58 protein-coding genes and 1 tRNA gene (1 of these 59 cut by a window edge) are annotated in these 54,716 nt (G+C 66.8%); 32 read left to right on the plus strand and 27 right to left on the minus strand.

What is annotated here, in order from left to right:
• The 3 genes in view from scpB to KY389_RS02110 are tightly spaced (at most 40 nt apart) and all read left to right on the plus strand, a layout consistent with a single transcriptional unit that may run on beyond the window.
• Window positions 1-64: the 3' end of an SMC-Scp complex subunit ScpB gene (scpB, locus tag KY389_RS02100; RefSeq protein ID WP_219829103.1), read on the plus strand. The gene continues 635 nt to the left of window position 1, outside the view; 64 of the gene's 699 nt are visible here — the last part of the coding sequence; its start codon lies beyond the left edge, outside the window; the stop codon is at window positions 62-64.
• A complete protein-coding gene (locus KY389_RS02105) occupies window positions 61-270 on the plus strand; it encodes a hypothetical protein (RefSeq protein ID WP_219829104.1) in 210 nt (69 codons plus the stop codon). The genes scpB and KY389_RS02105 overlap by 4 nt, the downstream gene beginning before the upstream one ends.
• Window positions 271-310: 40 nt before the next feature.
• Complete coding sequence (locus KY389_RS02110) at window positions 311-1,417, plus strand: THUMP domain-containing class I SAM-dependent RNA methyltransferase (RefSeq protein ID WP_219829106.1); 1,107 nt, start codon at window positions 311-313, stop codon at window positions 1,415-1,417.
• On the opposite strand, the gene KY389_RS02115 is transcribed toward KY389_RS02110, so the two are convergent.
• The 11 genes from KY389_RS02115 to KY389_RS02165 all read right to left on the minus strand — a co-directional run bounded on the left by KY389_RS02115 (window position 1,414) and on the right by KY389_RS02165 (window position 9,894).
• Window positions 1,414-2,484, minus strand: a complete 1,071-nt coding sequence (locus tag KY389_RS02115; protein WP_219829107.1) for a 2'-deoxycytidine 5'-triphosphate deaminase — start codon at window positions 2,482-2,484, stop codon at window positions 1,414-1,416. The two genes, KY389_RS02110 and KY389_RS02115, sit on opposite strands and share 4 nt — an antisense overlap.
• 72 nt (window positions 2,485-2,556) lie before the next feature.
• Window positions 2,557-2,634: transfer RNA gene (locus KY389_RS02120), tRNA-Pro, on the minus strand.
• 77 nt (window positions 2,635-2,711) lie between these two features.
• Window positions 2,712-3,266 (minus strand): MerR family transcriptional regulator, encoded by a 555-nt coding sequence (locus KY389_RS02125; protein WP_219829110.1) that lies wholly within the window; start codon window positions 3,264-3,266, stop codon window positions 2,712-2,714.
• An 11-nt stretch (window positions 3,267-3,277) separates the two neighbouring features.
• Window positions 3,278-3,586 carry an integration host factor subunit alpha gene (gene ihfA / locus KY389_RS02130; protein WP_219829111.1) on the minus strand — a complete coding sequence of 103 codons (309 nt, stop codon included), beginning with the start codon at window positions 3,584-3,586 and terminating at the stop codon, window positions 3,278-3,280.
• Between the two features lie 108 nt (window positions 3,587-3,694).
• Entirely contained in the window at window positions 3,695-4,780 is a 1,086-nt protein-coding gene (gene dctP, locus KY389_RS02135) for a TRAP transporter substrate-binding protein DctP (protein WP_219829113.1), read from the minus strand.
• 28 nt (window positions 4,781-4,808) lie between these two features.
• Window positions 4,809-6,131, minus strand: coding sequence for a TRAP transporter large permease (locus tag KY389_RS02140; protein WP_219829115.1), 1,323 nt, complete (start codon window positions 6,129-6,131; stop codon window positions 4,809-4,811).
• Window positions 6,121-6,636, minus strand: coding sequence for a TRAP transporter small permease subunit (locus KY389_RS02145; protein ID WP_219829117.1), 516 nt, complete (start codon window positions 6,634-6,636; stop codon window positions 6,121-6,123). The genes KY389_RS02140 and KY389_RS02145 overlap by 11 nt, the downstream gene beginning before the upstream one ends.
• Before the next feature lie 170 nt (window positions 6,637-6,806).
• Window positions 6,807-7,781 carry a beta-ketoacyl-ACP synthase III gene (locus KY389_RS02150; RefSeq protein WP_219829119.1) on the minus strand — a complete coding sequence of 325 codons (975 nt, stop codon included), beginning with the start codon at window positions 7,779-7,781 and terminating at the stop codon, window positions 6,807-6,809.
• Window positions 7,778-8,881 (minus strand): phosphate acyltransferase PlsX, encoded by a 1,104-nt coding sequence (plsX, locus tag KY389_RS02155; protein WP_219829121.1) that lies wholly within the window; start codon window positions 8,879-8,881, stop codon window positions 7,778-7,780. Before plsX ends, KY389_RS02150 begins: the two co-directional genes overlap by 4 nt.
• Before the next feature lie 21 nt (window positions 8,882-8,902).
• Window positions 8,903-9,109, minus strand: coding sequence for a 50S ribosomal protein L32 (rpmF, locus tag KY389_RS02160; RefSeq protein ID WP_219829124.1), 207 nt, complete (start codon window positions 9,107-9,109; stop codon window positions 8,903-8,905).
• Window positions 9,110-9,342: 233 nt separating this feature from the next.
• On the minus strand, window positions 9,343-9,894 hold the full coding sequence (locus KY389_RS02165; protein WP_219829127.1) for a YceD family protein: 552 nt from the start codon (window positions 9,892-9,894) through the stop codon (window positions 9,343-9,345).
• Window positions 9,895-10,029: 135 nt separating this feature from the next.
• On the opposite strand from KY389_RS02165, the gene KY389_RS02170 reads away from it, so the two are divergent.
• From KY389_RS02170 to recO, 4 genes are all read left to right on the plus strand, one after another.
• Window positions 10,030-10,479 (plus strand): outer membrane protein assembly factor BamE, encoded by a 450-nt coding sequence (locus KY389_RS02170; protein ID WP_219829129.1) that lies wholly within the window; start codon window positions 10,030-10,032, stop codon window positions 10,477-10,479.
• Between the two features lie 263 nt (window positions 10,480-10,742).
• Window positions 10,743-11,471 carry an SseB family protein gene (locus KY389_RS02175; RefSeq protein WP_219829132.1) on the plus strand — a complete coding sequence of 243 codons (729 nt, stop codon included), beginning with the start codon at window positions 10,743-10,745 and terminating at the stop codon, window positions 11,469-11,471.
• A 49-nt stretch (window positions 11,472-11,520) separates the two neighbouring features.
• Window positions 11,521-12,216, plus strand: coding sequence for a CDP-alcohol phosphatidyltransferase family protein (locus KY389_RS02180; RefSeq protein ID WP_219829134.1), 696 nt, complete (start codon window positions 11,521-11,523; stop codon window positions 12,214-12,216).
• Between the two features lie 6 nt (window positions 12,217-12,222).
• On the plus strand, window positions 12,223-12,939 hold the full coding sequence (recO, locus tag KY389_RS02185; RefSeq protein ID WP_219829136.1) for a DNA repair protein RecO: 717 nt from the start codon (window positions 12,223-12,225) through the stop codon (window positions 12,937-12,939).
• Between the two features lie 31 nt (window positions 12,940-12,970).
• On the opposite strand, the gene KY389_RS02190 is transcribed toward recO, so the two are convergent.
• On the minus strand, window positions 12,971-13,420 hold the full coding sequence (locus KY389_RS02190) for an META domain-containing protein (protein WP_219829138.1): 450 nt from the start codon (window positions 13,418-13,420) through the stop codon (window positions 12,971-12,973).
• Window positions 13,421-13,642: 222 nt separating this feature from the next.
• On the opposite strand from KY389_RS02190, the gene KY389_RS02195 reads away from it, so the two are divergent.
• From KY389_RS02195 to rnr, 4 genes are read left to right on the plus strand one after another with little or no spacing between them, the layout of a single operon-like run.
• Window positions 13,643-14,503 carry a sulfite exporter TauE/SafE family protein gene (locus tag KY389_RS02195; protein WP_246587892.1) on the plus strand — a complete coding sequence of 287 codons (861 nt, stop codon included), beginning with the start codon at window positions 13,643-13,645 and terminating at the stop codon, window positions 14,501-14,503.
• Window positions 14,500-15,636: a succinyl-diaminopimelate desuccinylase gene (dapE, locus tag KY389_RS02200; RefSeq protein ID WP_219829142.1), complete on the plus strand. Its 1,137-nt coding sequence runs from the start codon at window positions 14,500-14,502 to the stop codon at window positions 15,634-15,636. The genes KY389_RS02195 and dapE overlap by 4 nt, the downstream gene beginning before the upstream one ends.
• Window positions 15,633-16,049: a GNAT family N-acetyltransferase gene (locus tag KY389_RS02205; protein ID WP_219829144.1), complete on the plus strand. Its 417-nt coding sequence runs from the start codon at window positions 15,633-15,635 to the stop codon at window positions 16,047-16,049. The genes dapE and KY389_RS02205 overlap by 4 nt, the downstream gene beginning before the upstream one ends.
• Window positions 16,050-16,070: 21 nt before the next feature.
• Window positions 16,071-18,317, plus strand: coding sequence for a ribonuclease R (rnr, locus tag KY389_RS02210; RefSeq protein ID WP_219829146.1), 2,247 nt, complete (start codon window positions 16,071-16,073; stop codon window positions 18,315-18,317).
• A 58-nt stretch (window positions 18,318-18,375) separates the two neighbouring features.
• Here the strand turns inward: rnr and KY389_RS02215 are convergent, their stop codons facing one another.
• The 3 genes from KY389_RS02215 to KY389_RS02225 are packed head-to-tail and all read right to left on the minus strand — an operon-like array spanning window position 18,376 to window position 22,798.
• Complete coding sequence (locus KY389_RS02215) at window positions 18,376-19,686, minus strand: short-chain fatty acid transporter (protein ID WP_219829148.1); 1,311 nt, start codon at window positions 19,684-19,686, stop codon at window positions 18,376-18,378.
• Between the two features lie 59 nt (window positions 19,687-19,745).
• The gene (locus tag KY389_RS02220) at window positions 19,746-21,053 is read right to left on the minus strand and encodes an HlyD family type I secretion periplasmic adaptor subunit (RefSeq protein WP_219829150.1); all 1,308 of its coding nucleotides are present in this window, start codon (window positions 21,051-21,053) and stop codon (window positions 19,746-19,748) included.
• Window positions 21,050-22,798, minus strand: coding sequence for a type I secretion system permease/ATPase (locus KY389_RS02225; protein WP_219829152.1), 1,749 nt, complete (start codon window positions 22,796-22,798; stop codon window positions 21,050-21,052). Before KY389_RS02225 ends, KY389_RS02220 begins: the two co-directional genes overlap by 4 nt.
• 130 nt (window positions 22,799-22,928) lie before the next feature.
• On the opposite strand from KY389_RS02225, the gene KY389_RS02230 reads away from it, so the two are divergent.
• A complete protein-coding gene (locus KY389_RS02230) occupies window positions 22,929-23,714 on the plus strand; it encodes an MlaA family lipoprotein (RefSeq protein WP_219829154.1) in 786 nt (261 codons plus the stop codon).
• Window positions 23,683-24,303: an MlaC/ttg2D family ABC transporter substrate-binding protein gene (locus tag KY389_RS02235; RefSeq protein ID WP_246587893.1), complete on the plus strand. Its 621-nt coding sequence runs from the start codon at window positions 23,683-23,685 to the stop codon at window positions 24,301-24,303. The genes KY389_RS02230 and KY389_RS02235 overlap by 32 nt, the downstream gene beginning before the upstream one ends.
• Before the next feature lie 170 nt (window positions 24,304-24,473).
• Here the strand turns inward: KY389_RS02235 and KY389_RS02240 are convergent, their stop codons facing one another.
• Complete coding sequence (locus KY389_RS02240; protein ID WP_246587894.1) at window positions 24,474-24,692, minus strand: putative hemolysin; 219 nt, start codon at window positions 24,690-24,692, stop codon at window positions 24,474-24,476.
• A gap of 45 nt (window positions 24,693-24,737) precedes the next feature.
• Window positions 24,738-27,032: a transglycosylase domain-containing protein gene (locus tag KY389_RS02245; protein ID WP_219829158.1), complete on the minus strand. Its 2,295-nt coding sequence runs from the start codon at window positions 27,030-27,032 to the stop codon at window positions 24,738-24,740.
• Window positions 27,033-27,298: 266 nt separating this feature from the next.
• On the opposite strand from KY389_RS02245, the gene KY389_RS02250 reads away from it, so the two are divergent.
• Entirely contained in the window at window positions 27,299-28,645 is a 1,347-nt protein-coding gene (locus tag KY389_RS02250) for an ammonium transporter (protein WP_219829160.1), read from the plus strand.
• A gap of 149 nt (window positions 28,646-28,794) precedes the next feature.
• Here KY389_RS02250 and KY389_RS02255 read toward each other — a convergent pair whose 3' ends face one another.
• Window positions 28,795-29,796, minus strand: a complete 1,002-nt coding sequence (locus KY389_RS02255) for a polyprenyl synthetase family protein (protein ID WP_219829162.1) — start codon at window positions 29,794-29,796, stop codon at window positions 28,795-28,797.
• Between the two features lie 75 nt (window positions 29,797-29,871).
• Between KY389_RS02255 and KY389_RS02260 the strand changes: the two genes are divergently transcribed.
• The 3 genes from KY389_RS02260 to KY389_RS02270 are packed head-to-tail and all read left to right on the plus strand — an operon-like array spanning window position 29,872 to window position 31,055.
• The gene (locus tag KY389_RS02260; protein ID WP_219829164.1) at window positions 29,872-30,081 is read left to right on the plus strand and encodes a putative signal transducing protein; all 210 of its coding nucleotides are present in this window, start codon (window positions 29,872-29,874) and stop codon (window positions 30,079-30,081) included.
• Window positions 30,074-30,832, plus strand: coding sequence for a tRNA1(Val) (adenine(37)-N6)-methyltransferase (locus tag KY389_RS02265; RefSeq protein ID WP_219829166.1), 759 nt, complete (start codon window positions 30,074-30,076; stop codon window positions 30,830-30,832). The genes KY389_RS02260 and KY389_RS02265 overlap by 8 nt, the downstream gene beginning before the upstream one ends.
• A gap of 58 nt (window positions 30,833-30,890) precedes the next feature.
• Entirely contained in the window at window positions 30,891-31,055 is a 165-nt protein-coding gene (locus tag KY389_RS02270) for a YdcH family protein (RefSeq protein WP_219829169.1), read from the plus strand.
• Between the two features lie 68 nt (window positions 31,056-31,123).
• On the opposite strand, the gene phbB is transcribed toward KY389_RS02270, so the two are convergent.
• The 3 genes from phbB to KY389_RS02285 all read right to left on the minus strand — a co-directional run bounded on the left by phbB (window position 31,124) and on the right by KY389_RS02285 (window position 34,090).
• A complete protein-coding gene (phbB, locus tag KY389_RS02275; protein ID WP_219829171.1) occupies window positions 31,124-31,849 on the minus strand; it encodes a beta-ketoacyl-ACP reductase in 726 nt (241 codons plus the stop codon).
• Window positions 31,850-31,991: 142 nt separating this feature from the next.
• A complete protein-coding gene (locus KY389_RS02280; protein ID WP_219829172.1) occupies window positions 31,992-33,164 on the minus strand; it encodes an acetyl-CoA C-acetyltransferase in 1,173 nt (390 codons plus the stop codon).
• Window positions 33,165-33,274: 110 nt separating this feature from the next.
• Complete coding sequence (locus KY389_RS02285; RefSeq protein WP_219829173.1) at window positions 33,275-34,090, minus strand: EAL domain-containing protein; 816 nt, start codon at window positions 34,088-34,090, stop codon at window positions 33,275-33,277.
• 199 nt (window positions 34,091-34,289) lie between these two features.
• On the opposite strand from KY389_RS02285, the gene KY389_RS02290 reads away from it, so the two are divergent.
• Complete coding sequence (locus tag KY389_RS02290; RefSeq protein WP_219829174.1) at window positions 34,290-34,502, plus strand: hypothetical protein; 213 nt, start codon at window positions 34,290-34,292, stop codon at window positions 34,500-34,502.
• Here the strand turns inward: KY389_RS02290 and KY389_RS02295 are convergent.
• Complete coding sequence (locus KY389_RS02295; RefSeq protein WP_246587895.1) at window positions 34,474-35,025, minus strand: TlpA disulfide reductase family protein; 552 nt, start codon at window positions 35,023-35,025, stop codon at window positions 34,474-34,476. The two genes, KY389_RS02290 and KY389_RS02295, sit on opposite strands and share 29 nt — an antisense overlap.
• 22 nt (window positions 35,026-35,047) lie before the next feature.
• On the opposite strand from KY389_RS02295, the gene argH reads away from it, so the two are divergent.
• The 4 genes from argH to KY389_RS02315 are packed head-to-tail and all read left to right on the plus strand — an operon-like array spanning window position 35,048 to window position 40,432.
• Window positions 35,048-36,448, plus strand: a complete 1,401-nt coding sequence (argH, locus tag KY389_RS02300) for an argininosuccinate lyase (RefSeq protein ID WP_219829176.1) — start codon at window positions 35,048-35,050, stop codon at window positions 36,446-36,448.
• The gene (locus tag KY389_RS02305; RefSeq protein WP_219829177.1) at window positions 36,445-36,603 is read left to right on the plus strand and encodes a lipoprotein; all 159 of its coding nucleotides are present in this window, start codon (window positions 36,445-36,447) and stop codon (window positions 36,601-36,603) included. The genes argH and KY389_RS02305 overlap by 4 nt, the downstream gene beginning before the upstream one ends.
• Window positions 36,603-37,868, plus strand: coding sequence for a diaminopimelate decarboxylase (gene lysA / locus KY389_RS02310; RefSeq protein ID WP_219829178.1), 1,266 nt, complete (start codon window positions 36,603-36,605; stop codon window positions 37,866-37,868). Before KY389_RS02305 ends, lysA begins: the two co-directional genes overlap by 1 nt.
• Window positions 37,859-40,432 carry a DUF4175 domain-containing protein gene (locus KY389_RS02315; RefSeq protein WP_246587896.1) on the plus strand — a complete coding sequence of 858 codons (2,574 nt, stop codon included), beginning with the start codon at window positions 37,859-37,861 and terminating at the stop codon, window positions 40,430-40,432. Before lysA ends, KY389_RS02315 begins: the two co-directional genes overlap by 10 nt.
• A gap of 10 nt (window positions 40,433-40,442) precedes the next feature.
• Here the strand turns inward: KY389_RS02315 and KY389_RS02320 are convergent, their stop codons facing one another.
• Complete coding sequence (locus tag KY389_RS02320) at window positions 40,443-41,219, minus strand: zinc-ribbon domain-containing protein (protein ID WP_219829179.1); 777 nt, start codon at window positions 41,217-41,219, stop codon at window positions 40,443-40,445.
• 123 nt (window positions 41,220-41,342) lie between these two features.
• Between KY389_RS02320 and KY389_RS02325 the strand changes: the two genes are divergently transcribed.
• The 3 genes from KY389_RS02325 to KY389_RS02335 are packed head-to-tail and all read left to right on the plus strand — an operon-like array spanning window position 41,343 to window position 43,737.
• Window positions 41,343-42,017 (plus strand): cell division ATP-binding protein FtsE, encoded by a 675-nt coding sequence (locus KY389_RS02325; RefSeq protein ID WP_219829180.1) that lies wholly within the window; start codon window positions 41,343-41,345, stop codon window positions 42,015-42,017.
• Between the two features lie 14 nt (window positions 42,018-42,031).
• The gene (locus KY389_RS02330; RefSeq protein WP_219829250.1) at window positions 42,032-42,943 is read left to right on the plus strand and encodes a cell division protein FtsX; all 912 of its coding nucleotides are present in this window, start codon (window positions 42,032-42,034) and stop codon (window positions 42,941-42,943) included.
• Entirely contained in the window at window positions 42,940-43,737 is a 798-nt protein-coding gene (locus KY389_RS02335) for a lysophospholipid acyltransferase family protein (protein WP_219829181.1), read from the plus strand. Before KY389_RS02330 ends, KY389_RS02335 begins: the two co-directional genes overlap by 4 nt.
• Here KY389_RS02335 and KY389_RS02340 read toward each other — a convergent pair.
• From KY389_RS02340 to KY389_RS02350, 3 genes are all read right to left on the minus strand, one after another.
• The gene (locus KY389_RS02340) at window positions 43,722-43,952 is read right to left on the minus strand and encodes a hypothetical protein (RefSeq protein WP_219829182.1); all 231 of its coding nucleotides are present in this window, start codon (window positions 43,950-43,952) and stop codon (window positions 43,722-43,724) included. The two genes, KY389_RS02335 and KY389_RS02340, sit on opposite strands and share 16 nt — an antisense overlap.
• A 400-nt stretch (window positions 43,953-44,352) precedes the next feature.
• Window positions 44,353-45,315, minus strand: coding sequence for an acetyl-CoA carboxylase carboxyltransferase subunit alpha (locus KY389_RS02345; protein ID WP_219829183.1), 963 nt, complete (start codon window positions 45,313-45,315; stop codon window positions 44,353-44,355).
• 85 nt (window positions 45,316-45,400) lie between these two features.
• Entirely contained in the window at window positions 45,401-46,585 is a 1,185-nt protein-coding gene (locus KY389_RS02350; RefSeq protein WP_219829184.1) for a MalY/PatB family protein, read from the minus strand.
• A gap of 77 nt (window positions 46,586-46,662) precedes the next feature.
• On the opposite strand from KY389_RS02350, the gene def (KY389_RS02355) reads away from it, so the two are divergent.
• The 3 genes from def (KY389_RS02355) (at window position 46,663) to fmt (ending at window position 48,681) form a co-directional block, all read left to right on the plus strand.
• Window positions 46,663-47,184, plus strand: a complete 522-nt coding sequence (gene def / locus KY389_RS02355) for a peptide deformylase (protein ID WP_219829185.1) — start codon at window positions 46,663-46,665, stop codon at window positions 47,182-47,184.
• Window positions 47,185-47,222: 38 nt separating this feature from the next.
• Window positions 47,223-47,726, plus strand: coding sequence for a peptide deformylase (def, locus tag KY389_RS02360; RefSeq protein ID WP_219829186.1), 504 nt, complete (start codon window positions 47,223-47,225; stop codon window positions 47,724-47,726).
• A 61-nt stretch (window positions 47,727-47,787) separates the two neighbouring features.
• Window positions 47,788-48,681, plus strand: coding sequence for a methionyl-tRNA formyltransferase (gene fmt / locus KY389_RS02365; RefSeq protein ID WP_219829187.1), 894 nt, complete (start codon window positions 47,788-47,790; stop codon window positions 48,679-48,681).
• A gap of 99 nt (window positions 48,682-48,780) precedes the next feature.
• On the opposite strand, the gene secA is transcribed toward fmt, so the two are convergent.
• Complete coding sequence (gene secA, locus KY389_RS02370) at window positions 48,781-51,498, minus strand: preprotein translocase subunit SecA (RefSeq protein WP_219829188.1); 2,718 nt, start codon at window positions 51,496-51,498, stop codon at window positions 48,781-48,783.
• 211 nt (window positions 51,499-51,709) lie between these two features.
• Between secA and KY389_RS02375 the strand changes: the two genes are divergently transcribed.
• The 4 genes from KY389_RS02375 (at window position 51,710) to KY389_RS15610 (ending at window position 54,448) form a co-directional block, all read left to right on the plus strand.
• The gene (locus tag KY389_RS02375; protein ID WP_219829189.1) at window positions 51,710-52,549 is read left to right on the plus strand and encodes a peptidylprolyl isomerase; all 840 of its coding nucleotides are present in this window, start codon (window positions 51,710-51,712) and stop codon (window positions 52,547-52,549) included.
• The gene (gene argJ / locus KY389_RS02380; protein ID WP_219829251.1) at window positions 52,549-53,802 is read left to right on the plus strand and encodes a bifunctional glutamate N-acetyltransferase/amino-acid acetyltransferase ArgJ; all 1,254 of its coding nucleotides are present in this window, start codon (window positions 52,549-52,551) and stop codon (window positions 53,800-53,802) included. The genes KY389_RS02375 and argJ overlap by 1 nt, the downstream gene beginning before the upstream one ends.
• Complete coding sequence (locus tag KY389_RS02385; RefSeq protein WP_219829190.1) at window positions 53,799-54,197, plus strand: (deoxy)nucleoside triphosphate pyrophosphohydrolase; 399 nt, start codon at window positions 53,799-53,801, stop codon at window positions 54,195-54,197. Before argJ ends, KY389_RS02385 begins: the two co-directional genes overlap by 4 nt.
• Window positions 54,198-54,319: 122 nt before the next feature.
• Complete coding sequence (locus KY389_RS15610; protein ID WP_281426500.1) at window positions 54,320-54,448, plus strand: hypothetical protein; 129 nt, start codon at window positions 54,320-54,322, stop codon at window positions 54,446-54,448.
• Window positions 54,449-54,716 lie beyond the last annotated feature (268 nt).

Raw genomic sequence — 54,716 nt, forward strand, 5'->3', positions numbered from 1 at the left:
CGCCGATCTGTTCGAGGACGACCACGACCCAACCGCCTGGCCCGCCGAAGAGGATCAGCCATGAACATGAACCAGATCATCAACATGTTCACCCGCCTCGTGATGCGGCGCGCGATGAACTGGGGAATCAACAAGGGCATGGACCAGCTGTCCCGCCGGGGGCAGACCGGCGGCCAGCCGGATGACGGCCAGCCGCGTCCGCGCCAGGACAAGCAGACCCGCGACATGGCCAGGAAGATGCGGACGCTTGGCCGCATGACGCGGCGCTAGGGTCGTTCCCTTTCCCGTGCGCCCGCGCTAGGGCTGCGCGATGGAACAGCAGAATTTCGACATCTTTCTGGTCGCGACACCCGGCCTTGAGGCGCCTCTGGCCGCCGAGGCCGCCGCTTTGGGCTGGACGCCCGTCACGCAGCCTGGTGGCGTGACGATCAGCGGCGGTTGGCCGGATGTCTGGCGCGCGAATCTGTGGCTGCGCGGCGCGACGCGCGTTCTGGCGCGGGTGGGCGGGTTTCGCGCCATGCATCTGGCGCAGCTGGACAAGCGCGCGCGCAAGTTTCCCTGGGCCTCGATCCTGCGCCCCGACCTGCCGGTAAAGGTCGAAACGACCTGCCGCGCCTCGCGCATCTATCACGCGGGCGCGGCCACGCAGCGCATTGCGCGGGCGATTGGCGAAACACTTGGCGTTCCCGTGACCGATGATGCGCCCGTGACGCTGAAGGCCCGGATCGAGGATGATCTGGTCACGTTCAGCGTCGATACGACCGGCGAATCGCTGCACAAGCGCGGCTACAAGCAGGCCGTCGCCAAGGCCCCCCTGCGCGAGACCATGGCCGCGATGTTCCTGCGCGAGATGGGTTACGATGGCAGCCAGCCGGTGCTGGACCCGATGTGCGGCTCTGGCACCTTCCCGATCGAGGCCGCCGAGATCGCGCTTGGCCTTGCGCCCGGCCGCAGCCGCGACTTCGCCTTTCAGCAGCTTGCCAGCTTCGATCCCGCCGCATGGGAGGCGCTGCGCCAGCCGCGCGCCTTGCGCGCCGTGCCGGTGCAGTTCTTCGGCAGCGACCGTGATCCGGGCGCGATCCGCATGAGCATCGCCAATGCCGAACGCGCCGGAGTGGCAGGCGTCACGCGGTTCGCGGTCTCGGCCATCGCGGATCTCGAGGCGCCCGATTGCGCGCCGGGCCTGATCATGCTGAACCCGCCTTACGGGACGCGGATCGGCAACAAGGGCCCTCTGTTCGGGCTGCACGCGCAGATGGGCGAACGGTTCCGCAGCCGCTTTGCCGGCTGGCGCGTCGGCATGGTCACGACCGAGGCCGGTCTGGCCCGCGCCACCGGCCTGCCCTGGCAGGAACCCGGACCCATCGTCGCCCATGGCGGGCTGAAGGTGCGGCTGTGGCGGACCGGGCCGCTTTAACGGAACTGCTTGGCGAGCTTCAGCCCCTGCCCCTGATAGTTCGACGCGATGTCCTGCCCATAGAGCCGTTCGGGCCTCGCGCGCATCCGCTCATAGACCAGTCGGCCCACGACCTGCCCGTGCTCCAGCACGAAGGGCGCCTCGTGGCAGCGCACTTCCAGCACGCCGCGCGCGCCCGCACCCTGCGTGCCGATGCCGAAGCCCGGATCGAAGAAGCCCGCGTAATGGACGCGAAACTCGCCCACCATCGCCAGATAGGGCGCCATCTCGGCGGCGTAATCGGCGGGGATCGCCACCGATTCGCGGCTGACCAGGATGTAGAAGGCGCCCGGATCCAGGATCAGCCGCCCCTCGGTCGAACGCAGCTCGTCCCAGAAATCGCGCGCCGCATAGGCCCCGATCCGGTCGAGGTCGATCACCCCGCTATGGGGCCGCGCGCGGTAGCCGACCAGATCGCCCGTCTTGGGACGCAGATCGACCGAAAAGCCCAGGCCCTGGTCGATCAGCGCGGGCGCCCCCCCGACCAGGGGCGTCTCTTGGTGCAGAGCGGCCAGCGCGGCATCGTCCAGAACCGCCTGCCCCCTGCGCAAGCGCAGCTGATTCAGGCGCATCCCGGGACGCACCAGAACGGAAAAGCTGCGCGGGCAGATTTCGGCATAAAGAGGGCCGTCATAGCCCTCGGGCAGGCGGTCGAACTCGGTCCCGTCATCGGTCACCAGCCGCGTCAGCAGGTCCAGCCGCCCCGTCGAGGATTTGGCATTGGCCACAGCCGAGATGCCGCGCGGCAGACGCAGGCGCTCCATCAGCGGAATCAGATAGACGCAGCCGCGTTCCAGCACCGCGCCCTGCGTCAGGTCCATCTGGTGCATCCGGAAATCGTCCAGCCTGTCGGCCACGCGCCGGCCCTTGCCCGCCAGAAAGCTGGCGCGCAGACGATAGGCGACAGTGCCAAGGCGCAGGTCCAAACTGGCAGGCTGGATCTGATCGGGGATCACCGGCAGGTCGGCGGAAATCTCGCCCGAGGCGATCAGGGCGCGGATGTCGAAATCGGGCAGCACGCCGTTCATGCCATGACCTTCGCGAGCAGGGGCCGGAAAAGGGAAACGCCCATCCCCGGCCGGAGATGGGCGTTTTCGGAATGGTCGGGCCGGCGAGATTCGAACTCGCGGCCTTCCGCCCCCCAGACGGACGCGCTAACCAGGCTGCGCCACGGCCCGACGCGCACCGTATAGAGCGTATTCAAGGGGCTGCACAAGGGCTGCGAAGCGGAAATCGTCACCAAATTGCAAAAGCCTCAGCAGGGGCGGGCAGGGATCAGCCTCAGACGCCCGGCCAGGGTCAGGACTGCGCGCAGCCGCGCTTGGGTCGGGGCGTGCCGCGCCAGCGTGCGGTTCAGCGCAACCAGGCAGGTCAGCCATTCGCCCTGCGGCAGCGAAGGCGCTATGGGTGCCGGGTCGGGTGCTGCCAGCCTGTCGAATAACGGCAGCAAGGGTTCGGGGCGGGTATCGCTCTCGGGGGGCATGGGGGGCGCCTGAGGTTCGGGGGCTGGGGGCGAGGCCCGGGAGGTGGCGTCCAGATGGGCCAGACCGCGCTGGCGCACGGCTTCGCCACGGTCAGCGGCAATCAGCTTGCGCGCGCCGCGAATCGTCAGCCCGTCATCGCGCAGAAGCACCCGCAACCCCGCCGCCAGCCGCACGTCGTCGGGCCGGTAATAGCGCCGTCCATCGGGGCGCTTCATCGGCTTCAGCTGCGCGAATTGCGTTTCCCAATAGCGCAGCACATGGGGCGGAACGCCGATCAGGCTGGCGACCTCTCCGATCGACCTGAATGCGTCATCGCCCTTTTGCATGGCCCTTGGCGTCAGCCTTTGCGCTTGTTGCCGGCGGCAACGCGCTCCTTCATCAGATGCGAGGGACGGAAGGACAGCACGCGACGCGGCGTGATCGGCACTTCCTCGCCGGTCTTGGGATTGCGCCCGATCCGCTCGCTTTTCTCGCGCACCGAGAAAGTGCCGAAAGACGAGATCTTGACCTGTTGCCCTTCGACCAGAGCGTCCGAGATATGGTTCAGAACGCTCTCGACCAGCTGCGCGGATTCGTGCCGCGACAGCCCCACATCGCGGAAAACCGCCTCGGCAAGGTCCATGCGGGTGAGTGTCTTGTCGCCCATGCTCGTTCCCCAATCGTCGTGGCAAGGATGGGCCTGTTTGCCCCGACTGTCAACGGATCGGGCGGGGATATCGTTCCCCGCCCGATACTTGCGGGATGCACGTCCGGATCAGCCGGCGCAGGCTTCGATCGTGGCCAGGTCCGGGCCGTCGGGCGTGCGACCCAAGTTGAACGGCGCCGAGGCATCGCGCCAGGTCGCGTAATCCTGCAGATACGAGATCATGCTGGCATAGACCCTGGCCGAATCGGGGTTCTCGCAGGCGACCTGCTCGATCGTTTCATTCGCCATTTCCTGGATGCGGGCCAGGGTCTCGTCGTCCAGACGGTTGATCTCGATCCCGGCTTCCTCGAACTGGCGATAGGCTTCGTTGGCGCGGCGCTCGGTGAAGGACAGCGACCACAGAAGCGTGGCATCGGCGGCGATCTTCAGGCGCTCCTGCGTGGCCTCGTCCAGCGCATCCCAGGCATCCTTGTTGATCATCACCCCGAAGACCGAGGCCGATTGGTGCCAGCCGGGTGTTGACCAGTAGCGGGTCACCTGATGGAAGCCGCCCGAGAAATCCACGTTCGGCGTCGAGAATTCTGCCCCGTCGATCACGCCGCGTTCCAGCGACTGGTAGATTTCGCCCCCGGCCATGCTGACCTGGTTGCCGCCCAGCTTTTCCAGCAGTCGCCCCTGTTCCAGACCCGACAGGCGCAGGCGCAGGCCCTGCAGGTCGTCGATGGTGCGGATCGGCTGGCTGACGGTGCGGAAGCCCGATTCGTTGTTGGTCACGCCATAGGGCAGATAGACCATGCCGAACTGGCCGTAGATCTCGTTATAGAGATCCGCACCGCCCCATTCCTTGATCCAGTTGACGTAATCCACCGCGTTGAACAGGCTGGCCGTCGTCGCCAGAGGCGAAAACGCGCTGTTGCGGCCCGCCCAGTAGCCGGGCCAGTCTGCGCCCGCCTGGATCGTGCCCGATTCGACCGCGCCAAAGACCTCGCCAGGCGGGACAAGGCTGCCGCCTTCGTAGAAGTCGATCGTCAGCGTGTCGCTATCGACCAGCTTGCCGACCATCTCGACCCAGTATTTGTCGATCTCGATCAGTTCGAGGCTCGAAGGCCAGGTCGAGGTCATTGTCCATGTGGTGGCCATCGCGGGCGTGGCCAATGTCAGCGCCAGGGCGGCGGTGGACAGCAATTTGGTCATGTTTCAGAGCCTCCTCGTTGAAAAATCGTCAGCCATAGAGCGCGGCGGGCAGCCACGTCACCAGGGTCGGGAACAGGATCATCGCCGCGCACATCAGAAGCACCATCGCGATGAAGGGCAGAACGCCCAAGATGATCTCGCCTGTCTTGACCTCGGGCGGGGCGATGGCGCGCATGTAGAACAGCGCATAACCGAAGGGCGGCGACAGAAAGCTGGTCTGCAGCACGACCGCCATCAGCACCACGAACCACAGCGGGTCCACGCCCATTTCGTTCACCAGCGGCAGGAAGATCGGGAAGGACAAGAGCACGATCCCCGTCCAGTCGAGGAACATCCCCAGGATGAACACGACCAGCAGCATCACCGCGATCAGCGTATAGGGATCATCGGCCAGTCCGCGGATCAGATCCTGGCTGGCGCGCAGGCCGCCGGTGATGTTGAAGACCCCGGTAAAGGCCGTGGCGCCCACCACGATGAACAGGATCATGGCGCTGGTGCGGCCCGTTTCCAGCAGCGCGGAATAGAAGCTTGCCCACCGGAAGCGCCCGCGTGCGATCACGATCAACAGTGCCAGAGCGGCGCCGATGGCGCTGGCCTCGGTCGCAGTGGCGATCCCCGCCAGAAGCGAGCCCAGGATGCCCAGGATCAGGACCAGCGGCGGCACGGCCTCGATCAGCAGCAGCTTCCACATTGCGGCGCGCGACAGGGCCTCTTCCTCTCGGACAGGGGGCGCCCAGTCCGGGCGGATGCGGGCGACCACGGCGACATAGATCGCGTAGAGCGCGCCCAGCAGCAGCCCCGGCACCATCGCGCCGGCGAAAAGCTGACCTACCGAAAGCCCCGGCGCATAGGACGCCATCAGGATCAGCATGATCGAGGGAGGGATCAGAATGCCGAGGCAGCCCGAGGCCCCGATCAGCCCCGTCGCCAGCCGCCGGTCATAGCCGTATTGCAGCATCGGGCGCAGCGCCATCACGCCCATCACCGTGATCGAGGCGCCGATGATGCCCGTCGTCGCGGCCAGCAGGATCGAGATGAACACGACCGCCAGGCCCAGCCCGCCCTTGACCCGCGCCATCAGATGGCGCAGCGCCTCGAACATCCGGTCGGTCACGCCGCTATCGGACAGGAACCGCGCCATCAGCACGAAAAGCGGAATGGCGATCAGCACATAATTGTCCAGCACGTCGCCGAAAACGCGGCTGATGACGATGTTCAGCACCTGCGGACGATCCGCGATGAAGGCGCCCAGAACGGCCGTGCCGCCCAGCACCAGCGCCAGCGGATGGCCCATGAACAAGCCCAGCAGCAGCAGGCCCGACATCACCAGCGCGATCATTTCACCGGACATCGACGGGCTCCTGGATATGGGGGGCACGGTTCAGCAGCAGCTTCAGCACCTCGCTGACGCCCTGTACCAGCAGCAGGCAGGCAGCAACGAACATCGCCATCTTCAGTGGATAGACAGGCAGCTGCATCGCGCCCACGGTCATCTCGCCCTGCCGCCACGAGGTCATGGCAAAGTTGTAGCTGCGGGTGGTGAAGATCCACGCGAAGGGGAAGAAAAAGACCACATAGCCCGCCACCTCGACCCAGCGACGCAGGCTCGGGCGCATCCGTGCGGTCAGCAGATCGACCCGCACATGCGCCTGGTGGCGCAGCGCATAGCCGCCCAGCATGATGAAATAGAAGCCGTAAAGCTGCTTGGTGACGTCAAAGGCCCACCGCGTCGGCTGGCCCATCGCATAGCGCATGAAGACGTCGTAGATGATGATCCCGGCGAAAACGATCGCGACGACCGAAACGATGCGGCCGACAAGCTCGTTCACCCCGTCGATCAGACGGATGAGCGGCATGTTTATGAAACCTCCCCACGTCGGCGGATGCCTTATGCTGCATCTGCACAAACCGGAGTGTTCAAAAGCCCGCGCACCGTGTCAACCGTCGTAAGTGCCGTTGCGGCAAATTTTACCATGACGTAACGGAAATTGCCGAAAAATGCAGGATTCTCTGCGAGGTTGTGCGCCTACCAGCGCAGCACGACCGATCCCCAGGACAGGCCGCCCCCGATCGCCTCGGTCACGATGACCTGGCCGGGCTTGAACCGGCCTTCGGCATCGGCCACGGCCAGGGCCAGCGGGATCGAGGCGGCCGAGGTGTTGCCGTGATCGGCCACGGTCAGCACGACCTTGTCCATCGGCAGCTGCATCTTCTGCGCGGTGGCGGTGATGATGCGCATGTTTGCCTGATGCGGGACCAGCCAATCGACATCGTCCGGGGTCAGCCCGGCCTTATCCAGCGCGTCATGGGCCGTGCGCGCCAGCTTTTCGACTGCGTGACGAAAGACCAGATTGCCCTGCATCCGCAGATGGCCCGCCGTCCCGGTCGAGGACACGCCGCCATCCACATGCAGCAGGTCGCGATAGCGCCCGTCGCTGTTGAGGTCGCTGGCCAGGATGCCGCGGTCATCGCGGGTGCCCGCGCCTTCCTGTGCCTCCAGCACCACGGCGCCGGCGCCGTCGCCGAACAGCACGCAGGTGCTTCGGTCCGTCCAGTCCATGATGCGCGAGAAGGTCTCGGCCCCGATCACCAGGATACGACGGGCCAGGCCCGCACGCAGCATCGCATCGGCATTGGCCAGCGCGAAAACGAAGCCCGCGCAGACGGCCTGCACGTCATAGGCAAAGCCGCGGGTGATGCCCAAACCCTGCTGGACCATCGTGGCGACGGCCGGAAAGGTGAAATCGGGCGTCGAGGTCGCCAGCACGATCCCGTCGATATCATCCGCTCTCAGGCTTGCGCGATCCAGCGCGACACGGGCGGCGCGGATCGCCAGGTCGCTGGTCGTCTGCCCTTCGGCGGCGAAATGGCGCCGCTCGATCCCGGTGCGGGTGCGGATCCATTCGTCCGACGTGTCGAGCTTGTCCTCGAACCAGGCATTTTCGACGATGCGTTCGGGCAGGTAATGCCCGGTGCCTGTGATGAGGGAACGAATGGTCAATGCGCGGCTCCTGAATCGCCGGTTGCGGCGGGCTTGGCTTGTGCGATGCGCGCGGCCAACCGATCCTGAAAGCCGGATTTCGTCAAGGTAAAGGCCAGCTTGATCGCAGCCGACACGCCTGTCGCATCGGCCGAGCCATGCGATTTGACCACCGTGCCGTTCAGACCCAGAAAGATCCCGCCATTCACACGGCGCGGGTCGATCCGCTTCTGAAGGCGGCGCAACGAGGTCATCGCCAGAAGGGCTGCGAACCTGGACATGATCGAGTTCGAGAAAGCCTCCTTGAGGAAGTCTCCGACGAGCTTGGCGGTCCCCTCGCCGGTCTTCAAGGCGATGTTGCCGGTAAATCCGTCCGTCACGATGACATCGACGCGAGCCGATGGCAGATCGCCCCCCTCGACGAAGCCGACATAGTCGAACTGCGATTCCGCGGCGACGGCGCGGATCATCTCGTCTGCCTGCTTCAGTTCGGTCCGGCCCTTGTGTTCCTCGGTTCCGACATTCAGCAGGCCGATGCGCGGCCGGTCCAGGCCAAGGCCGTTGCGCGCATAGGACGCCCCCATCTGGGCATATTGCAGCAGGTCATGCGCGTCGGCGCGGATATCGGCGCCCACGTCCAGCATGATGTTGAAGCCTTGCGGATTGCGCGAGGGCCACAGGCAGGCGATGGCCGGTCGGTTCACGCCGGGCAGCTTGCGCAGGCGCAGCATCGACAGCGCCATCAGCGCGCCGGTATTGCCGCAGGACACGGCCGCGCTGGCCTCGCCCGAGCGCACCGATTCGATGGCGCTCCACATCGAGCTGTCGCCGCCCTTGCGAACCACCTGGCTGGGCTTGTCGTCCATCGTCACGACCGACGCTGCGTGCCTGATGTCGCAGCGTCCTGCCAATCCCTTGCGGCGCCCGACAAGGCGGCGCAAGGACGTTTCGTCGCCATGGAGGATAAAGCTGATCTCGGGGTTCTTGGCGGCACTGGCCGCCATTCCCGCCACGACTGCCGCCGGGCCGCGATCGCCGCCCATTGCATCCACGGATATCACCACCTTGCCCCCGGTCTGGGCCGTGCGGGGCGCGGATTGGGGCGCGTGATCGACGCTCATCGCAGGGCCGGTCGCCAGGGATCAGGCCGCGTCGTCGTCCAGGTCGATCTCGTTGGCCTGGGCCACGACCTCGCGCCCGGCATAATAGCCGCAGGACGGGCAGACGTGGTGCGGCCGCTTCAGCTCACCGCAATTCGGACATTCGTTCGGATTGCCCGCGACCAAAGCATCATGCGCGCGGCGCATGTTGCGTTTCGAGCGGGTTACGCGATTCTGAGGGACAGCCATGTCACCACCTCGGTTGTCTGGGTGCGACGCAGGAACGCCTTGGCACCGTAGGATTTGAATTCGTAAATGAACCGCGCAGATACGCGATCAACGTCGCGCCCGCAAGCCCTCGCTGCGGCGGGGCCACAGGTTTATTCGGACAAGGATGCGCTTTTGTCGCGCATTAGCCGCTGCAAGCCGCGCTGGCAACCCGTCATGGCGGCTTCCGGTGCGAATCGCCGCCGATCGCGCGGCTACCCGTCCCCCTTGAGCAGCTTGTCGAGACCCGCAAAGGGGCGGCGCCTGTCCTCGGCCGGTTCGAATTCGTCCTGGAGGAGCGTCAGTTCGGCGCCTTGGGCGCGCGGATAGGGCGGCAGGGCCAGTGCCAGCGCCTCGATCATGGCGGCGGTCAGGTCGATGAAGGCGCCAAGCGGTTCCAGCGTCTCGTCGCCCATCTCGACTTCGTCGCCCTCGGGCGTGGTCGCATGGGGCGAATAGCGCAGGCGCACGGGTTCGGAAATTTCACTGCGAACGGGTTTCAGCGAGACGACGCAAGCCTGCGTGACGCGTGCGCTCAACTGCCCGTCCAACCGCCAGCCCTGTGCGCCCTCGGCCCGGACCTCGCCGCGGAACTCCAGCCTGGGCAGCGCCTCGACGCCCAGTTCTTCGGCAATGGCGGCGCGTGTCTCGCCATCGGGGCGCAGTAAAAAGGGCGTGGCCGCGTTCGGGTTCAGATGCGCGACGCGCAGGCGCTGCGGATGGGCCTGAGGGTCGGTGCGGTTCCGGTCCGGCGGCGTCGGTGGCAAGGGCTTCTCCGCAATGCTCGGGCGGCCCGGCAAGGCCGCAGATTGTCATTCTTGAGCGTCGTGGCCGAGTTTGCTAGGCAGGGCAGGCCGCGTCAACCGCCCCCGGTCGGCGCTACAGGAAAAGGGCCTCGCCACATGCCAACCGTCAAGCGCCTGCTCGGCTTCGCGATCGTTGCAGTCCTGGGTCTGGCCGCCTGCTCTCCCGTCTATCGCAATCACGGCTATGTGCCGTCAGAGATCGAATTGGCGCAGGTCCAGCCGGGACAGACCCGCATGGACGACCTGCCAGAGCTGATCGGCAGGCCCTCGGCCCAAGGGCTTCTGACCGGGTCGGGCTGGTATTACGTCGGCTCGCGCTGGCGCGAATACGGCGCGCTTCCCCCGCGCGAGGTCGAACGCCAGGTCGTCGCGATCTCGTTCGCGCCCAACGGCGTGGTCAGCAATGTGGAACGTTTCGGGCTGGAACGCGGTCGCGTCGTCACCCTGTCGCGCCGCGTGACCGAAGGCAGCGTGACCGAAATCTCGCTGATCGGCCAGCTTCTGGGCAATCTGGGCAATTTCCAGGCCAGCGACTTCATCGACTAGGATCCCGGCCCGCCCAGGACCGTCGATTCTCAGGTCCGATTTGACGATCATGGGCTGGTCCGGGGCCAAGCGGTGACAGCCGCGCGCCGCCAGCACCGGCAGGGCGCGGCGGGCAGGAACAGGGATCTGCGATCCATCCCTGCAAGACCGCACCGATCGGCCCTGCTGCGTCATCACGCTTGCCTGAGTGGATGCGCGGTCTTGCCCGCGCGGCGCGGCCCGACTAGGGCAGGGGGTATCGCCACCGATGAGGGCCCGCATACATGACCGCGCTGGACGAGCTTGCCACCACCCCCTTTCATGACGCCGACGCGCCCTTGCGCGCGCGGATGCTGTCGCGGCTGGCCGATACGGAACTGTTCGTGGCCCTGGAGCGTGAGCCTCACGACGACCAGGTGCAATTGCGGCTCTTTCCGCTGGACGACGTGACCGTCGCCCTGGCCTGCGATGCCGAGGATCGGCTGGCGGGCTTTTTCGGCGCGCCCGTCGCCTATGCCGCGATGCCGGGTCGGGCGTTGGCTGCGCTGTTGCGGACCGAAGGCGCGGGCCTGCTGGTCAATCCGGGTGCGGCGTCGGAAATGCTGCTGGATGCCGGGATGCTGGACTGGCTGACCGGCGCCCTGGCCGCCGAGCCCCAGCCCGACGAGGCGCGCCTGCGCCTGACGGGTCCGCATCCCGACACGGTCGCGGCCCTGGCCGAACCGCTTGGCGCGCGGCTTCTGGACATGCACGGGCTGATCTCGGGCGCGGCGCTGGCGGGCGTGGCCGGGGGGGGCCATGTGCTGCTGATCGCGGGCGCGGCCGCCGACCGCCAGCCCGCCATCGCCAAGGCCCTGGCCGAGGCGCTGGCCTTCCTGCCCCCGCAACCGGGTGGTGTCGATATCAGCTTCAGCGATGCGGCCCCGCCCGCAACCGCCCTGCGCTTCGAGCTGACGCCGCCGCAGGCAGAGCCGCCCGCGCCGCGCCCCAAGGGGCCTCCGATCCTGCGCTGAGACGCGGGTGCGGTTGCACGCCGCGCCTCAACCTGCGACAAGGACGGCCATGCAATTGCGTCACAAGGCCCTGTCCGTCCATCTTCTGACCGCCTCGGGCGCGGTCCTCTCGATGCTGGCCATGCTGGCGGCCGCCAATGCCGAGTGGTCGCTGATGTTCCTGTGGCTGGTCGTCGCCTTCGTCGTGGACGGGATCGACGGCCCGCTGGCCCGCCGATACGAGGTCAAGCGCAACTGGCCCGCCTATGACGGCCAGCTGATGGACCTGATCATCGACTACCTGACCTATGTGTTCATCCCCGCCTTCGCGCTGTTCCAGTCGGGGCTGCTGGCGGGCTGGACGGGCTGGTTCGCGATCATCGTCATCGTCTTCGGCAGCGTCGTCTATTTCGCCGATACCCGCATGAAGACGCGCGACAATTCCTTTGCGGGCTTTCCGGGCTGCTGGAACATGGTCGTTCTGGTGCTCTTCGCCACCCAACCGGCGTGGGAGGCGATCCTGCTGATCGTCTCGGTCCTGACCATCGCGATGTTCACCAACATCAAGTTCATCCACCCCGTCCGCACCGAACGCTGGCGCGCCGTGTCGCTGCCCGTGGCCGTGGCCTGGGTGGTCTTTGCGGGCTGGGCGGCGTGGCTTGATTTCGACGCGCCCGCGCTGGTCGTCGGCGGGCTGATCGCCGCCTCGATCTGGCTGCTGGTGGCCGGTGCCGCGCAGCAACTGATCCCTCCGCGCAGGGGCTGACCGCCATTGGAGTGGCAGGCCGAAGGCACGGTGCTGACACGCCGCCCCCATGGCGAAAACGCCGTGATCATCGACGTGCTGACCGCAGAACATGGCCGCCATGCGGGCCTTGTGCCGGGCGGAGCGTCGCAGAAGCGCGCCGCGATGCTGCAACCGGGGGCGCGGCTCGCCCTGCGCTGGCGGGCGCGGCGCGATGACCAGTTGGGCACAATGACGGCCGAGCCTCTGCGCCTGCGCGCGGGGCTGATGGCCGACCCTCTGGCGCTGGCCGGTCTGAACGCGGTCTGTGCGCTTCTGGTCTTTGCCCTGCCCGAACGCGACCCCCATCCCAGGCTGGCTTTGGCGACCGAGCGGCTGCTGGACCTGATGGACCGCGCCGCCGACTGGCCCGCCGATTACCTGCAATGGGAGATGCTGCTGCTGGACGAGCTTGGCCTGGGCCTCGACCTGACGGCCTGTGCGGTGACCGGCGCACGCGAGGGTCTGGCCTATGTCAGCCCGCGTTCGGGGCGTGCGGTCAGCCGGGCGGGGGCGGGGGAATGGGCGGATCGGCTGCTGCCCTTGCCCGCGATCATGGGCGGGGCAGGCGACAATCGCGGCAGGGGCTTGGCCGAGGGGCTGGCCATCACCGGCCACTTCCTGCGCGTGCGCCTGGCCGAGCAGATGGTGGGGCGCCCCTTGCCCGAGGCCCGCGCGCGCCTGCTGCGCCGGATGGCCCGCTGAAATCGGGCGCGCCGCAGCGCGCCCGGCAGGATCACTGGTTGCCGCGCGCCTGCGACAGGGCGTCGGTTGCCATGTCGGCGGGACGGCCGCTTTCAAAGATCAGCCAGGTCGGCCCCTTGATCCGCAGCACGCCGCCGAAATATTCCATCTCGTTGGCCTGTTGCAGGGCGTTCAGGTAACGCTGCTCGATCGCGGCGTCCCTGCAGTTCGTGATACCGGTCGTCTGGATCGGCTCGAAGGCGACGGCGGGCAGCGGCACGGTGTTGCGCGCGGCATAGCCGTTGCAGGGGGTGCGGCCCGACACGCCTTCGGGGCGCAGCGTCAGGGTGATGTTGCGCAGCGGCACGGTGCCGTTGCCGATCCCGACCAGCACGTAATCATTGGCGGGCAGGCCGCCCATCGGATCACCTGCGGGTTGGGTGTTGCAGGCGGCAAGCGTCATCGCGGCCAGGATCGGGGCGGCAAGGCGGAGGCTGGGCATCTTTTACTCCTTGACAGCGGGAAATACCGGACCGGATTAGCCATCTTTTCCCCGCCGCGCCAGTCTCTTGCACAGGGCCATGACGCGGCGGCGGCGCGCAGGGACGCCGCAGGCAGGCGCGCCGCGTCGGAACGCGCGATGGCTGCTGGATTTTTCCGACGCCGCCTGTGGCATCGCTGCCGCGCGGCGTTGCCCAATTCCCACAGGCAGAGAGGCAAACCCTTGGCATGGATCATCTTTTCGTCAGCCCCGGCCTGCCTTGCGCGATTCGTGGCCTTTCCCTTTCCCGACGCGGCCTGTAGCGTCCGCGGCATGTTCGGACTGGAGCTGTGGCAAATCCTGGCGGCCATCGGGGTCACTGCCTTCGCGGGCTTCGTCAAGGGCGCGTTGGGCTTTGCCATGCCGATGATCATGATTTCGGCCTTCGGCTCGATCATGCCCGCCATGGTCGCGCTGGCCGCGATGATCCTGCCCACGCTGATCACCAACGTGCAGCAGAGCTTTCGCGACGGTCGCCAGGCCGCCATCGGCTCGATCCGCAAGTTCCGGCTGCATATCGCGATGGTGGCGCTGTTCATCTGCGTCTCGGCGGGCTTTGCGACCGCGATCCCGCAATGGGTGATGTATGGGCTTCTGGGCGTGCCGATCACCGCTTTTGCGATCTGGCAATTGTCGGGCCGGCCGCTGGTCCTGAACCTGCGCCACCGGAAACGAGCCGAGGCGGTCTCGGGCATCATCGGCGGGCTTTACGGCGGCATTTCCGGGATCTGGGGGCCGCCGCTGATCGTCTATCTGCTGTCCATCGGCACCGACAAACGCGAACAGGTGCGCGTGCAGGGCGTCGTCTTTCTGATCGGCGCGGTGGTGCTGACCGGGGCGCATCTGGTCTCGGGCGTGCTGAACCCGGCGACGCTGCCCCTGTCCGCGCTGCTCTGCCTGCCCGCCATTGCCGGCATGAAGGCGGGCTTTGCCTTGCAGGACCGGCTGGATGTGGCGCAGTTTCGCCGCTGGACGCTGATTCTTCTCATCCTGACCGGGCTGAACCTGATCCGTCGCGCCCTTGAAACCGGACCTTTCGCATGACCGACCCCGCTGACCTGACCGCCCGCCTGATCCGCTGCCCCTCGGTCACCCCCGAGGAAGGCGGCGCGCTGACCCTGCTGGAGACGCTTCTGCGCCAGGCCGGGTTCGAAACCCGTCGCATCGACCGGAACGGCACGCCGAACCTGTTCGCGCGGTGGGGCGCCAAGGGGGCGCGGACCTTCGGCTTCAACGGTCATACCGATGTCGTCCCGACCGGCGATCCGGCATCCTGGACGCATCCGCCCTTTTCCGGCCATGTCCAGGACGGCCTGATCTGGGGGCGCGGCGCGACCGACATGAAATCGGGCGTCGCGGCCTTCGTCGCCGCTGCCATCGACTTCACCCGCCAGACGCCCCCCGACGGCGCCGTCATCCTGACCATCACCGGGGACGAGGAAGGCCCCGGCCGCGACGGCACCATCGCCATCCTCGACTGGATGGAGAAGGCGGGCGAACGCATGGATGTCTGCATCGTGGGCGAGCCGACCAATCCCGAGCGGATGGGCGAGATGATGAAGATCGGCCGCCGGGGCTCGGCCACCTTCACCATCGCGGCGCGCGGCGTGCAGGGCCATGCCGCCTATCCGCATCAGGCCAGGAACCCGCTGCACGCGCTGACTCGGATGCTGGCCGACCTGACCGCCGCGCCGCTGGATCAGGGGACCGCGCATTTCGACCCCTCGGGCCTGCAGATCACCACCATCGACTGCGGCAACCCGGCCTCGAACGTGATCCCGGAGATGGCGCGGGCGGTGGTGAACATCCGCTTCAACGACCTGCATACCGGCGCCTCGCTGACCGAACGCCTGCGCGACCACGCCGCCCGGATCAGCGCGGATACCGGCGTCACGCTGACCGTCGAGGCCCAGATTTCGGGCGAGGCCTTCCTGACCGCGCCCGGCCCCTTCGTCGATCTGGTCCGCGATGTCGTGGCGGCGGAAACCGGGCGGCAGCCGGTCCTGTCCACCTCGGGCGGCACCTCGGATGCGCGTTTCGTCAAGGATCACTGCCCGGTCGTGGAATTCGGCCTTGTCGGCCATCACATGCACCAGATCGACGAACGCGTGCCGGTCGAACAGATCCACCAACTGAAGGCCATCTATCAGCGCATCCTGGAACGGTATTTCGCATGATCATCGAGGAAACCACCGATCTGGCGGCCTGCCACGCCCTGCGCCGCCGCGTCTTCATCGAGGAACAGAACGTCCCCGAAGCCGACGAGATGGACGATCTGGACGATCAGGCCATCCACCTTCTGGCGCATGAGGACGGCCAGCCCCTTGGCACCGCGCGGCTGATCCTCAAGGGCGACACGGGCAAGATCGGCCGCGTCGCGGTTCTGGCGCAGGCACGCGGGCGCGGCCTTGGTGCGGCGCTGATGCGGGCCGCGCTGGACGCGCTGCGGGCGCGGCCCGGCATTACCCGCGCGACCCTGTCTTCGCAGACCCACGCCATCGGCTTTTACGAGAAACTCGGCTTCGTCGCGCATGGCCCGGTTTACGACGACGCGGGCATCCCGCATCGTGACATGAGCCGCGACCTCTGACAGCCACCCGAAAGCAGGACGATGACCCAGATCCCCAGCAAGGCCCAGATCCTCGAATGGGTGGCCGACAACCCCGAGGCCAATTCCAAGCGCGACATCGCCAAGGCCTTCGGCATCAAGGGCGCGGCGCGGATCGAACTGAAGCGCCTGCTGAAAGAGATGGAGGCCGAAGGCGCGCTGGAACGCCGCCGCCGCCATTATCTGGACGCCGAGGCGCTGCCTCCGGTCACGGTGCTGGAACTTCTGGCCCCTGACGGGTCGGGCGATCTCTTCGCGCGGCCGCTGGAATGGCGGGGCGAGGGCGCGCTTCCGCGCATCCTCTACCTGCCGCGCCGGACCGATCCTGCACTGGGCCGGGGGGACCGCTTTCTGGCCCGCCTGATCGCCGTCCAGGCCGAGGATCACCGCTACGAGGCCCGGCTGATCCGCCGCATCACCGCCAGCGCGAACCGCATCACGGGCATCTTCCGCCGCGAAAGCCAGGGCGGGCGCATCCTGCCCATCGACAAGGGCCAGGACCGCGAATGGCGGGTGCGCGAGGATGCGACGCTTGGCGCCGAGGATGGCGAACTGGTCCAGGCCGAACAGATCGGTCCCCGCGCGCGTCTGGGTCTGCCGCTGGCGCGGATCATCGAACGGCTGGGCGATGCCTCGGCCCCGCGCGCGGTCAGCCTCATCGCGATTCACCAGCACGGCATCCCCGACGAATTCCCCGAGACCGTCCTGAAAGAGGCCGAGGCGGCCACCCCCGCCCCCATCCAGGGACGCGAGGATCTGCGCGATCTGCCGCTTGTCACCATCGACCCCTTGGATGCGCGCGACCATGACGATGCCGTTGCCGCCCGGATCGAGGAGGACGGCGGCGCGACGATCTGGGTCGCCATCGCGGATGTCGCCCATTACGTCCGCCCCAACAGCGCGCTGGACCGCGAGGCATGGAAGCGCGGCAATTCGACCTATTTCCCCGACCGCGTCGTGCCGATGCTGCCCGAAGCCCTGTCAGCCGATCTCTGTTCGCTGCATGAAGGTGTGGACCGTGCGGTGATCGCCGTGCGGATGCGGCTGGATGCTCAGGGAAACAAGGTCAGCCATAGCTTTCATCGCGGCATCATGCTCAGCCGCGCCAGCCTTGCCTATGAACAGGCCCAGGCCGCCGCCGACGGCAATCCCGATGACCAGACCGCGCCGCTGATGGACAGCGTGATCCGCCCGCTCTGGCACGCTTACGGTTTGCTGCACAAGGCCCGTGCCCGGCGGCAGCCGCTGGATCTGGACCTGCCCGAACGCCGGATCGAACTGAGCCCGGATGGCCGCGTGCAATCGGTCAACTTCCGCGAACGCCTCGACGCCCACAAGCTGATCGAGGAATTCATGGTTCTGGCCAATGTCGCGGCCTCCGAGGAGCTGACCCGGCGCCGCCAGCCGCTTCTGTTCCGCGTCCACGAAGAACCCAGCCTGGACAAGATCGACGCCTTGCGCGATGTGGCGCAGGCCTCGGGCTTCACGCTGGCCAAGGGTCAGGTTCTGATGACCAGCCACCTGAACCGCCTGCTGGCTCAGGCCGAGGGCAGCGATTTCGACGAACTCATCAACATCACCACCCTGCGTTCCATGACGCAGGCCTATTACCACCCCGAGAATTTCGGCCATTTCGGGCTGGCGCTGAAAAGCTACGCGCATTTCACCTCGCCCATCCGGCGCTATGCCGATCTGGTCGTGCATCGCGCGCTGATCTCGGCCCATGGCTGGGGCAAGGACGGACTGGACGAGGCCCAGATCGAGCGCCTGCCCGAGACCGCCAAACATATCAGCGAGACCGAGCGCCGCAGCATGGCCGCCGAACGCGACACGACCGACCGTTATCTGGCGGCTTACCTGTCGGAACGCGTCGGGTCCGAAATGACAGGCCGGATCAACGGCGTGCAGAAGTTCGGCGCCTTCGTGCGGCTGGACGAAAGCGGCGCGGACGGGCTGCTGCCGATCCGGTCGATCGGGCAGGAATATTTCCACTACGATCCCGCCAGCCAGACGCTGCTGGGCAGCGATACGGGGCTGGAAATCGGCATCGGGCAGCGCGTGACCGTGCGCCTGGCCGAGGCGGTGCCGATGACCGGCGGGCTGACGCTGGAATTGCTGGAGCTTGACGGCCAGCCCTTGCCGCGCGGTCCGAACAAGGGCCGCCGGGGTCGCAGCCCGGGCCGCGTCTCGACCAAGGCGCGCCTGGCCGAGATCAAGCGCGCCTCGAAGCGTCGGCGCAAGCGCGACTGAGCCGGGATCATGACATCGTGATGGTGGTGTCAAGACCCGGGACCAGCCTTGTGCCGGGTCAGATGATCCAGAGGATCCCGCCGACGATCATGCCGACCACCAACAGGTGAACCACGCAAAATCCCATGATGTCACGCGGCTTCAGCCCGGCAATGCCCAGCATGGGCAGGGCCCAGAAGGGTTGCAGCAGGTTCGTCCAGGCATCGCCCCAGGCAACCCCCATCACGACCTTGGCCACATCCGCACCCAGGGCCTCGGCCGCGGGCAGCATGACGGGGGCCTGAACCGCCCATTGCCCCCCGCCCGAGGGCACGAACAGGTTGACGATGCCCGCGCTGATAAAGGACCAGAAGGGCAGCGTCTCGGCGGTCGAGATCGATACGAACCAGCCTGACAGGCTGGCCGCCAGGCCGCTATCGGTCATGATCGCCATGATCCCCGCGTAGAAGGGAAACTGGATCACGATCCCTGCGCCGCCGCGCACTCCCTCGTCCAGGGCCGTCAGCAGGCTGCGCGGGCTGCCATGGAACAGGATGCCCAGAAACAGGAACAGGAAGTTGACGACGTTCAGGTTCAGCGCCCCGCCGCCCAGGAAGTACAGCGCCAGCCAGGCCAGACCCGGCAGGCCGATCAGCACCATCAGAAGCGGGCTGGTTTCCAGCCAGTCCGCAGGGCTTGGGCGCGCGGAGACTGGCGCGGGGACCGGCTCGCGCAGCAGTTCGGGATCGACCAGAACCTCTTCTTCCTTCAGGGGCAGCATCATCCGGTTGACCAGCGGAACCGCGATCACGACCGCGAGCAGGATCGCCAGGTTCCAGCTTGAAAACAGGGTCGCGGAGGTCGGGATCACGCCGATCTGCGCTTCGGAGAAGTGGCCCGGCGTCGCGATGGTCAGCGGGATCGACCCCGACAGCCCGCCATGCCAGATCACAAAGCCCGAATAGGCCGCGGCGACCAGAAGCCGGTAATCGACGCGGATCTTGCGCGCAAGCTCCTTGGCGAAGATTGCTCCGACGACCAGGCCGAAGCCCCAGTTGATCCAGCTGGCCGCCAGGGACACCATGCTGACCAGAAGAATCGCTCCGCCGCGGCTGTCGGTCAGCCCAACCAGCTTGCCCAGAAGCCGCCGCACCGGCGGGGATGAGGCAAGAATGAAGCCCGTGACCAGGACCAGCAACATCTGCATCGAAAAGGACAGAAGCGCCCAGAAACCGTTGCCCCAGAATTCGATGAGTTGAACCGGACTTGTGCCCTGACCGAACATCGCGGCGAAAGCGGCGATCAATGTCAGGATGATCACGAAAATGAACGCGTCAGGCAGCCACCGCTCCATCAGGCGGGTCGCCGGCCGGGACAGGATACGCAGCATCGGGGGTCCTCCTCTTTTCCAAAGGAAGTCTGACCGATCAAGGGGGCGGTCGCAACCGCTCACCCCTCGCGGAAGGCGCGGTTGAAATAGACGGTCAGAGGTTTCATCAGATAGGCCAAGGGGCTGCGTTCCGATGTGCGGATATAGATTTCCACCGGCATTCCCGGCAGCAGGACCACCCCCTCCAGCAGCGCCAGTGCGTCGGGGGGAATGGCGATTTCGACGCGGTAATAGGGCGCCCCGGTCGCAGGGTCGGTCAACGCATCCGCCGAGACGCGCTCCAGCCGGCCCGTGATCTCGGGGGTGATGCGTGCCGAAAGGGACGAGAAGCGCAGCGAGACCGCCTGCCCGATCTGCAATTCGTCCACATTGTTTGTCGCAATCCGCGCGCCGATCTGCAGGGGTCGGTCCTGCGGCACCAGATACAGAAGCGTCTCGGCCCCGCGCACGACCGAACGCGGCGTCGTCACCTGCATGTTGTGGACGACCCCCGCGACCGGCGCGCGGATCTCCAGTCGGGCGATGCGTTCGGCCAGCGCCCGCCTCCGTTCCGCCAGTTCCAGCTCGCGATAGCCCAGGTCGCGCAGTTCAGTCTCGGCCTGCTCGCGCCGGGCCGCGCCAAGACGCAGGCGCTGGATGCCGATTTCCGTGCGCCGGATCTGCGCCGCCGCGCGTTGGGCCTGCAATGCGCCAAGCTCTCCCTCAAGCCGCGCGGCTTCACGCTCCAGCGCCAGAACGCGCGAGGCCTGTGCGAGGCCGCGATCCAGCAGGTTGCGCTGGTCGCGCAATTCCTGCGCGATCAGCGCGCCTTGCGCGGATAGTGCCTGCATCTGCGCGTCGATCCCCGCAATTTCCGAGCCGATCTGTTCGGATTGGGCCGCCAATTGCCCAAGCGACTGGCGCAGCGTCTCGCGGCGCGACCGAAAGAGGCGCATCTGCCCCTCGATCAGGCTTGCCAGTGCGGGCTGCGCCTGCGCGCCCTGGATCAGTTCGTCGGGGAAATCCGGGGCCTCGGCCTCGTCACGTTCGGCCTCCAGCCGGCCGCGGCGGGCGAGGATCTCGAAATATTGTCCCTCGACGATGGCCAGTTCGGATTGCAGCAGCGTCCCGTCCAGCGCGATCAGCAGATCGCCCGCCGCGACTGTCATCCCCTCGGACACCGCGATGCGCGCGACGACCCCGCCATCGGGGTGCTGGACGATCTGACGCTGCTGCTGAACCTCGACCTGGCCGCCGGCGACGACCGCGCCGCTGATCCGCGCGCCGGTGCCCCAGAGCACAAGCCCCGCCACCAGCACCGCAAGCGCCAGAAGCCCGACCAGAATCGGTGCGCGGACGGGCCAGTCCTGTTCTCTGCCCTCGCTCATGTCACGCCTCCCTGCCGACCGGCCGCTTGTGCGCGCCGGATCTGGGCCGAGTTCTCGACCATCTCCTGCAGCACGCGATCGCGTGGCCCGAAGGCACGTGGCCAGCCCCGTTCCAGCACCAGAAGCAATTCGCATTCGTTGATCGCGGCCGGGCGATGCGCCATGATCACCACCGCGCCGCCCTGCGCCTTGATCCGCCGGATCGCGCGGTTCAGCGCCTCTGATCCGTGATTGTCCAGATTGGCGTTCGGCTCGTCCAGAACCAGCATCACCGGGTCGGGGTAAAGCGCCCGCGCCAGCCCGATTCGCTGAATCTGTCCGCCCGAGAGCCGCCCGCCCGTCTGACTGATCCGCGTGTCATAGCCCTGCGGCAGGTCCAGGATCATCTGGTGCGCATCCGCTGCCTGCGCCGCGCGGACCACGCGGTCGGCATCGGGATGGGGATCCAGCCGGGCGATGTTCTCGGCGATGGTGCCGTCGAACAGCGTCACTTGCTGGGGCAGATATCCGATCAGCGCGCCCAGCATGTCGGGTGCGTATTGGTCCAGTGTCGCGCCTCCAAGGCGCACCTGTCCCGAGGCCGGCGCCCAGGCCCCGATCAGGGCGCGGGCCAGGGTCGATTTGCCCGCGCCGGACGCGCCGATGACGCCAAGCGCCTGTCCTGGCCCGATGGACAGCGACAGGCCTCGCAGGACTGGCACCGCCTCGCCCGGGGGCGCGACAGTCAGGTTGCGCACCTCAAGCCGCGCCTCGGGCCGGGGCAGGGGGGTGCGCGGCGTCTCGGGCGGGTTGCGCCCCAGTAGCCCCGCCAGCCGCGCCCAGCCGTCCTGCGCCGCTTGCACCGAGGGCCAGCCGCCGACCACCTGGTCGATCGGCGCCAGCGCCCGGCCCATCATGATCGAGCTGGCGATCATCGCGCCCGGCGTCAATTCGTTGCGCAGGACCAGCCAGGCCCCCGCCGCCAGCAGCGCGCTTTGCAGAAACAGCCTGAAACCGCGCGAAAAGACCGCCATGCCGGAACCGCGATCCGTGCCCGCCACAGCATGACGCTGTGCCTGATCGCGCAGGGCCTGCCAACGCCGATACGTGTTGCCATGCATTCCAAGCGCGCCCACGGCCTCGCCCTGGTCGCGGAACAGATCGGCCATACGTTGCGCCTGCGCTGCTGACAGAGCGGCATTCTGCAATGGCGCGCACGTCAAGCGCCGCGTTACCACCATCGCCAGCACCAGCACCAGGCCGCCGACCAGCGCCACCGCGCCCAGAAGCGGGTGAAACAGGAAGATCACCGTCAGAAACAGAGGCGCCCAGGGCAGGTCGAACAATGCCATCAGCACGGGCGAGGCCAGAAAACGGTTCACCGCATCAAGATCGCGCAGCCCGCCGGTTGCGGCCTCGGACCCGCGCTGCAGCGCGCTCTCGCGCAGGGCGGCGGCAAAGACCCGCCCCTCGATCCGTTGCTGGAAGCGCGCGGCGACGCGGGTCATCACCCGGTTGCGAGACCAGTCCAGCACACCCATCAGCAGATAGAGAAACACCACCAGCAGAAACAGCGCCGCCAGCGTTTCGACCGAGCGTGAGGCCAACACCCGGTCATAGACCTGAAGCATGAAGACCGGTCCCGTCAGCATCAGCAGGTTCACAGACGCCGAAAACAGCCCGATGACGAGAAGAAGCCCCGGCCCCGTCGCACGCGCCCTGCGCAATTCCTCGGCGCCGCGCGGAAAACCCGCCTCGAACGACATCGCTGACAACACCCTTTCGCGCCGGTTTCCGCCCAGCCGGGCCATGGCCCGCAGACGGGGCTTGCCCGGCCCCGGCGGCAGTCCTATCACCGTCCCAGCCACCCCATCAGCCAAACCATCGCGGTAGAAGATGAAGATTTCCTTGCCTGCGGCCCGCCTCGGGCCGATTTTTCTGGCCTTGGCGCTGGCCGGTTGCGCCAGCGCGCCGCAGATGCAGGACGGCATTCTCATCAACGACCCCCACGAGGGCACCAACCGCCGCATCCATGCCTTCAACAAGGGGGTCGATGCCACCCTGATCGCGCCCGTCGCGAATCGCCTGCGGGGCAGTGGCGAGGCCCGGCCCCGAGACCCCTCGGACCCGATCGGGCCGATGCAGATGGTGGTCAACGCGGGCCGCAACCTGTCGCTGCCGGGCAAGGCCGTCAACGGCCTGCTTCAGGGCCGCCCCGGCGATGCGGGCCGCAATCTGGCGCGTTTTGCAGTGAACAGCACGGTCGGTCTGGCGGGTCTCTTCGATCCGGCGGGCGATAATTTCGGCCTGACCGAGCGCGACACCGATTTCGGCGCCACCCTCGCGGCCTGGGGCGTCCCCGAGGGCGCCTATCTGGAATTGCCGCTGATCGGGCCCTCGACCGCGCGGGATGCGACGGGGAGGGTGGTCGATCTGGTCTTTGATCCGGTGAACAACGTCCTGTCGGGGCGCGACCGCCGGGCGGCTTTTGGCCTGCGCGTCGCGTCAAAAGCCGGTGAACGGGCGCGCTTTGGCGATAGCGTGGATGGTGTTTTGCAGGGCAGTGCGGATAGCTATGCGCAAGTGCGGCTGATCTGGCTGATGAACCGCCGCCATGAACTGGGAGAGGACCGTGACGATTTCGACCCCTATGACGATGTCATCGACCCATACGAGGATTGAGCGTCGCGGCTTTCTGGGCCTGATGGCAGGGGCGGGGCTTCTGGCGATGATGCCCTTCTCGGCCCATGCCCAGAATGTGGAGGCTGCCCGCGCCCATATCCAGCGCGCCGTGGATGAAGTCTATCGCGTCATCAATGCCGGTGAGCCGGCCGAGCGCATGTTTGCGCGCTTCGAGGATATCCTGTCGCGCTATGCCGATGTGGACGTGATGGCGCGATCAGCCCTCGGGCCGGCCGCGCGTCAGACCCCACCCGCCGAATTCGCCGCCTATCGTCAGGCCTTTCAGGGCTATATCGGGCGCAAATACGGGCGACGGTTCCGCGAATTCATCGGCTCTCGGGTCGAGGTGACGGGCGCACGCCCGCTGAAAAGCTTCGTCGCGGTGACCTCGGTGGCCCATCTTCGTGGCCGCGCCCCGATGGAGGTCGAATGGCATGTCTCGGACCGGTCGGGTCAGATCCGCTTCTTCAACATCATCATCGAGGGCGTGAACCTGCTTTCCTCCGAGCGGGCCGAGATTGCCGCACTTCTGGCGCGGCAGCGTGGCAGCGTGGCCGGTCTGGCGGCAGAGTTGCGTCAGGCGGGCTGACCCGTTCGATTGTTTGTGATCGCAGCCGCGGAACCGGTGGATGGCGTTGCGGTTCACCTGTCATGCGCGGCACTGGTCAAGGCCTGACGGCGTTCCGAGCCAGCGAAGAGAATGGATGATCGACTACCGCGCAAGGCCCCGCCCGACATCGTCGGAGCGGGGCTTCTGGTTCAGCGCGGATTGCGGCTGCGCCACAGATCCCACTCGTCGATCAGCCGCCCGTCCGGCATCAGGCAGAAGCCCTGCTGGCCCTGGGCCGTGGCGCGGATCTGGCTCTGCCCGCCCAGATCCTGGCAGAAGCGGCTGGCCGGGTTCGGCATGTCCGGCCCCGCCGCCGCGCAGGCGGTCAAGGCAAGCACGGGAAGGGCAAGGATCGACAGGGCCTTCATCGGTATCCCTCTGGTCATCGGCACCGTTTCGACCGGACAGCGCATCTAGTTGCTGCCGATGATGTCCTGCAACGCACGGGTCAACGCATCCTCGGAATCGGCGGCGCTGGTCGATCCGGGCGTCTGCGGCGCGGCGCCAGTGATCTCGGTCGGGGCGACGATTTCGCGCGGGGCCTGGCCCGTGCGCTGGGCCTCGATCGTGTTCATCACGTCGGCCAGGGCGGCGGCCAGCGGGTCGTCGGCTGACCCATAGGTCACCACGCGGCCGGCCGTTTCGCTCTGCGACAGCACGATTCCGCTACCATCGGGCGAGACGGTCGAGACGGGCAGTTCCGGCAGCCCCTCGTGGATCTCGGCCATGACCGCCTGCCAGATCTCGGCGGGCAAGCCACCGCCGGTCACACCTTGCAGGGGCGTGTTGTCGTCATAGCCCATCCAGACGCCGGTGACATATTGCTCGGTGAAGCCGACGAACCAGGCATCGCGATAGCTGCTGGTCGTGCCGGTCTTGCCCGCCACCGGGCGAGAGCCCAGCTTGGCGCGCGTGCCGGTTCCCGAGCTGATCACCTGCTGCATCATGTAGATCAGCTGCCCCGCCGCACGCTGGCTGATGACGCGCTGCCCATAGCCGCCGGTCTGGCCCATCAGCGGGCGGTCATCGCCGCGCATGGTCAGGCTGACCACACCATAGGGCGCGACCGAGGTGCCGCCGTTGCGGATGCCTGCATAGGCGCCGGTCAGCTCCAGCAGCGTCGCTTCGGACGCGCCCAGCCCCAGCGAAGGGCTGGTGGTCAGGTTGCTGACAATGCCGAAATCATGGGCGATCTGGCGCACGCGGTCGCGGCCCACGGCCTCTTGCAGGCGGATGGTCGAGGTGTTCAGAGACTGCGCCAGCGACTGCGTCAGTGTCACCGTGCCGCGGAAGTTGCGGCTGTAGTTCTGCGGAGACCAGCTACGCCCGCCGGGAAGGCGGATCGTCAGCGGTGCGTCCTGCACCGTATCGTTGGGCGAATAGCCCACCTCCAGCGCGGCGGCATAGACAAAGGGCTTGAAGCTGGATCCGGTCTGCCGCTTGGCCTGAGTGGCGCGGTTGAACGTGCCATGGCTGCGCGTGTCGCGCCCGCCGATCATGGCGCGCACCGCGCCGTCTGCCGACATGACGACCACCGCCGCTTGCGCCCCCGAGTCGTCACGCACCTTCTCGTCGAAGACGCGCTGCATCGCCCGTTCGGCCGCGCGCTGGATGCGCTGGTCGAAGGTTGTGGTGATGGTCACGTCCTCGGTCGTCTCGCTGGTCAGGAAGCCGGGGCCCGATTCCATCACCCAATCCGCAAAGGCGCCGCCTGCGCGCGCCGAGGCGGCCTGCGACAGCGTCGCCGGATTGGCGCGGTAATGGGCGACTTCCTCGGCGGTCAGATAGCCCTCTTCCTGCATCAGGCCCAGGATCACGCTGGCCCGCGCCTGGCTACGCGCCAGGTTTGCGGTCGGGGCGTAATAGCTGGGCGCGCGCAGCAGACCCGCCAGCATCGCGGCCTCGGCCGCGTTCACCTGGCTTGCAGGCTTGTTGAAGTAGCGCTGGCTGGCGGCCTCGAAGCCGCGCGCACCGGCGCCCAGATAGGACCGGTTCATGTAGATGTTGAGGATGTCCTCCTTGGAATACTTTGCCTCCATCGCGAAGGCATAGGGGACTTCCTTGATCTTGCGCCACACCCCGCCGCTGCGGCAATCGGCCTCGAACTCGGCCTCGTTGGCAAAGCGGGTCGGATCGAAGGTCTCGCCCAGGCAGAGCAGCTTGGCGACCTGCTGCGTGATGGTCGAGCCGCCGTGACCTTCAAGCGGGCCGCGGCCTGCAGCCAGGTTGATGCGGATGGCGCTGGCGATGCCGCGCGGACTGATGCCCAGATGGCTGTAGAAGCGACGGTCCTCGGTGGCAATCACGGCCTCTTTCAGGACGGGGGCGATCTGGTCGGCGGTCACGGCGCCGTAGGTCTCGCCGCGCCAGGCGAAGACGCGGCCGTCGCGGTCCAGCATCGTCACCGAGCCGCGCGCGCGCCCGTCGAACAGATCCTCGGCCTCGGGCAAGGTGGCGTAGAAATAGGCCGTGGCCGATCCGATGATCAGACCGACCACCATGGCCAGCCGCCACAGCGATCCCCAGATGATCCGCCAGACCAGCACGACCAGCGCCGCGAACCAGCCCAGGATGCCGCCCCGGCGCGGGGCGCGCGGGTTGTGGCGCCGAACCTTGCGGGGTTTTTCGGGCGTCTCGTCGGAAAAGGATCGCTTTTCGGCGACGGGGCGCCTGCCCGTGCCTTTGGGGGTGCCGGTGGGTTTTGTCATGCCTGCTTTCCTGCCCGGCCGTGTTTTCCGGCCCGAATGCCGCGCAGTATACAGGAAGATTCGCTGCGATGGAATTGCACTGACCAATCCGTGATTTGCCTTGAGAACAGGCATACAGCCCCGGTTTCGCCCGTTTCCGCGCCAGCTCATGTTTCTGCGCGGCAGCATCCCGCCCGTCGCTTGTGCAAAGCCGGGGCGATTGCGGATGAAAGCAGCGATGGCGGTCGATTTCACGGGCCGCAGGTCCAGAAGACAGGTGACGACTGATGAAACAGATGATTCCCGGACTGGTCGCGGCCACAGCGCTTTTCGCGTTGCACGCGACCGCGCAGGACGCCCTGCCAGCCGATCTCGAAACTGCAGCCGCCGCGGCCGAGGCCGTCACGGCAGAGGTGGCTTATATCTTCGACACGCTGCTGTTTCTGATCGGCGGCATCCTGGTGTTCTGGATGGCGGCGGGCTTTGCCATGCTCGAGGCCGGGCTGGTCCGCTCGAAGAACGTGACGACGCAGCTGACCAAGAACATCGCGCTCTTTTCGATCGCGTCCCTGATGTATTGGATCATCGGCTACAATCTCATGTATCCGGGCGACTGGACCATCGCGGGCTGGATCGGCGAGCTGTTCAGCCCTGCCAGTCTTGATCCGGTGGCCGCGGCCGATCTGGACAACGGCTTTTCGGTCGGCTCGGACTTCTTCTTTCAGTTGATGTTCTGCGCCACCACCGCGTCCATCGTCTCGGGCACGCTGGCCGAGCGCGTGCGCCTGTGGCCCTTCCTGATTTTCACCGTTATCCTGACTGGCCTGATCTACCCGATCGAGGCAAGCTGGCAATGGGGCGAGGGCTGGCTGTATGACATGGGCTTTTCCGACTTCGCCGGCTCGACCCTGGTCCATGCGGCGGGCGGCTTCGCGGCGCTGGCAGGCGCCATCGTGCTGGGCGCGCGCCATGGCAAGTATCGCCCCGATGGCCGGATGCAGCCGATGCCGGGCAGCAACCTGGCGCTGGCCACGCTTGGCACGTTCATCCTGTGGATGGGCTGGTTCGGCTTCAACGGCGCCTCGCAACTGGCCATGGGCACGATCGACGACGTGGCCGATGTCAGCCGCATCTTCGTGAACACCAACCTGGCCGCCGCCGCCGGTGCCGTCGCCGCAATGCTGCTGATGCAAGCCATGTATGGCAAGGTGGATCTGACCATGGTGCTGAACGGCGCGCTGGCGGGCCTCGTCTCGATCACGGCCGAGCCGCTGACGCCCTCGATCCCGGCGGCCGTGCTGATCGGCGCGGTGGGCGGCGTGATCGTGGTCCTTGCGGTTCCGATGCTGGACAAGCTCAGGATCGACGATGTGGTTGGCGCCATCCCGGTTCACCTGATCGCGGGCATCTGGGGCACGCTGATCGTCCCGGCCACCAATTCGGATGCCAGCTACATCACGCAGCTGGTCGGCGTGGTCGCCATTGGCGCCTTTGTCTTCCTGGCCAGCCTGGCGGTCTGGCTGATTTTGAAGGCGACCATGGGCATCCGCGCAAGCCAGGAAGCCCAGATCAGCGGCCTCGACATCAGCGAGATGGGGATGGAGGCCTATCCCGATTTCGTCCAGGCCAAATAGTCCATCACCGGTCTCTTCCCGGAGAGGGGGCGGGTCGCGCAAGCGGCTCGCCCTTTCCGCCTTGCGCCTTTGGTCAAGAGCGTCCGGGAGCCCGTCCAACATCAGAGCCCGCAGGGTGCACCGCCTGTGAACAGGTCGTGCGAACGTTGTCAGGCGACGCGGCTGACGACGAATTGCGCCAGATCGGACAGCATCTCGCGGATCGGATGATCGGGCAGCGTGGTCAGCGCGGCGCGTGCGCGGGCGGCGTGACCCAGCGCATCGCGCCGGGCCGCCTCCATCGCGCCGTGGCGCGCCAACAGGCTCAGTGCGTGGTCCAGATCGCCCTCGCGCTGGTCGCCCGCCTCGATGGTGCGCGACCAGAAGGCGCGTTCCTCGGGGGTGGCCCTGGCGACCGCCTTGATGACCGGCAAGGTCAGCTTGCGTTCGCGGAAATCGTCGCCGACATTCTTGCCGATCGTATCCGTCGCGCCGCCGTAATCCAGCAGGTCATCGACGATCTGGAAGGCGATGCCAAGCGCGTCGCCATAATCGAAAAGCGCCCGGACCTGATCCGCGCTGCCGCCGGCGATGACGCCGCCCACCTCGGTCGCGGCCGAGAAAAGCGCGGCCGTCTTGCCGCGAACCACCTGAAGATAGACGCTTTCATCCGTCGCCAGATCCTGTGCCGCTGTCAGTTGCAGCACTTCGCCTTCGGCGATGGTGGCGCTGGCATTGGCCAGGATCTCAAGCGTGCGCAGGTTGCCCGGCTCGACCATCAGCTGAAAGCTGCGCGCAAAGAGATAATCGCCGACAAGAACGCTGGACTTGTTGTCCCACAGCAGATTCGCGGTCGGTCGCCCGCGCCGCTGGCGGCTTTCATCCACCACATCGTCATGCAGCAGGGTCGCCGTATGGATGAACTCGACCGTCGCGGCCAGATGCACGTGCCAAGGGCCGTCATAGCCCATCAGCCGCGCCGAGGCCAAGGTCAGCATCGGCCGCAACCGCTTGCCCCCGGCGCCGATCAGATGCGCGGTGACCTCGGGGATGCGCGGCGCGTGCTGACTGGTCATCCGCTCTCGGATCAGGGCGTCAACGGCATCCATTTCGTCGGCGAGGGCCTCGGCCAGACGATCCAGCGGTTTGCGGACATTCTCCTGCACGGTCATGGCGAGTCCCCGTTTCTGCGGTTTCGCATTGCCACGCCATCGACAAAGACGCAACCGCAGCTTAGCTTTCGCGCCATGAAAGAGCTTTTCCGCAGCACCGATCCGGTCCGCATTTCCGCCGCCGTCAGCCTTCTGGAGTCCGAAGGCATCCGCTGCTTCGAGATGGATCAGCACATGAGCACGCTGGAAGGCTCGATCGGGATTCTGCCGCGCAGGGTCATGGTGGCGGACCGCGACCTGTTCATGGCCCGCGCTATCCTGCGCGACACGGGGCTGGATGACTGAGACCCGGATCGACGGCTTCCTCGGCGGGCGCCTGAGGGTCGAGCAGCCTGCGCGCGGCTATCGCTCGGGGATGGACGCGGTCATGTTGGCGGCGGCTTGTCCAGCAAAATCAGGGCAGTCGGTGCTGGAACTGGGTTGCGGGGCCGGGGTGGCCAGCCTCTGCCTGGGCTGGCGGCTGCCCGGGCTGGCGCTGACGGGGCTTGAACAGCAGGAAGACTATGCCGCCCTGGCCCGTGCGAATGCTGCCGCGAATGGTATCGCGCTTGAGGTGCTGACCGGCGACCTGGCGCGCCCGCCTGCGGAATTGCGGGCGCGGGCCTTCGATCATGTGATGATGAACCCGCCCTATTTCCTGTCAGGCACGGCCTCGCCCGATTCCGGCCGGGCGATGGCGCGTCAAGAAGTCACGCCCTTGACCCTGTGGATCGAGGCCGCTCTTCGACGGCTGCGCCCGGGCGGCTGGCTGACGCTGATCCAGCGCACCGACCGGCTGGATGGCGTGATCGCGGCCCTGGCGGGGCGGGCCGGAGGGCTGGTCATCCTGCCCGTCGCGCCGCGCGCGGGGCGCGCGGCCGGGCGCGTGATCCTGCGCGCGTGCAAGGGGTCGCGCGCGCCCTTGCGCCTGCTGGCGCCCCTGATCCTGCATGCCGCACCTGCCCATACGGCGGATGGCGAGGACTTGACGCCAGAGGCCAGCGCGATTCTGCGCAACGGAATGGCAATCGGTAACATCGACGCGAAACACCGGTGACAGAATCGTAAAGCTGTGCTGCACTGCTCACATCGGTCAGATGTGAAGGAGAACGCGAATGTCGGTTTCATCCCATATCAACGAACTGCGCAGAAAGCATCAAATGCTGTCGGAGGCTGTCGAACGGGCGCAGAAGAGCCCCGGCAGCAACGATCTTGAAATCACCCAGATGAAGCGGCAGAAGCTGCGTCTCAAGGAACAGATCGAGCGGCTGGCTCACTGAGCGAAAGCTTTGCCGCGAATGTCGAAAGGCCCGCGCGAATCGCGCGGGCCTTGTCGATCGGGTGAGGTTCAGATGAAATATTGTCCGCCATTCGCGCTGATCGTCGAGCCGGTGATGAAGCCCGCCTCGTCAGAGGCCAGGAACAACACGCAGCGCGCGATCTCTTCCGGCTCGCCCAGTCGGCCCACGGGGATCTGCGGGATGATGCGCTCGTTCAGCACCTTTTCGTCGATGGCGCGCACCATCTCTGTTCCGATATAGCCGGGGCAGATCGCGTTCACGGTGATGCCGGCGCGCGCGCCCTCTTGTGCGAGCGCCTTGGTAAAGCCCAGATCACCCGATTTCGCGGCCGCGTAATTGGCCTGGCCTGCCTGACCTTTCTGCCCGTTGATCGAACTGATGTTGATAATGCGGCCGAATTTGCGCTCGCGCATACCGGTCCAGACGGGGTGGGTCATGTTGAACAGGCCAGTAAGGTTCGTGTCGATGACCTCTTTCCATTGCTGCGGCGTCATCTTGTGGAACATCGCATCGCGCGTGATGCCGGCGTTGTTGACCAGAACCGCGATCGGTCCCAGCTCGGCCTCGACCTGCGCGATGCCGGCGGCGCAGGCGTCGTAATCGGCGACGGACCATTTGTAGGTCTTGATGCCGGTCTCATCGGTAAAGGCTTTTGCAGCGTCGTCATTGCCGGCGTAATTGGCCGCGACGGTGTAGCCCGCCTGTTTGAGCGCCTTCGAGATGGCCGCGCCGATGCCGCGCGAGCCGCCAGTGACCAGTGCAACTTTAGACATAATTCCCCCCTTCTGTTGGCCAGTGCAAGATCAGGCTAAGGGGCGGGGGACCGCGCCGCAAGTCGCATCCGGGGGAGCATCCGACAAAGTTGCCTTGGGTTCGGCATGGCGGCCGGTATTCGCGGCCGCCATGCCAGGTCGATCAGCGCTCGAGGCACATGGCGACGCCCATGCCGCCGCCGATGCAGAGAGTGGCAAGGCCCTTCTTCGCATCGCGGCGGCGCATCTCGAAGAGCAGCGTGTTCAGGATACGGCAGCCCGAGGCGCCGATCGGATGGCCGATGGCGATAGCGCCGCCATTGACATTCACGATGGACGGATCCCAGCCCATATCCCTGTTCACCGCGCAGGCCTGCGCTGCAAAGGCCTCGTTCGCCTCGACCAGATCCAGCTCGCCGACTGACCAGCCCGCCTTTTCCAACGCCTTGCGGCTGGCCGGGATAGGGCCGGTGCCCATGATGGCCGGATCCAGACCTGCGGTGGCATAGCTGGCGATGCGGGCCAGCGGCGTCAGACCCCGGCGCGCGGCCTCGTTCTCGGTCATGACCATCACGGCGGCCGCGCCGTCATTCAGGCCCGAGGCATTCGCGGCCGTCACGCTGCCATCCTTGGTAAAGGCGGGGCGCAGTTTCTGCATGTTGTCCAGCGTGGCCCCGTGGCGGATATATTCGTCCTTGTCCACCACGATGTCGCCCTTGCGGGTCTTGACGGTGAAGCCCACGATCTCGTCGTCGAAGCGGCCCTCTTTCTGGGCGGCCTCGGCCTTATGCTGCGAGGCCAGCGCGAATTCGTCCTGCTGCTCGCGGGTGATTTCCCATTGCCTGGCGACGTTTTCGGCCGTCTGGCCCATGTGATAGCCGTTGAAGGCATCCCACAGGCCGTCGCGGATCATCGTGTCGATCATTTGCATGTCGCCCATCTTCTGTCCCGCACGAAGATAGGCGGCATGGGGCGCCAGAGACATGCTTTCCTGACCGCCTGCCAGAACGACGCGCGCATCGCCCAGAATGACCTGCTGTGCGGCCAGCGCCACCGCGCGCAGCCCCGAGCCGCAAACCTGGTTGATCAGCCAGGCCGAGGCTTCCTTGGGCAAGCCGGCCTTGATATGGGCTTGGCGCGCGGGGTTCTGACCTTGCGCGGCGGTCAGAACCTGTCCCATGATCGTCTCGCTGACCTCGGAAGGGTCAATCCCGGCGCGGGCGACGACCTCGGCCAGGACCGCGGCGCCCAGTTCATGGGCGGGAGTGTTGGCGAACGATCCGAGGAAACTGCCCACGGGCGTGCGGGCAGCGGCGACGATAACGGCTTTTGTCATTGCAGGCTCCTTGGCAATCTGGCCGGATTTGGCCCAGCTTCGCCTGTCAGGATGCGGTTTCGTAACGCCACGTCAAGCACCATGCGCCACGGGTTCCAATCGCCCTTGTCCTATCGCCTGGCCACGGAGGGAGGGTTTTTCCATGGGGGCGCGATGGTCGGGGCGCCGAAGTAATAGCCCTGAAGGCAGTCGATCCCCAGTTCGATCAGGAAGCTGGCATCGTCCGCCGTCTCGACCTGTTCGGCCACGGTGAACATCTCGAAATGCTGACCGATGACCTGCAGCGCGCGCGTCAGCACCTGATTGTCGCGGTGACTGGCGATCTGGCGCACGAACTGGCCGTCAATCTTGATCATGTCGAAGCAGAAATCCCGCAGATAGCGGAACGAGGTATAACCGGCCCCGAAATCGTCCAGCGCAAGGCTGATCCCGTGGGATTGCACCTCGGCCATGAAATCCAGCACGGCCTCGGGCATGGCCATGGCCGAGCTTTCGGTGATTTCCAGGATCAGCCTTTCGCCCAAGGTCGAATCCGCAGAAAGGCCCCTGCGCAGTGTGTCCAGCCAGCCCTCATGCACGACGGAACGCGCCGACATGTTGATGGATAGCCGCAATCCGGGATCCTCGTGCAGCGTATTCAGGCCCAGGGACAGCGACAGACAGTCGATCTGGCGGCCAAGTTCGTTATCTTCGGCAAGGGGCATGAAGTCCTTCAGCGGGACGAGGCGCCCGGCCTCGTCCATGATGCGGATCAGCCCCTCGTAAAAGGCGACCCGGTCGGTCTGGCACGACTGGACGATCGGCTGAAAGGCCAGCACACCTCTGCCGCGCGAGACGGCAGCCTGCACTGCGGGCATCGTGATGAGATCCTGGTGCCGGATCGCGCCTTCCAGCGGCGAGCCGGCGTCGTCGCAAATGTCCGTCATGTCGGGCCTCGTTCCATGGGTCGTCTTGCAGATAACGCATCATGTCCTAATCGGGCGCTAAGGCGCAGCGCTTTTTGCCAGAAGGGTTAATAAATCATCACGCGGCGCAACTGTTGCGGTAGCGATCGGCTATATATCGCCTGGCACGACATGAAGCGGGGTGTGCCGCAGCATGACGGGCGCGCCGTAGAAATCTCTGATGCCCAAAGAGTGCAAGAAGAATTGCAACGGGGTCACGGCGCTGCTCAAGCGCTTTGCCTTACGCGCCGACCCCGAGCGGATTGCTCGCCGGGACGAGGTCCGGCTTGTTCAGGCGCCGACCCCCCTGCAGGCCGATGACCTCGTCAACGATCAGTTCGCCGGCTGGGTTGGTCACGCCCGGATCAGGGCGCTGCCGCAACCATCTGGCTGACCAGAGCTTTCGCCGCATCCGACGCCCAGTCTGCATCGCCCAGATAGCGCGCGACCTCGTTGCCCTGGCGGTCGATCAGCACGGTGACGGGCAGGCCCATCACCCCCATGTCACGCGCGACCTGCTGGCGAGGGTCCAGCAGCACGGGCAGGTGATCGACACCCACCTCGGCGAAGAAGGCGTCGATGCGATCCACCGCGTTGCGGCCGGTGGCGATGGTCACAACCTCGAAATCCTCTGCGCCCAGTTCGGCCTGCAACGCGTCCAGCGCGGGCATTTCCTCTCGGCAGGGCGCGCACCATGTGGCCCAGAAGTTCAGCAGCACCACCTTGCCGCGCCAGTCGGCCAGGCTGTGTTCGCCGCCGTCGCGGTCGGTGAAGGTGACATCGCTGACCGGGACGGGGCTGTCGGCGACGATCAGCTTGTCCAGCCCGCCTTCGCGTGCGGCTTGCCAGTCTGGTTCGGCGAAGGCTGCGTTTGCACCGAAAACAAGGGCCGTATAAAGCAGGGCAGAACGAAGCATGTGACCTCCGAAGGACTTTCTGATGACAGACCGGCCAGCGACCTCTGCCAACAGCATGTGGGGCGGGCGCTTTGCCGCCGGACCCGACGCGATCATGGAGGCCATCAACGCCTCGATCGGCTTCGACCGGCGGCTTTACGCCCAGGATATCCGGGGCAGCCGGGCCCATGCCGCGATGCTGGCCGCCACGGGCATCATCAGCGATAGCGATGCGAAAGCCATCGGGGAAGGGCTGCTCACCGTCTTGTCAGAGATCGAGGCAGGGGATTTCCCCTTCCGCACCGATCTTGAGGATATCCACATGAATGTGGAGGCCCGCCTGAAAGAGATCATCGGCGAACCCGCGGGTCGGCTGCATACGGGCCGGTCGCGCAACGATCAGGTGGCCACCGATTTCCGCCTATGGGTGCGCGATCAATGCGATGCGGCCATCGAGGGGCTGGGCGCGCTGATGCGCGCCGCCCTGGCGCAGGCCGAGGCCGGGGCCGATTGGGTCATGCCGGGCTTCACCCATCTGCAGACCGCGCAGCCTGTGACCTGGGGCCATCACATGATGGCCTATGTCGAGATGTTCGGCCGCGACCTGTCGCGCTTTCAGGACGCGCGGCGGCGGATGAACGAATCGCCTCTGGGCGCGGCGGCCCTGGCCGGGACGGGCTATCCCATCGACCGCGAGATGACCGCCGCTGCGTTGGGCTTCGACCGGCCGATGGCCAACAGCCTCGACGCGGTCAGCGATCGGGATTTCGCGCTGGAATTCCTGTCGGCGGCCTCGATCTGCGCCGTCCACCTGTCGCGGCTGGCCGAGGAGCTGGTGATCTGGTCCTCGGCGCAGTTCCGCTTCGTCTCGATGTCGGACAAGTGGTCCACCGGTTCGTCGATCATGCCGCAAAAGCGCAACCCCGACGCGGCTGAACTGATCCGCGCCAAGATCGGGCGAATCCTGGGGGCGACGGTGGCGCTGTTCACGGTGATGAAGGGGCTGCCGCTGGCCTATTCCAAGGACATGCAGGAGGACAAGGAGCAGGTCTTCGACGCGGCCGACAGCCTGATGCTGGCGCTGGCGGCGATGACCGGGATGCTGTCCGACCTGACCGCGAACCGCGACCGGCTGGAGGCGGCTGCGTCCAGCGGCTTTTCCACCGCGACCGATCTGGCCGACTGGCTGGTGCGCGAACTGGGCCTGCCCTTCCGCGACGCTCATCACGTGACCGGCAGCCTTGTCGCGCTGGCCGAGGGGCGCGGCGTCGATCTGCCCGACCTGACGCTGGACGACATGCGATCGGTCCATCCGGATATCACGCAAGACGTGTTTTCCGTGCTTGGCGTGCATAATTCCGTCGCGTCGCGGCAAAGCTATGGCGGCACGGCGCCCGATCAGGTCCGTGCCCAGATCGCCCGCTGGAAGGAGAAACTGGCATGAAGACCCCGACCCTTGCCCTGATCGCGGGGCTGTTCGCGCTGTCCGCCTGCGGCGTCGATGGGCCGCCGCAGCGGCCGCCGGAAAAGCCGCTGCAGCAGCAGATCGGCGTCAGTATTGGCGGCGATGCGCGGGTGGGCGTCTCGGCGCGGCTCTGATGGATCACTTCAACTATCGCCAAGGTGAGCTCTTCGCCGAGGATGTGGCCCTGTCCTGCATTGCGCGGCAGGTCGGCAGCCCGGTCTATATCTATTCGGCCGCGACGCTTCGCAGGCATTTCGGCCTGTTCCGGCAGGCCCTGGACTGGACCGATCACCTGGTCTGCTTCGCGGTCAAGTCGAACAGCAATCTCGCCGTGCTCAAGCTGATGGGCGACATGGGGGCGGGGATGGATGTTGTCTCGGGCGGGGAATATGCCCGCGCCCGGGCGGCGGGCGTGCCGGGCGACCGGATCGTCTTTTCGGGCGTCGGCAAGACCCTGGCCGAGATGCGCATGGCCATCGAAGGCGGCATCCGCCAGTTCAACATCGAGAGCGAACCCGAGATGCAGGCCCTGTCGGCGCTGGCCGCCAGCATGGGTGCGACCGTGCCCGTGGCGATCCGCGTCAACCCGGACGTGGATGCCAAGACCCACGAGAAGATCGCCACCGGCAAGTCCGAGAACAAGTTCGGCATCCCCATCTCTCGCGCGCGCGAGGTCTATGCCGAGGCCGCAGCCCTGCCGGGGCTGCGTGTGGTGGGCGTGGATGTGCATATCGGCAGCCAACTGACCGATCTGGCACCTTTTCGCGCGGCCTATGCCAAGGTCGCGGAACTGACGCAGGCATTGCGCGCCGAAGGCCACGACATCACCCGCCTGGATCTGGGCGGCGGGCTTGGCATCCCCTATCGCCGTGACAACAACGCGCCGCCCCTGCCCATCGAATACGGCGCCGTCATCCGCGAGACCGTGGGCCATCTGGGCTGCGAGATCGAGATCGAGCCGGGGCGCAACATCGTTGGCAATGCGGGCGTGCTGCTGAGCCAGGTGATCTACGTCAAGCGCGGCGAGGATCGTGATTTCCTGATCGTGGACGCGGCGATGAACGACCTGCTGCGCCCGGCCATGTATGGCGCTCATCACGACATCGTGCCGGTCGTCGAGGCCGCGCCCGGCGCCCCCGTCCAGCCCTATGACGTGGTGGGCCCCGTCTGCGAATCCGGCGACACGTTCCAGAAGGGCGCCGAACTGCCCGCCATGGCGGCGGGTGACCTGATCGCCTTCCGCTCGGCGGGGGCCTATGGCGCGGTGATGGCGTCTGAATACAATTCGCGGCCTCTGGTGCCGGAAGTGCTGGTCGAGGGCGATCACTTCGCCGTCATCAGGGCGCGTCCGACATATGAGGAGATGCTGAGCCGGGATAGCATCCCGGCATGGCTTTGACGCGGCATCACGATGCGGAAGAAGCGCCGGGGGCCGATGGTCTCCGGGCACAGCCTGACGATGACCTGATCGCGGAAGGGCGCGGCCCGGTCGCGCGCGCGCTGCGGCTGACGCGGTGGGGCATGGTCTGGGAACGGGCCGCGCGGGCTTTCTGGCCGCTGGCGGCGCTGGTGGCCGTCGGGTTCTCGATCCTCTGGCTGGGTCTGGCCGAGCCGCTTGGCCCCGCGCTGCCCTGGACGGCGGGTCTGTGGCTGGCGGCCGTAATCGTGACGGCGATCCGGGGCGGGCTGCACTTTGTGCCGGTGCGGGATGCCGATGCGCTGGCCCGGCTGGACCGGACGCTGCCGGGGCGGCCTCTGTCGGCCCTGTCCGACCGCGCAGCAATCGGCGGCGAGGGTGCCTTGTGGCGCGCGCATCTGGCGCAGATGCGGGCGGCCGCGCTTCAGGCGCGCCCGGTGCCGCCCGACGCCCAGCTTGCGCGGCGCGACCCCTATGCGCTGCGGCTGGCCGCGATGCTGGCCCTGGTCATGGCGCTGATCTTCGGCGGCGCGGGCCAGATGGGGCAGGGCCTGTCGGCCATCGCCGCCACGATGAACCCCGCCGCTGCGCCGCAGGTGGCCACCGGCCCCTCGTGGGAGGGCTGGGCCGAGCCGCCCGCCTATACCCGCCGGCCGACGCTTTACCTGAATGCCCTGCCCGAGGGCGAGGAACTGATCCTGCCCAAGGGCTCAGTTCTGACCTTCCGTCTCTATGGCGGCGCGCAGGAGGTGGCGCAGGATATCGGCCCCTCGCTGTCGGACGACCCACTGGCCCCAAGGATCCGCGCCGAGGACAGCGGCAGCGTCGAACTGGCCGGGCGCCGTTTTCGGGTCGAGGTCTTGCCCGACCAGCCTCCGGTGATCCGCGCGGGCGCCGCGCCGATGCGCCGCGCCGATGGACGCATGGTCCAGGATTTCACCGCCGAGGATGACCATGGCGTGATTGCGGCCCATGCCGTGATCGCGCTGGATCTGGCTGCGGTCGATCGCCGCTTTGGCCTGGCCGTCGCGCCTGAGCCGCGCGAGGACATCGAGCTGACCTTGCCCCTGCCGCGCGGGGATCGCCGTCAGGTGCAGGGCCAGCTGGTCGAGGATCTGGCCCGCCACCCCTGGGCGAACCTGCCCGTGACGCTGACCTTGCGCGCCCAGGACGGGATCGAACAGGTGGCCCATGCGCCCGCCATGCGTCTTGACCTGCCGGGACGGCGCTTTTTCAACCCCTTGGCTGCCGCGCTGATCGAGATACGGCGCGATCTGCTGTGGTCGCGCGAGAATGCCCGCCGCAGCGCCCAGATCCTGCGCGCCGTGACATGGCGCCCCGAGGGCTTTGTCGAGCACGCGCTTTATGCCGAACTGCGCTCGGCCGTGACGTTGCTGGAAAGCGGCCCGCTAACCCCCGAGGCCCGCGACCGCTTGGCCGAAGCCTTGTGGCAGGCCGCGCTGGAGCTTGAGGATGGCGGTCTGGCCGATGCGCTCGCGCGGATGCGCGAGGCGCAGGAGAAGCTGTCCGAGGCGATCCGCAACGGCGCCAGCCCCGACGAGATCCAGCGCCTGATGGACGAACTGCGCGAGGCGACCGAGGCCCATACCCGGATGCTGGCGGAACAGAGCCAGCGTCAGGACCGGACCGACAGCCCCGACCGTGGCCAGAAGGGCCAGCAGATCACCGGCGATCAGATCCAGCAGATGATGGACGAGATCCAGCGCCTGATGAACGAAGGCCGGATGGCCGAGGCCGCCGCCCTGCTGGAACAGTTCAACCGCATGATGGAAAACCTTCAGGTCCAGCAGGGCGAGGGCGGCGAAGGCCATGGTCAGGGCAGTGGCGAGGGCAACCAGTCGATGAACCGCCTGGCCGACACACTACGCGAGCAGCAGCGCCTGTCCGACGACGCCTTTCGCGAGATGCAGCGCCAGTTCGGACAGGGTTTCGGCCAGGATCAGGACGGCGATCAGGCCGAGGGAACCTCGCCCGGTGAACTGGCCGAACGCCAGCGCGAACTGCGCGAGGAACTGGGCCGCCAGCGGGGTCTGATGCCCGGCCAGGGCTCGGAGGCGGGCGACCGCGCGCGGCGGCAGCTGGACGAGGCGGGTCGCGCGATGGAGGATGCCGAGGACGCGCTGCGTCGGGGCGATACGGGCGAGGCGCTGCAACGGCAGGCCGACGCGATCCAGTCGATGCGCGAGGGTATGCGCGCGCTTGGCGACATGCTGGCGGGCGACCAGGCCCCGGCGCAGCAGGGTGAGGGCCAGGACCGGGCCGAGGCGCAGGGCGCTCAGCAACCCGGCCCAGACCAACCGGGCGCGCAGGGGGCGCCGGTGGATGGCCGGCCGCAGCTTGATCCTCTGGGACGCCCGCGCCCCGGCAGCGGCAGCGTGATCACCGGCGGAGATCCCTTGGCCGAGGGGCTGGACCCGGCGCGGCGGGCGCGCGATCTGCTGGACGAGATCCGCCGCCGCAGCGGCGAGATCGCCCGCCCGCGCGAGGAACGCGATTATCTGGGCCGCCTGCTTGAACGGTTCTGAGGAACGTGCCTCAACCCGTCAGATCGCGCGCCCGATCCTGAAGCCAGAGACGGGCACGGTCCACCTCTTGCCGCATCTCCATCATCCTTTCGCCAAAGGGATTGTTGCTGGCCGCCAGTCCGGGGGCCAGCAGATACAGCGCCACGCAAGAGGCGGCGACCATCAGCGACAGGCCGAAGCCCGCCCAGTAGGCACCGCTACGCCGCCGTTTGCGCGGGGCGGGCCGGGGGTCATGCCGGCGGATGACCTGCGGGGTGGGCCGCGCGATGCCGGTGGCCGCAGAGGGCTCTGCGGGTGGCATGGCCAATGGCCGGGTGATCGGGCGCGGCGTCTCGATGCGCTGCGGCTGCGGATCGGCGCGCCGTCCGGGCCTCTCCGTCAGGGGCCGAACCTCGGGCCCAGGGGCTTTCGCGACGGGCGCGCGCTCGTCGGTATCGGTGACGGTCGTGGCGGGCCAGTCGGTCTCGTCCTCGGGCAGGACGGTCCTGATCGCGGGCGTCGGTTCTGCCCTTTCGCTTTCGCGCAGGCGGCGTTCGTGTTCGACCTCCTGCCGCAGGATGTCCAGCACATCGGCGGGCAGGCGGCTGCTGGGCGGAGGCAGGACCGGACCAGGCGCCGGAGCTGCGGCGGCGAAATCGCCCAGATCCAGCCGCGCGGGCGCTGCGTCGGGGCGGCGGGCGATCCAGACATGCCCGCAGGCGCTGCACTCGACCTCGCGGCCCGAAGCGGGGATGGCATCGGAGGGCAGCCGGTATTCGGCCTCGCAGCCGGGACAGATCAAGCTCATTTCAGACATGCCGACCCTCGTAATCGCCTTGCAGCTGTTTTATCAAGCCGGGAACCGGGTTGCAAAGCGGCAGGTCGGGACAGGCCGCGACAGAACGGCTTTGGGCAGCGAACGAGGTAGCACGTGATCGAGATGCGGGATGTCGGCTTCGGCTATCACGGAGAGGCCGATCTGTTGTCGGGCATGACGCTGACATTGCAGCCGGGCATGTTCCATTTCCTGACCGGGCCGTCGGGATCGGGCAAGACCACGCTGCTGCGGCTGTGCTATGCTGACTTGTTGCCGCGGTCGGGGCAGATGACCGCCTTCGGCCACGACATGCAGACGCTGGACCGCGACGGGATCGCCCTGCTGCGTCGCCGTGTCGGTGTCGTCCATCAGGATCCGCAATTCCTGGACCATCTGCCTCTGGCGGAAAACGTGGCCCTGCCCATGACCGTGTCCGGCGAGCCGGTCGATATGGAGGCGCTGCGCGACCTTCTGGGCTGGGTGCAGCTGTCGCAACATGCCCGCGCACTGCCGCCGTCGCTGTCGGGCGGCGAAAGGCAGCGGGCGGCGCTGGCGCGGGCGGTGATCCTGTCGCCCGATCTGGTTCTGGCGGACGAGCCGACCGGTAATCTGGACTGGGAGATGTCGATGCGGCTTTTGCAGCTGCTGATCGAATTGAACAAATCGGGCAAGACCGTGCTTGTCGCGACCCATGACCTGAACCTGATCCGGGCGGCCAAGGCGCAGGTCTCGGCGCGGGTGCTGCGGATCTCGGGCGGCAGGCTGCAACTGGCGGGGGCGGATCTATGAGGCGCAAGCGCGTCATGCCGCCCGTTCTGACGGGGCTGGTCCGGGAATTGATCGGCAGCGAGGGCGGCAAGGGCGACCGTATCGTGCCGCCGACCGGGTTCACCGCGCAGTTGACGCTGTTCTCGGCGGGGGCGATGGCGTTTCTGGCGGTGTTTGCGCTGTCGCTGGCCCTGGCGACGGGGCGGCTGGCGGATCGGTGGTCGTCGGAACTGGCCGGTTCGGTCACGGTGCGGGTCAGCGCACCCGCGGCGCAGCTTGATGCGCGGGTGCAGTCGGTGCTGACGATCCTTCAGACAACGCCTGGCGCAGGTCAGGCCCGCCGCCTGCCGCAAGACGAGGTCGCGGCGCTTCTGGAGCCGTGGTTCGGTCCCGACATGCCGGTCGATGCGCTGCCGGTGCCGGCGCTGATCGACCTGCCGGTCTCGGGGCGGGATTTCGACCCGGAAGGCCTGGCCTTGCGCCTTGAGGCCGAGGTGCCGGGCGCGGTGCTGGACGATCACAGCACATGGCGGCGTCCTCTGGTCTCGGCCGCGCAGAGGCTGCGCGTGTTGGGTATGGTCTCGCTCTTGCTGATCGGCGCGGCCTCGGCGGCAATGATCACGCTGGCGGCCAAGGCAGCCCTGGCGGCGAACGGTCAGGTCATCCGCGTTCTGCGCCTGATCGGGGCGCGCGACATCACCATCGCCACGGCCTTCGTGCGCCGCTTCACCCGCCGTGCGGCGGTGGGCGCCAGCGTCGGCACGCTGGCCGGGATGGCAGCGGTCGCCATGCTGCCCGATACCAGCGCGGCGGGCGGCTTTCTGACAGGACTGGGCTTTCAGGGCTGGGGCTGGCTGCTGCCGCTGCTGATCCCGGTTGCCGCAGCCGGGGTCGGCTTTGTTGCGACCCGTTGGGCCGCGCTGAAGATGCTGGAGGCGGTGCGATGAGGCGCCATGAGAACCCTCGTCCGGGGCGTCTGACGGCGTGGCAATACGTGCAAAACGTCCTCTATTATCTGCACATCGCGCTGGCAACGCTGGTGATCGGGCTTTTCGGCATCGTGCTGGTGCTGGCGCAGGGCAGGGCCGGTGCCAACAGGGTTGCGACCTTCTGGATCGGCTATGTGATCTGGGCCGCGCGTCTGCATCTGGGCCTGACCTGCGAGATCCGCGGCACGCCTCCGACCGGGGATTGCATCGTCGCGGCCAAGCATCAGTGCTTCTGGGACATCCTTGTCATCGCCCATGCGGTGCCGCGCCGCGCCTTCATCATGAAGCGCGAGGTGATGCGCGTGCCGATCATGGGTTGGTATGCGTGGAAGGTGGGCTGCATCCCCATCGACCGCTCGCGCGGGCGCGATGCGATGGCGGCGATTTCGGCCACGATCAATCAGCGGATCGCGGGTGACGGGCTGGGGCAGCTGATCATCTATCCCGAGGGCACACGCACTCTGCCGGGCCAGCGCCGTCCCTACAAACAAGGCGTGGCCACGATCCGCGCCGCGACCGGGCTGCCTGTCGTACCGGTCGCGGTCAATACCGGCATGTTCTGGCCGCGCAAGGGCTGGGGCATCCGCCCCGGCCGCGCCGTGGTCGAGTTCCTGCCCGCGATCGGCCCCGACCTGCCCCAGGAAGCATTGATGACCCGGCTCGAGGCCGAGATCGAGACGCGCTCGGATCTGCTGATGGCCGAGGCAGGGTTGATCCTGCCCCGGCCGGACGCCGATCAGCGCAGCTCGTAATAGCGCGGCACCGTCGGCGGCTCGGGCGGCAGGCCGATGTCGCGCCGCATATGCGGACTGAGGCGGTAGGGGTCGGGCGGCCTGGGCCGCCGCCGTCTGGGCAGAAGCAATGCCCGGATCATCGCCCATAGGACCGCCGCGCGTCCATGGCGGGCGATCAGGCGGTGAAGGGCAGGGTTCAGGCGCGAAGCCTGCGGATGCAGTTCGGCGATCATCGTCGTCTCCTCGGCCCGGCCAAGGCGGGGCCATGTCTGGATTGCGGTCGGAAAGGCGCCATGCCGGACAGCCGCGCGAAAGCGCAGCTTCGGTGCGGGTATCAGATCGTGGCGCGGTGGGTGTGCCCGCCGTTCCGGCCCGAAACGGGCGCAGAGGGCGTATCGAAGGCCTCAGGCGCGGTTGCGCGAGCGGTCTTGTCGGTTCGCCTTGCGGGACGGGCGGGTTGCCTGGCGATGGATCATCTGCGCCCCTCCTGTCTTGCAAATTGCGGGCATGGGACTGCTGGCACCATTTTGCACAGCGCGCAATTGGCCGTGCAACAGACCGGGCAGTTTTCCCCAGCCTGTTGCCGATGGATCACAATGTCGTAATGATGTCGTAATGTCGTCAGGTGGCGCGTCAGGCGGCCAGCGCGTGGGCACCCATCGCGCGAAACTTTTCGCGCCGGTCGCGGATCAGATCGGCGGGCTTCATGCCCGACAATTCCGCCAGCATCGCGCCGATCTCGACGCCTACGGCAGCGATGGCGGCGGCGGGATCGCGCTGCGCGCCGCCGATCGGTTCGGGGATGATTCGGTCGATCACGTCCAGCTTCTTGAGATCCTGCGCGGTCAGGCGCAGCGCCTCGGCCGCGTCGCGCATCTTTTCGGCATCCTTCCACAGGATCGAGGCGCAGCCCTCGGGCGAGATCACGGAATAGATCGAATGCTCCAGCATGGCGATGCGGTTGGCAGTGGCGAAGGCCACGGCGCCGCCCGACCCGCCCTCGCCAATGATGACGCTGACCAACGGCACGCCGATTTCCAGGCATTTCATCGTGCAACGCGCGATGGCTTCGGATTGGCCGCGTTCTTCGGCGCCCTTGCCTGGATAGGCGCCGGGCGTATCGACCAGCGTGATGACCGGCAGGCCGAAGCGGTGCGCCATGTCCATCAGGCGGATCGCCTTGCGATAGCCCTCGGGGCGGGCCATGCCGAAATTGTGGTGGATGCGCGATTTGGTGTCGTTGCCCTTTTCATGGCCGATCACCATGCAGGGCATCTCATTGAAGCGCGCAAGGCCAGCCATCACCGCATGATCGTCGCCAAAGGCGCGGTCGCCTGCCAGGGGCGTGAATTCGGTGAACAGCGCTTGGACATAGTCGCTGCAATGAGGGCGGTCGGCATGGCGCGCAACCAGCGTCTTGCGCCAGGGCGTCAGCGAGGCGTAAAGTTCGCCCAGCATCTGCTGCGCCTTGGCATCCAGCGCGGCGGCCTCTTTCTCGACATCGACGGCCCCTTCGCCCTTGCGGGCCATGGCGCGAAGTTCTTCGGCCTTGGCCTCGATATCGGCAAGCGGCTTTTCGAAATCCAGATAGACCATGCGCGGCGCCCCTTGGGTTCGGATCTGGCGCTATATAGGCCGGGCCGACGCATCATGCAACGCGCCTGACCCCTGTGACGGGCCTCTATTGCAGATCCGCAAAGGCGGCGGTCAGACGCTGGACCGCCTCGGCCACGCGGGCGCGCGGCGTGGCCAGGTTGAAGCGCAGGAAGTTCTCGCCTCCCGCGCCGAAGCTGGCGCCGTGATTGGCGGCAATCCGGGCCTGCCCCTCGACCCGCGCGATGAATTCGGGCGGCGCCATGCCGGTCCCCGAGAAATCGACCCAGGCCAGATAGGTCGCCTGCAAGGGCATCGACCGCAGCCCGGGGATCGCGTTCACGCCTTGGTCGAACAGCCGCCGGTTGCCGTCCAGATAGGCGCAGAGATGGTCGATCCATTCCGCGCCTTCGGGCGAATAGGCGGCGGCGACCATGTCCATCCCCATGAAGGCGGGCGAGATGCCGCGCGCCAGAAGCGTTGCCTTGAACCGCGCCCGCAGGTCGGGATCGGCGATGATCGCATTGCCGATATGAGCGCCCGCGATATTGAAGCTTTTGGTGGCGGCGGTCAGCGTCACCAGCCGGTCGGCGATTTCGGGGATCAGGGCGGCGATCATCCGATGGCGCGGCGCGCCGGGCATGACCAGATCGCAATGGATGTCGTCGGACACAAGGATCAGGTCGTTGCGGATGCAGAAATCGGCCACCTCGCGCAGCTCGGTCTCGGACCAGACCCGGCCGCCGGGATTGTGCGGCGAACAGAGGATCAACATACGCTCGTCCCCCGTCAGCTGCGTCTGCCAGCTCTGCCAGTCCATCCGGTAGAGGCCCTGATCCAGTGCCAGAGGCAGCTCGACCAGCCTGCGCCCCGAGGCCCGGATCGTGCGGGCAAAGGCGTGATAGACCGGGCTCATCACGATGACCCCGTCGCCCGGCTGCGTCAGCGCGTCGAGCGCCATGGCAACGCCATTGACCAGCCCCGCGCAGGTCAGCACCCATTCGGGTTGGATCTGCCAGCCGTGGCGCGCCTGCATCCACCAGCAGATCGCGTCCAGATAGGGCCGGTTCGCGCCGGGATAGCCATAGATGCCGTGGGCCGCATGAGCCTCGACCGCGCGCTGGACGGCGGCGGGCGGGCGGAAATCCATGTCCGCCACCCACATGGCGATGCCGTCATGCGGCGAGACGCCGTAATGCGCCGCCATGTCATCCCATTTGCTGCAATAAGTGCCGCGACGGTCGATGATTTCGTCAAAATCGGGGGTGGTCACGGGATGTCCTGTCCTTTGCCTGTCGCGGGGATTGCCGCGTTGTTGCGTCGCGCGCGAGCTTCGCCTACATGCGCGTCATGAGCCTGAGACCCATCCTGATCCATCCCGATCCGCGCCTCAAGCGTGTGGCCGACCCGATTGCCCGCATCACGCCGGACATCGAGACCCTGGCCGCCGACATGATCGCGACGATGTATGACGCGCCCGGCATCGGCCTGGCCGGCCCGCAGGTCGGCGTGTTGCAGCGCATCTTCGTGATGGACGCGACCCGCGACCCCGAGGCCGAGCCCGATCCGATGGTTCTGGTGAACCCGGAACTGGTCTGGCGATCGGACGCGACGAATGTCTATGAGGAAGGCTGCCTGTCGATCCCCGACCAATATGCCGAGGTGACGCGCCCGGCCGAGGTCCGGCTGCGCTGGCTGGGGCTTGACGGCAAGGTTCACGAGCGCGATTTCGACGGGCTGGCCGCGACCTGCGCCCAGCATGAACTGGATCATCTGGACGGAGTGCTGTTCATCGACCACCTCTCGGCGATCCGGCGCCAGATGATCACGCGAAAGATGCAGAAGCTCAAGCGGGACCGGGCGCGCAGCTGAAGCTCGCGTCGCGCCCTCTTTGGACAAGGACCAGCGCCATGGCCGTGCGGCCCTTCATCCCCTATTCCGACCCGCGCCTGCATCGCCCGGCCGAGCCCGTCGAAGCCGTGAACGAGGCCGTGCGGATGATCTGGGACGACATGATCGACACGATGGAGGCGATGCCGGGCGTGGGCCTTGCCGCGCCGCAGATCGGGATCATGCTGCGTCTGGCGGTGGTCGATGCGTCCGACAAGCGTGGTCAGGCGGTACGGATGGCCAATCCCGAGATCCTGTATGCCAGCGTTCAGTTGCGCAGCCATGACGAGGCGAGCCCCAACCTGCCCGGCGTCTGGGCGCCGGTGAAGCGGCCGCGCGCCGTCACGGTGCGGTTCCTCAACGAACAGGGGCAGATCGAGGATCGCGATTTCGTCGGCCTGTGGGCGACCAGCGTGCAGCATCAGATCGACCATCTGGAGGGGCGGGTTTATGTGGATTATCTGACGCCCTTGCGGCGCAGGATGCTGGTCGCGAGATCGGCGAAGCTGGCGCGGAGGGGATAGCGCCAGGGATTGCCTGCCCCTGGACCGCCGGGGATGTTCGGATCAAGGCAAAGGAGTGGCCATGCGCGTCATTTTCATGGGGACGCCAGATTTTTCGGTTCCTGCCCTGCGCGAGATCGCCGCGCGCCATGAGATCGTGGCGGTTTATACGCAGCCGCCCAGGGCGGCCGGGCGCGGGCAGAAGCCGCGCGTCTCGCCGGTTCAAGCGGCGGCCGAGGCTCTGGGCCTGCCGGTGCGCCATCCCGAGCAGTTGCGCGATCCGGCCGAGCAGGGCGCCTTTGCTGCGTTGGACGCGGATGTGGCGGTCGTGGTGGCCTATGGGCTGATCCTGCCGCAGCCGGTTCTGGACGCGCCGCGGCTGGGCTGTCTGAATATCCATGCCTCGATCCTGCCGCGCTGGCGAGGGGCCGCGCCCATTCAGCGGGCCATCATGGCGGGGGATGCCGAAACGGGCGTTGCGATCATGCAGATGGAGGCCGGGCTGGATACCGGTCCGGTCCTGGCCGAGGCGCGCACGCCCATTGGCACCGAGGAGACCGCTGCCGATCTGCATGACCGTTTGTCCGGCATGGGTGCAACCTTGATCTGCGATGTGCTGGGGCGCCTGCCTCTGCCCGCTGTGCCGCAGGCGTCGGAGGGTGTCACCTATGCCTCCAAGATCCTGAAGGACGAGGCGCGCATCGACTGGACAAGGCCCGCGGCCGAGATCGACCGACAGATCCGTGGCCTGTCGCCTTTTCCCGGCGCCTGGTGCGATATCGGCGGAGAACGCGTCAAGCTGCTCCGCGCGCGGCTGATCGAGGGCGAGGGTGCGCCGGGCGAGGTTCTGGGAGGATTTCGGGTGGCCTGCGGGACAGGCGCGCTGGAAATCACCGAGGCCCAGCGTGCGGGAAAGAGGGCTATGCGTGCCGATGATCTTGTGCGCGGATGGGCGCTGCCTTTGCGTTTGGGGTAGGGCCGGGCAGGGCCCGGCCTCGCGCCTGGCCGTGGCGGGGCTTGTCCCCGCCCGGCGGGCGCGATCCTGTCGCGGGACGCAATCCGTCTTGCGGCGATTTCAGAAAGCGCCGTGGCAGTGCTTGAATTTCTTGCCCGAACCGCAGGGACAGGGTTCGTTGCGCGAGGGGTTGCCCCAGGTTGCGGGATCGGCCTCGTCGAAGCCCTCGATCAGCGGCACAGGCTTCCTTGCGTCCGAGGCAGACTGGCTGTCTGCCCCATGCGCCTGGCTCAGGCGATCCTGCGCAGCCCTCTGCTGTTCGGCCATCTGGCGCAGCATCTCTTCGCGTTCGGCATCGGTCAGCGGGCGGATCTGCGACAGGCGCTGCGTCACGTCGAAGCGCAGGCTGTCCAGCAGCGATTCGAAAAGCTGGAAGGCCTCGGTCTTGTATTCCGAGAGCGGGTCGCGCTGCGCGTAGCCGCGGAAGCCCACGACCGAGCGCAGATGTTCCAGCGTCAGCAGGTGGTCGCGCCATTTCTGGTCGATCATCTGCAGCAGCACCTGCTTTTCGACGGTCTTCATCGTCTCGGGGCCGAAGGCGGCGGCCTTTTCGGCCATGTAGCGGTCGCTCGCTTCGGTAATCCGCTCGCGCATCACCTCTTGATCGACGCCCTCTTCCTCGGCCCACTCGACGATGGGCAGGTTCATGTTCAGTTTTTCACGAACTGCGTTTTTCAGGCCCTCGGTATCCCACTGGTCGGCATAAGTCCTGGCAGGCATGAAATCCTCGACCAGATCGTCGATGACCTGGTGGCGCATGTCGGCGGTGATCTCGCCCACTTCGTCGCTGTCCATGATCTCGCGGCGCTGGCCGAAGATGGCCTTGCGCTGATCGTTCATCACGTCGTCGAACTTCAGCAACTGCTTGCGGATGTCGAAATTGCGCCCCTCGACCTTGGCCTGGGCGCGTTCCAGCGACTTGTTCACCCAAGGGTGCACGATCGCCTCGCCTTCTTTCATGCCGAGGGTCGAGAGCACCTTGTCCAGCCGGTCAGAGCCGAAAATCCGCATCAGGTCGTCTTCCAGCGACAGGAAGAACAGCGACCTGCCCGGATCGCCCTGACGGCCCGAACGGCCGCGCAGCTGGTTGTCGATCCGGCGGCTTTCATGACGTTCGGTGCCCAGGACGAACAGGCCGCCCGACTCGAGCACCTTCTGCCTGTCGGCGGCGTGTTCGGCCTCGATCCGGGCGCGGGTGGCGTCGGGATCGGCCGAGGGATCGGCCCTCAGCGCCTCCATCACCTTCATCTCGACATTGCCGCCAAGCTGGATGTCGGTGCCGCGTCCGGCCATGTTGGTGGCGATGGTCACCGCGCCGGGCTTACCCGCATCGGCGACGATCTGCGCCTCGGCCTCGTGCTGGCGGGCGTTCAGGACGTTATGCGCGATCCCCTCGCGGCTCAGCAGTCCCGACAGCATCTCGGATTTCTCGATGCTGGTCGTGCCGACCAGGATCGGCTGGCCCTTGGCATGAGCCTCCTTGATGGCCTCGACGACGGCGGCGTATTTTTCCTTGGCGGTGCGATAGACGCGGTCATGTTCGTCGATTCGCGCGATGCCGCGATTGGTCGGAACCTCGACAACGCCCAGCTTGTAGATTTCCTGGAATTCCTCGGCCTCGGTCGCGGCCGTGCCGGTCATTCCGGCCAGTTTGGAATAAAGCCGGAAATAGTTCTGGAAGGTCACGCTGGCCAGGGTCACGTTCTCGGGCTGGATATCCACGCCCTCCTTGGCCTCGATCGCCTGATGCAACCCGTCGGACAGGCGGCGGCCCTTCATCATCCGGCCGGTGAATTCGTCGATCAGCATCACCTCGCCGTTGCGGACCATGTAATGCTGATCCTTCAGGAACAGCTTGTGCGCGCGCAGCGCCTGGTTGGCGTGGTGAACGATGGTGGTCGATTCCGGGTCATAGAGCGTCTGCCCCTCGGGCAGCACCCCATCGGCCTGAAGCCGCTGTTCGAGAAACTCGTTGCCCTCTTCGGTGAAGGTGGCGTTGCGCGCCTTCTCGTCCAGCTTGTAATGCTGGTCCGTCAGAAGCGGGATATACTTGTCCAGCACGCGGTAAAGTTCCGACCGGTCCTGGCTGGGCCCCGAGATGATCAGCGGCGTGCGCGCCTCGTCGATGAGGATGCTGTCCACCTCGTCCACGATGGCGAAATTGTGGCCGCGCTGGACCATTTCGGCCACCGAGCCCTTCATGTTGTCGCGCAGATAGTCGAAGCCCAGCTCGTTATTGGTCGCATAGGTCACGTCGCAGGCATAGGCGGCGCGCTTTTCGTCCTCGGGCTGGAAAGGATAGACGACGCCGCAGGTCATGCCCAGCTGCGTATAGACCTTGGACATCCATTCCGCGTCGCGCTTGGCCAGGTAGTCGTTGACCGTGACCACATGCACGCCCTTGCCCGACAGCGCGTTCAGATAGGCCGGGAAGGTCGCGACCAGGGTCTTGCCCTCGCCGGTCTTCATCTCGGCGATGTTGCCCTGATGCAGAAAGATCCCGCCCATCAGCTGCACATCGAAGGCGCGCAGGCCAAGCGCGCGGCGCGCGCCCTCGCGGCAATTCGCAAAGGCCTCGGGCAGGATGTCGTCGAGGCTCTCGCCCCCCGCCACGCGGTTCCGGAATTCGCGCGTCTTTTCGATCAGCCCTTGGTCGGACAGCGCCTTGAACTCGGCCTCCAGCGCGTTGATTCGCGCGACAAGCGGGCGCGTGGCCTTGATCTTGCGGTCATTGGGCGTGCCAAAGACCATCTTCGCCAGATTTCCGATGCCGAGCATGTCACCTTCGCAATCACGTTGTTGGGAAAGGCGCCTGTGCCGCGGGCCACTTGCCCGCACAGGCCGCATTGCCGTATCAGGGGCCTGAACGAAACGCGGCGGCGGCGCCTTCCACGGAGTTGCTCCGGGATGTAGGCCCCGCATGGCCGAGTGTCAATGTTGGCCCGGTCCGTCGATGCGGTCCGGGCCGTGATCTGCAGGGGGTTGCGACATGCTGAAAGCGTCTTGTCTGGCACTGGCAATAGGGCTCGGGGCACTTGTGCCCGCCGCCCTGGCCGAGGAAAGCGAGGCCGACCGCGTGGTCGCCACCGTGAACGGCCAGCCGATCACCTTGGGCCAGATGATCCTGATGCGCCAGTCGATGACCGACCCGATGGCGCAGCAACTGCCCGATCAGGCGATGTGGGATCTGATGCTGGACCAGCTGATCCGCCAGACCGCCGTGGCCGAGGCCGCCCGGGACAGCGCCGGTCTGCGCGCCCAGATCGAATTGCAGCGCCGCAATGCGATGGCCACCGCCACCGTCAGTCGCCTGGCCGAGGCCGAACCCTCGGACGAGGCGATTGCGGCCGCCTATGATCGCCTGTTCGGCAATGCCGAGCCGACGACCGAATACAACGCCGCCCACATCCTGGTCGAGACCGAGGAAGAGGCTGCCGAGATCAAGGCCCTGATCGACGGCGGTGCCGATTTCGGCGACCTGGCCGAGCAGCGTTCCACCGGGCCTTCGGGGCCGAACCGCGGCGATCTGGGTTGGTTCTCGGCCGATCAGATGGTGCCGCCCTTTGCCGAGGCCGTGGCCGCGATGCAGCCGGGCGAGGTCTCTGATCCGGTGCAGACCGAATTCGGCTGGCACGTGATCCGGCTGGCGGAAACGCGCCTGCGCGAGGCGCCCGAACTGGCCGAAATCCGCGACCAGCTCGCGCAGATGGTCTTGCGCGAGACGGTCGAGACCGAGATTCAGCGACTCGTGTCCGAAGCCGATGTCCAGCGCGTCGAGGACATCGACCCTGCGCTGATCAATGACACCAGCCTGCTGGAGGCAGAGTGATGGGCAAGGCCGGCTCTTCCGTTTCGCCGCTGGCGCCTGCGCGCTTTCCCGACCTGCCGGTGATCGAGGGCGTCGAATTCGCCAGCGCCGCCGCAGGCATCAAGTATCAGGGCCGCACCGATGTCACGCTGATCCGTGTGGCGCCAGGCAGCACGCTGGCAGGGGCGTTCACGCGGTCCTCGACCCGCGCGGCTTGCGTTCTGGACAATCAGGCCAAGCTGGCCAAGGGGGGCGATGCGCCGGACGGGGCCGCGATCATCATCAATTCGGGCAATGCCAATGCCTTCACTGGTGCGCGCGGGCAGGAATCGGTCGATGCGGTGACCGGGGCTGTTGCACGGGCGCTTGGGCTGGGACAGGAGCGGGTCTTTTCGTCCTCGACCGGGGTGATCGGAGAGCCGCTGCCTCATGAGCGCATCATTGCGGTCATCGACGACCTGGTCGGTCGGCTGGATGCCGCCGGAGCCGCCGAGGCTGCGCGCGCGATCATGACCACCGACACCTTCTCCAAGGGCGCCTCGGCCGTCCTGCCGGGCGAGGGCGGCGAAATCCGCATCATGGGCATCGCCAAGGGGTCGGGCATGATCGCGCCCGACATGGCGACGATGCTCGTCTATCTGTTCACCGACGCGGCCATCCCCGCCGACCTGCTGCAACAGGCACTGAGCGCGGGGCTGGACACGACGTTCAACGCGATCACAGTGGACAGCGACACCTCGACCTCGGATGCGCTTATCCTGGCGGCGACGGGGCGCAGCAAGGCCGCGCCGATCACCAATCTGGGCAGCGCCACCGGACGGGCTTTTGTCGCGGCACTGCATGGTGTGATGCGCGAACTGGCGCATCTGGTCGTGCGCGATGGCGAAGGCGCCACGAAATTCGTCGAAATCGCCGTGACAGGCGCGCGCGATCCTGCCGACGCGCATCGCGTGGCCATGGCGATCGCCAATTCGCCATTGGTCAAGACCGCCATCGCGGGCGAGGACGCCAATTGGGGACGCATCGTCGCCGCCATCGGCAAATCGGGCGCCGAGGCCGACCGCGACCGTCTGACGATCCGCTTTGGCGACATGATCGTGGCGCGCGACGGCTGGCGCGACCCCTTCTATGACGAACAGGCAGCCAGCGCCTACATGAAGAACCAGAATCTGCGGATCGGGGTCGATCTGGGGCTGGGGCAGGGCGCGCGCACCGTCTGGACCTGCGATCTGACGCATGGCTACATCGACATCAACGCGGATTACCGCTCGTGAAGTCGGTTCTGGTCTCGGCGGTGGCGCTGATCGACGTGGATGGACGCGTCCTGCTTGCACAGCGCCCCGAGGGCAAGTCCATGGCTGGACTCTGGGAATTTCCTGGCGGCAAGGTCGAGCCGGACGAGACCCCCGAAGCCGCGCTGATCCGTGAATTGCACGAAGAACTGGGCATCGAGACCTGGTCCTCTTGCCTGGCGCCACTGACCTTCGCCAGCCATCAATATGACAATTTTCACCTGCTGATGCCGCTTTTTGCCTGCCGCAGGTGGCAAGGTATCCCGAAGCCGCGCGAGGGACAGCGGTTGGCCTGGGTCAAGGCGGCGGATTTGTCCCACTATCCGATGCCCGCTGCCGATCTTCCGCTGATTCCGATTCTGCGAATGTGGCTGTAACGTCGCACTGACCTTGGATCTCGTTCAAATGCTGCCCAATTCGTAGAAGAGTTGAATGGGTGTTTAGTGGATTTTTAACCAGTTCATGCCAACCTCACCCGGTGGGGCAGAGGAGGATTAAGATGATTCGCACCATCTCGATCAGTCGTTACATATCCATTCAGGGCGTTTTCGAGGGGACCGCCGCCGATGGAAATATCGTGGTGCGTGTTGGCAGCCGAACGTATGAAGGTCGTCCTGTCGGCAAGTGAAGGCTCGGCAAGTGAACTGCCCCGCGAAGGGCAAGAGAGCAAGGGCGGCGTGCGGGCCGCCCTTGCGCATGTCCTGCCATCGACCGTGGCTCTGCTTTCTGGCCGAAGGCGGCCTCGGATCACCCCTGTCAGATATGCCATGGCGTGACATGCCTCGGTCACACCCGATGCCCCCCTGCCTGGCATCGACGTGATCGTGCAAGGGGTTTCCTGCCTGAGGGGGAAGGCGCAAGGGCAGATTTCAGCAACCCTTCGCCCGAAGCCGACA

Source organism: Paracoccus bogoriensis (genome assembly GCF_019431455.1).
GTDB lineage: Bacteria > Pseudomonadota > Alphaproteobacteria > Rhodobacterales > Rhodobacteraceae > Paracoccus > Paracoccus bogoriensis.

Bases quoted from the DNA above. Each gene is read 5' to 3' on its own strand.
- KY389_RS02105 (WP_219829104.1), top strand. From the start codon at position 61: ATGAACATGAACCAGATCATCAACATGTTCACCCGCCTCGTGATGCGG.
- KY389_RS02110 (WP_219829106.1), top strand. From the start codon at position 311: ATGGAACAGCAGAATTTCGACATCTTTCTGGTCGCGACACCCGGCCTT.
- KY389_RS02115 (WP_219829107.1), bottom strand. From the start codon at position 2,484: ATGAACGGCGTGCTGCCCGATTTCGACATCCGCGCCCTGATCGCCTCG.
- KY389_RS02125 (WP_219829110.1), bottom strand. From the start codon at position 3,266: ATGCAAAAGGGCGATGACGCATTCAGGTCGATCGGAGAGGTCGCCAGC.
- ihfA (WP_219829111.1), bottom strand. From the start codon at position 3,586: ATGGGCGACAAGACACTCACCCGCATGGACCTTGCCGAGGCGGTTTTC.
- dctP (WP_219829113.1), bottom strand. From the start codon at position 4,780: ATGACCAAATTGCTGTCCACCGCCGCCCTGGCGCTGACATTGGCCACG.
- KY389_RS02140 (WP_219829115.1), bottom strand. From the start codon at position 6,131: ATGTCCGGTGAAATGATCGCGCTGGTGATGTCGGGCCTGCTGCTGCTG.
- KY389_RS02145 (WP_219829117.1), bottom strand. From the start codon at position 6,636: ATGCCGCTCATCCGTCTGATCGACGGGGTGAACGAGCTTGTCGGCCGC.
- plsX (WP_219829121.1), bottom strand. From the start codon at position 8,881: ATGAGCGTCGATCACGCGCCCCAATCCGCGCCCCGCACGGCCCAGACC.
- rpmF (WP_219829124.1), bottom strand. From the start codon at position 9,109: ATGGCTGTCCCTCAGAATCGCGTAACCCGCTCGAAACGCAACATGCGC.
- KY389_RS02170 (WP_219829129.1), top strand. From the start codon at position 10,030: ATGCCAACCGTCAAGCGCCTGCTCGGCTTCGCGATCGTTGCAGTCCTG.
- KY389_RS02175 (WP_219829132.1), top strand. From the start codon at position 10,743: ATGACCGCGCTGGACGAGCTTGCCACCACCCCCTTTCATGACGCCGAC.
- KY389_RS02180 (WP_219829134.1), top strand. From the start codon at position 11,521: ATGCAATTGCGTCACAAGGCCCTGTCCGTCCATCTTCTGACCGCCTCG.
- KY389_RS02190 (WP_219829138.1), bottom strand. From the start codon at position 13,420: ATGCCCAGCCTCCGCCTTGCCGCCCCGATCCTGGCCGCGATGACGCTT.
- dapE (WP_219829142.1), top strand. From the start codon at position 14,500: ATGACCGACCCCGCTGACCTGACCGCCCGCCTGATCCGCTGCCCCTCG.
- KY389_RS02205 (WP_219829144.1), top strand. From the start codon at position 15,633: ATGATCATCGAGGAAACCACCGATCTGGCGGCCTGCCACGCCCTGCGC.
- rnr (WP_219829146.1), top strand. From the start codon at position 16,071: ATGACCCAGATCCCCAGCAAGGCCCAGATCCTCGAATGGGTGGCCGAC.
- KY389_RS02215 (WP_219829148.1), bottom strand. From the start codon at position 19,686: ATGCTGCGTATCCTGTCCCGGCCGGCGACCCGCCTGATGGAGCGGTGG.
- KY389_RS02220 (WP_219829150.1), bottom strand. From the start codon at position 21,053: ATGAGCGAGGGCAGAGAACAGGACTGGCCCGTCCGCGCACCGATTCTG.
- KY389_RS02225 (WP_219829152.1), bottom strand. From the start codon at position 22,798: ATGTCGTTCGAGGCGGGTTTTCCGCGCGGCGCCGAGGAATTGCGCAGG.
- KY389_RS02230 (WP_219829154.1), top strand. From the start codon at position 22,929: ATGAAGATTTCCTTGCCTGCGGCCCGCCTCGGGCCGATTTTTCTGGCC.
- KY389_RS02235 (WP_246587893.1), top strand. From the start codon at position 23,683: ATGACGATGTCATCGACCCATACGAGGATTGAGCGTCGCGGCTTTCTG.
- KY389_RS02240 (WP_246587894.1), bottom strand. From the start codon at position 24,692: ATGAAGGCCCTGTCGATCCTTGCCCTTCCCGTGCTTGCCTTGACCGCC.
- KY389_RS02245 (WP_219829158.1), bottom strand. From the start codon at position 27,032: ATGACAAAACCCACCGGCACCCCCAAAGGCACGGGCAGGCGCCCCGTC.
- KY389_RS02250 (WP_219829160.1), top strand. From the start codon at position 27,299: ATGAAACAGATGATTCCCGGACTGGTCGCGGCCACAGCGCTTTTCGCG.
- KY389_RS02255 (WP_219829162.1), bottom strand. From the start codon at position 29,796: ATGACCGTGCAGGAGAATGTCCGCAAACCGCTGGATCGTCTGGCCGAG.
- KY389_RS02260 (WP_219829164.1), top strand. From the start codon at position 29,872: ATGAAAGAGCTTTTCCGCAGCACCGATCCGGTCCGCATTTCCGCCGCC.
- KY389_RS02265 (WP_219829166.1), top strand. From the start codon at position 30,074: ATGACTGAGACCCGGATCGACGGCTTCCTCGGCGGGCGCCTGAGGGTC.
- KY389_RS02270 (WP_219829169.1), top strand. From the start codon at position 30,891: ATGTCGGTTTCATCCCATATCAACGAACTGCGCAGAAAGCATCAAATG.
- phbB (WP_219829171.1), bottom strand. From the start codon at position 31,849: ATGTCTAAAGTTGCACTGGTCACTGGCGGCTCGCGCGGCATCGGCGCG.
- KY389_RS02280 (WP_219829172.1), bottom strand. From the start codon at position 33,164: ATGACAAAAGCCGTTATCGTCGCCGCTGCCCGCACGCCCGTGGGCAGT.
- KY389_RS02285 (WP_219829173.1), bottom strand. From the start codon at position 34,090: ATGACGGACATTTGCGACGACGCCGGCTCGCCGCTGGAAGGCGCGATC.
- KY389_RS02290 (WP_219829174.1), top strand. From the start codon at position 34,290: ATGCCCAAAGAGTGCAAGAAGAATTGCAACGGGGTCACGGCGCTGCTC.
- KY389_RS02295 (WP_246587895.1), bottom strand. From the start codon at position 35,025: ATGCTTCGTTCTGCCCTGCTTTATACGGCCCTTGTTTTCGGTGCAAAC.
- argH (WP_219829176.1), top strand. From the start codon at position 35,048: ATGACAGACCGGCCAGCGACCTCTGCCAACAGCATGTGGGGCGGGCGC.
- KY389_RS02305 (WP_219829177.1), top strand. From the start codon at position 36,445: ATGAAGACCCCGACCCTTGCCCTGATCGCGGGGCTGTTCGCGCTGTCC.
- lysA (WP_219829178.1), top strand. From the start codon at position 36,603: ATGGATCACTTCAACTATCGCCAAGGTGAGCTCTTCGCCGAGGATGTG.
- KY389_RS02315 (WP_246587896.1), top strand. From the start codon at position 37,859: ATGGCTTTGACGCGGCATCACGATGCGGAAGAAGCGCCGGGGGCCGAT.
- KY389_RS02320 (WP_219829179.1), bottom strand. From the start codon at position 41,219: ATGAGCTTGATCTGTCCCGGCTGCGAGGCCGAATACCGGCTGCCCTCC.
- KY389_RS02330 (WP_219829250.1), top strand. From the start codon at position 42,032: ATGCCGCCCGTTCTGACGGGGCTGGTCCGGGAATTGATCGGCAGCGAG.
- KY389_RS02335 (WP_219829181.1), top strand. From the start codon at position 42,940: ATGAGGCGCCATGAGAACCCTCGTCCGGGGCGTCTGACGGCGTGGCAA.
- KY389_RS02340 (WP_219829182.1), bottom strand. From the start codon at position 43,952: ATGATCGCCGAACTGCATCCGCAGGCTTCGCGCCTGAACCCTGCCCTT.
- KY389_RS02345 (WP_219829183.1), bottom strand. From the start codon at position 45,315: ATGGTCTATCTGGATTTCGAAAAGCCGCTTGCCGATATCGAGGCCAAG.
- def (WP_219829185.1), top strand. From the start codon at position 46,663: ATGAGCCTGAGACCCATCCTGATCCATCCCGATCCGCGCCTCAAGCGT.
- def (WP_219829186.1), top strand. From the start codon at position 47,223: ATGGCCGTGCGGCCCTTCATCCCCTATTCCGACCCGCGCCTGCATCGC.
- fmt (WP_219829187.1), top strand. From the start codon at position 47,788: ATGCGCGTCATTTTCATGGGGACGCCAGATTTTTCGGTTCCTGCCCTG.
- secA (WP_219829188.1), bottom strand. From the start codon at position 51,498: ATGCTCGGCATCGGAAATCTGGCGAAGATGGTCTTTGGCACGCCCAAT.
- KY389_RS02375 (WP_219829189.1), top strand. From the start codon at position 51,710: ATGCTGAAAGCGTCTTGTCTGGCACTGGCAATAGGGCTCGGGGCACTT.
- argJ (WP_219829251.1), top strand. From the start codon at position 52,549: ATGGGCAAGGCCGGCTCTTCCGTTTCGCCGCTGGCGCCTGCGCGCTTT.
- KY389_RS15610 (WP_281426500.1), top strand. From the start codon at position 54,320: ATGATTCGCACCATCTCGATCAGTCGTTACATATCCATTCAGGGCGTT.